Genomic DNA, 52,818 nt, shown 5'->3' on the forward strand with positions numbered 1-52,818 from the left:
CCCCCCCCCCCCCCCCCCCCCCCCCCCCCCCCACACCCACGATCTCGGCGCGAGCTACTTCTTTGCCGCAGCCTTCTTCGCAGGCGCCTTGCGGGCCGTAGTGGTCCGCTTGACCGGGCCTTTGGCGCGCTTCTCGGCGAGCAGTTCGATGGCCTGCTCCCGGGTCAGCTCCTCCAAGGACGTGGCGCGCGGAACGGTGATGTTGGTGACGCCGTCGGTGATGTATGGGCCAAAACGGCCTTCCTTCACCACGATGTTCTTCTCCGAGACAGGGTCCGGACCGAACTCGGCCAGGGGCGGTACGGCAGCACGCGCACCACGCTGCTTCGGCTGGGAGTAGATCTCCAGCGCCTGTTCCAGGGTGATGGTGAAGATCTCTTCCTCGGATCCGATGGACCGCGAGTCCGTGCCCTTCTTCAGGTAGGGCCCGAAACGGCCGTTCTGCACCGTGATGGGGTTGCCTTCGGCGTCCGCGCCGAGCACGCGGGGCAGGCTCATGAGCTGAATGGCTTCGTCGAGCGTGACCGAATCAACGGACATCGACTTGAAGAGCGAACCCGTGCGCGGCTTTGCCTTGACGGGCTTCTTCGGCGGCTTGGGTTTGCCGTTCTTGTAGTACTCCACGGGCTGGTTTGCCAGTTGCTCCTCGGTTATCTCCGGGATGATCTCAGTGACGTAGGCGCCGTATCGGCCGTTCTTGGCAACCACGGTGTGTCCGGTGTGCGGGTCCGCGCCCAGGACGCGTTCCTCGGGGGCAGCCGTTTCCATGAGCTCCACGGCCTTGGCCGCAGTGAGCTCGTCCGGAGCGAGGTCCTCGGGGACGTTGGCACGCGCCGACTCCACGACTTCGCCGGTCTTGGGGTCGACGGTGGGGATCGAACTTTCCAAGTACGGGCCGAACTTCCCGACGCGCAGCGTGATGCCCTCGGCAATCGGCACCGAGTTGATCTCGCGTGCATCGATTTCACCAAGGTTGTTGACGATGCTCAGCAGGCCGGGATCGGCGTCTTCACCATAGTAGAAGTGCTTGAGCCAAGCGGCCCCTACAGCCTGGCCGTTGGCGATCTTGTCCAGGTCGCCTTCCATGTCTGCCGTGAATTCGTAGTCCACGTAGTCGGTGAAGTGCTGCTCCAGCAGGCGGATCACGGAGAAGGCGATCCAGCTGGGAACCAGCGCAGACCCCTGCTTCCGGACGTAGCCGCGGTCCTGGATGGTGGAGATCGTGGACGCATAGGTGGACGGGCGGCCGATGCCGCGCTTTTCCAGCTCCGCCGTCAGGGATGCTTCCGTGTACCGCGGCGGTGGCGAGGTCTCGTGGCCAATAGCAATGATGTCCGAAGCCGTGAGGGAATCGTCCTTGGCCACGTTGGGAAGGCGCCGGGCTTCGTCGGAGTCGTCGTCGCCGCGGCTCTCGTCCTTGCCTTCTTCATAGGCTGCGAGGAAGCCGGGGAAGGTGATGACCGTGCCGGAGGCCGAGAATTCGGCGTCGCGCCCATCGGTAGCCACTGCGCCGAGGCGGATGGTGGCGGTAGAGCCCTTGGCGTCGCCCATCTGGGAGGCGATGGTGCGCTTCCAGATGAGTTCGTAGAGCCGGAAAGCATCGCCAGTCAGGTGGTTTGCAACCTGGGCCGGGGTGCGGAAAGAGTCACCCGCGGGGCGGATGGCTTCGTGGGCTTCCTGCGCGTTCGCAGCCTTGTTGGCGTAGACCCGGGGAGACTGCGGCACGTACTCGGGACCGTACAACTCGGCGGCCTGGCGGCGTGCCGCCGTGAGGGCTTCGTCGCTCAAGGCGGACGAGTCGGTACGCATATAAGTGATGTAGCCGTTTTCATACAGGCGCTGGGCGATCTGCATGGTGCTCTTGGAGGTGAAGCGCAGCTTGCGGCCGGCTTCCTGTTGAAGGGTCGACGTCGTGAACGGCGCCGCGGGACGGCGGGTGTACGGTTTGGTGTCGACGGAACGGACGCGGAAGTCCGCGTTCTCGAGTCCGGCGGCCAACGACGTCGCGAGTTCCTCGTTGAGGTGCACCGCGTTCGCGGAGGTGAGGACGCCGTCGTCGTTGAAGTCGCGGCCGCTGGCTACCTTCGCGCCGTCGACGGCAGCGAGCTTTGCCTTGAATGTCGCGGAGCCGGTACCGAACTGGCCGGTCAGGTCCCAGTACGATGCGGATTTGAATGCCATGCGTTCGCGTTCGCGGTCGACCACCATGCGGGTCACGACCGACTGCACGCGTCCGGCGGACAGGCCGCGGGCAACCTTGCGCCACAGCACCGGGGAGATTTCGTAACCGTACAGGCGGTCCAGGATGCGGCGCGTTTCCTGGGCGTCCACGAGGGCGCTGTCAACGTCGCGCAGGTTGTCCATGGCGCGGTGGATGGCTTCCTTGGTGATTTCACCGAAGGTCATGCGGTAGACGGGAACCTTGGGTTTCAGGACCTCCAGGAGGTGCCACGCGATGGCCTCGCCCTCGCGGTCCCCATCGGTTGCGAGATAGAGCGCGTCAGCGTCTTTCAGCTGGGCCTTGAGCTCGGCGACCTTTTTCTTCTTGTCCGGAGACACCACGTAATACGGTTTGAAGTCGTTCTCGATGTCGACGGCGAACTTGCCAACCGAGGTCTTCTTCAGTTCTGCAGGGAGGTCCGAGGGCTGCGGGAGGTCGCGGATGTGGCCGATCGAGGCCTCGACAATGAAGCCCTCGCCCAGGTACTTGGCGATGGTCTTGCTCTTGGCCGGAGACTCCACGATCACGAGTTTCTTGCCGGTTTTTGCCTTGCTGGGCACGGTTCTCCTACAGAAAAATGAATTGCTTGGGCTCGTGCCCATATTGGCCTAGTTCACCATATTTTGCAGAATCGTGCGTTTCCATGTGCACAAGTGCTGTGGAGGAACAGTGTTCTGGGTTAGCTTGAAGCCGGCGTCCGGTCGTCCGGAATCATCGACCACATCGTAGCGATTCGCACCGCTCCTTCGGGAATCCGCGTGGGATCCTCGAGCTCATATGACCTGATGAGTTCCTGGAATTTGGCCTTGAGATCCGTCCGCTGATCCGGAGTCAAGTACAGCAGATCGCTGGACAACACCATGGCGGCTGCCTCGTTCGCGGCCTCGCCCCGCTGGCGCCGCTCACCACGGGCCCGGGTGAAGGCAGTCGCCCGACGCCGGAAAGCGTCCAGTTCGAGTTCGACGACGGCGATCTCCGGGCTCGGAGCGTTGCCGCCGGATTTGATGGTGAAGTCCGAACCAGCGGCCTTCCAACGCCGTTCGCGCGCATCGCCCTCGTTGTCCGCAGCAGTCACAATCCCCCATTTCTGGAGGGCCCTGAGGTGGTAGCTCATGGCGCTCGGCGTGAGCCCTGTCTGCGCGGCGAGTTCCGTGGCTGTGCGGCTCAGCTGCGTGGAATACAGCTCTGAGATGACCTCAAGCCGGGCGGCATGCGCAAGCGCACGGATCGCTTTGGGGTCGGTGATCTCCACCGTTTTCTCGGGCCGTTTCCGGCGCTTCGGAGATGCCAGCCCGGTGGGTCCCCCATTGTCTTCATTCACCGGAACAGTTTATCCGCCGGTGCGTCCGCAAATGTCCTATGCCGCGGGAAGCAGGAAGCCGTCGCGGACCAGGTTACCGACGTCGGAGAGCAGCCCGGCGCGGAATGCGTCGTCGTCGAAGTCGTCCCCTCCACCCAACAAGGCGGCCAAGGCACCGATCAACTGGCGGACGGACAACTCGCCGTCACATGCCGACACGAAGCCGGCCAGCTCGGTGCTCAGCAGATTCGTCCGGCGCAACCCTGCGCCTTGGCGCAACAGGATGACACCGGGGTGCTCGGCGCCGGGCCGCTGGTGGCGCTCCTCTGTCACGTCCTCGGCCACCACCAAGTGGGCCTCGGAGAGCTCGTGGGCATCGAGCCAATCGGCGCGTTCGACGGCGGCGGCGAGGTGCGGGCCGATCGGTTGCTCGATGGGGTACGTGATTTCCTCGAAGCGGGCGGGCGCATCTCCCGGACGCGGGCTTTCGGGCCGCCGCAGCCAGATCATTCCGAAGCCAATGGCGTCCACGTTGCGGGACGCGAAATCCTCCAGGTAGGCCGCGTAGGCAGCACGGTAGAGCTTACGGTCGCGGCCTTCGGAGGCGTCCTGCAGCCAGGTCTCCGCGTACAGCTCCGGACTCACCTGTTCCCGTTGGATGAACCATGCCTCCGTGCCGGACCCTGCCAGCCACGACGCGGGCCGTTCGCTCCAGCGGCTGCCTGCAGGGATTTCCCAGTTGCCGAGCATCTGCGCCGTGCCGCCGGGCGCCAGGACGTCGGGCAAGGTTCGGACGAGGTTGGCCACGATGTCGTCGCCGGGCAGGCCGCCGTCGCGGTAGGTGAATTGATCCGAAGAATGCTCGCCAGCACTGCGCGGGGTAATGACGAAAGGCGGATTGGACACCACCAAATCGAAAGTCTCACCCGCGACCGGTTCCAGGAGCGAGCCCAGCCGCAGGCTCACCCGGGACTCGAGATCGGCCGGGTCCAGGCGGAGGGCCTCGGCATTGAGCATCAGGTTGAAGCGGGTGAACGCGAGGGCCCGTTCGGAGATGTCGGTGGCGGTGACATGCTCGCTGTGGTGCAGGAGGTGGAAAGTCTGGATTCCACAGCCCGTCCCGAGGTCAAGGGCGCGTTTCGAGTGCCGGCGGATGGTGGTCTGGACAAGGGTGGTGGATGCCTGCCCGATGCCCAGCACATGGTCATGCCGGAGCACGCCCGGCTGCTGGTGGGCGGCGAGATCGCTGGAAACCCACAGTTCCGCGCCGCCGCTCCCGCTGTTGTCTGCTCCGGAGTCGCATTCCCAGCCGTACGGCCGCAAATCCACCTTCGCCGCGACAGCACCGCCGTCGTTCTTCTCTACCAAGCCAAGTTCCACCAGGCCCGAGGTGCGGATGCGCGGCAGGGCGGCGTCGACGTCGTCTTCGGTTTGCGGGACAGCGAGAAGCCACAAGCGCACGACGACGGCGAGCGCGGCCTTCGCACCGTCCGTCGCCGGGTCTCCGGCGGAGTCAGCCGGTTCGGTGGCGATGAGTGCAGGGATGAGCTGATCCCGGGCGAGGGCCGCGTGGGCGGACTCCCCAAGAAGTCCTGCCACTCCGTCCACGGTGTAGCCAACGTTCCGCAGGTCGTCGGCGAGCGCCGTGAGCAGCTCGGGAAGGTCGCTGCGGGGAGCGTCGAGGGTGGTGGTTTTCGGGGCGGTCCCAAAGATGGCGGGCATTGCGGGATCAGTCACTGTGCAAGTCTATTCGGGCTGGTGGGTGGGCGGCCGCGTGATCGCCTGCGTCGGCGGGGAGGCATTCGAGCAGGTAGCGTTGAATCATGGCATTTCACCCCTCCACTTGGCGTCGCGCTGCTCTTTTGGTCGTTGGCGCTGCCACCCTGGCGATGACGGCGTGCTCCTCCGGGGGATCTGTCTCCAACGCCGACATCCCCGCGTGGAAGGCGACCACCATGCCGTCGGCTGCCGGGGTGGTCCTGGAGGACTCAGGAAAAATCCCGAACCGTGACCCCTTGGTCAAGAACTTCGCAAATGTCGCTGCCGGAAGCTACACCCTGACTGTGGCCTGCGACGGCGGCGGCAAGGCATTCTTCGACGTTTCCTCGGGTGGCACGCAGATCACCGAGGCCGGGGCTGCGTGCAATGGCAGCCGCGAAACGTCCCGCATCAAGATTCCCTCGGCCGGCCCACTGAGCATCAGCACAAGCAGCGTCGATGCACCCGTGATCTACGCATACCAACTGGTACCGGCTTCCTAACTGCCGCTTCGTTCCCGGCTGCGGCCGGGCGTAGAGTCGGACCATGGGGTGGGCACGCGCCCTGAAGGTTGCGACGACGCCGCCGGCGATTCCCGCCGTCGTGCTTTGTGGTGTGCTCGCGTGCGGCACTTTGGCCTCGTGCGAATACACCTACGAGGACGGCCGTGCCGCGGCGAGCAGTCCGCCGTCGGCGGTGATCACGGATCCGGTGTTGACCCGCGACCCGGCCCTTGGACAGACCGTCACGGGCGATGCGCTGAAGGCTTGGGCGCAAGACGTGCTTCCAGACGTGAACGGGCTGTCCTTTTACAGCAGCTTCGACCTGCTGTCCGCTGGAGAGTCCCGCGACGAAGAGACCACCCAGCTTCCTGGGGGAACGTATGCAGTGACTCTGGCGTGCCGAGGTACCCGCAGCACCGAATTCACTGTGCGGAACGGGAGCGAAGTCCTCATCGAGGTAATGCTGCGCTGCGGCACCACGAGGGTCAAGGTCCTGCAACTGGAGACAGACGCCGTCCTGGGCATCACGATCACCGCAAATGCGCAGGCAAACTTCGCGTACCGGGTGAGCCGGATCTGATGACCGGCGCTAGGCCGCGCAGCCTTCCGGGCAACGCAGCGTTTCCGGGCTCGAGGCACATTCGGCGCAATACAGCGTGAGGTTGCGGCAGCTCAAATTGGAGCAGTTTTCAAACTTGTTGGTGGGCGCCTGGCAGCGGACGCATTGGCCAATGGTCTTGGCATCCTCACTGAATTCCATGTGCATGCGCTTGTCGAAAACGTACAAGGAACCTTCCCACAGGCCCTGGTCCTTGTAGGTCTCGCCGTAGCGGACAATCCCGCCGTCGAGTTGGTAAACCTCCTTGAAGCCGCGGTTCACCATCAGGCTGGAAAGGACTTCGCACCGGATTCCGCCTGTGCAGTAGGTGACTACGGGCTGGTCCTTGAGATCGTCGTATTTGCCCGAGTCGAGTTCCTTGATGAAGTCGTGTGTGGTGGCGACGTCGGGAACGATCGCGTCCTTGAATTTGCCGATCTGGGCTTCGAAGGCGTTCCGTCCGTCGAAGAACTTCACGTCCTGCCCAGAAGCCTTCTTTTCCTCCAGCAGTGCGTGGAGCTCTTCGGGCTGAAGGTGGGTGCCACCGCCGACGACGCCGTTCTCGTCCACCTTCAGTTCACCGGGGGCGCCGAAGGACACGATCTCATCGCGAACCTTGACGCTGAGCCTCGGAAAGTCGTCGGCGCCGCCTTCGGACCATTTGAAGTCGATATCGTGGAAGCCCTTGTATTCCTTGGTGGTCTTCACGTACTGCTTGACGTTGTTCAGTTCCCCACCAACTGTGGCGTTGATGCCGTCCCGCGAAATAAGGATCCTCCCGGTCAGGCCGAGCTTCTCGCACAGGGCGCGCTGCCAGAGCCGCACGGCGTCCGGGTCAGCGATCGGGGTAAAGCCATAGAAGAGCACAATTCTGTTTAAAGCCACGTATTTAAGGGTACTTGCTGGCCCCAAACCCATGAGTCGGGCCGCCGTTCGGTCACTCTAAGTGTTAATGGAGCTGTTACTGACGGCCCCTGTTGATTCCCAGACCGCTGGCATAGTCTCTCTACATGAGTCACGAAGCCTTGGTTGAAGACATCGCTGAGCTGCTCGACGTCTGGGTGGCTGGCTGGGCCGGGTCCCGGAGTTACGAAACGCGAAAGGAAGGCCGGTTCCCGGCAGCCCTGCGTGCAGACAAAACCGGCGACTGGGAATACTTTGCCTACGACCCCTCGGATGACGAGTTCGCCGAACTGGCCGCCAAGACCGCCCAGGCGGACACTCGCATTTTGACGATCCTCACGAACGACGCAGGACGCTACACCCAATTGGCTCGCGAGAACGGATTGAACGTCACCTCCGATTCCCAGACCATGATGATCGTGGACATGGGGACGCAAGATGCCGAGGATCCGTGGCTCTCGGATGACGACCTCAAGCTCACCACTTCCGAAAGCAAAGGCGTCCACTACGCCGTGGTCCATGCCGGCGAAGAGGTGGCGGCCAGCGGACAGGTATACGTAGTCAAGCAGACAGCGGTGTTCGACAAAATCGTCACCGAGCCCAACTACCAGCGCCGGGGACTGGGCAGTTTCATCATGAAAGCCCTCGCCGCGCAGGCATTTCAATACGATGTTGAAAGCGGCCTGCTCCTCGCTTCCTTGGACGGACAGCATCTCTACTCCCACCTTGGCTGGAAGCACGTGTGCCAGGTGCTCATGATGTCCACCAAATCGGTCGACGAGACTGACCTGTCTGTGGCGTAGCCGAGGTTCGGCGCCGGTCGGTTTCCGGCGCAATGACAGAATGTTCACGTGAACGCAACTGAATCGATGATCTCCCTTCTGGGCAGGAGCCCGGACCCGGAGCAGTTGCGACATGTCCGCACCATTCCAGCTCGCCAGGCTGTCCACGAGGCGTGGCCGGGCTGGGCCCATCCCGATGTGGTTGCCGCATACGGGGCTTTGGGCATCCACGAACCGTACCGGCATCAGATCGAAGCAGCCGAGCTCGCCCACTCCGGCCAAAACGTCGTCATTGCCACCGGGACCGCCTCCGGGAAGTCGCTCGCCTACCAGCTGCCTGCCCTCGACGCCATCCATCGTTCAGAGTTGCGGGTGCTGTCTGAGCCGGGCAAGATCCACGACGACGGTGCCGTCACCCTGTATCTCTCCCCCACCAAGGCACTTGCAGCCGACCAGTTGGCAGCGATCCGCGCGCTCAAGCTCCCCACGGTCCGGGCGGAAACGTACGACGGCGACACCGAGCAGTCCCAGCGCCGCTGGATCCGTGATCATGCCAACTTCATCCTCGCAAACCCCGACATGTTGCACTTCGGGATCCTGCCCAACCACACGTGGTGGGCCCGCTTCTTCCGCAGGCTGCGGTATGTCATCGTGGACGAGGCCCATAGCTACCGCGGGGTGTTCGGGTCCCACGTCGCCAACCTCATGCGGAGGCTCCGGCGAATCTGTGCCTACTACGGTGCCGGCACCTCCTTTCCTGAACCGGTGTTCATTGCGGCGTCGGCGACTGCGTCGGACCCGGGCACATCCTTCGCCCGGCTCATCGGCACCCCCGTCCGCGAAATTTCCGAGGACTGTTCACCTCATGGCTCCACGACGGTGGCATTCTGGGAACCTGCCCTGACCGAGCTGAAGGGCGAAAACGGGGCAAAATCCCGCAGGACCGCCGTCGCCGAGACCGCGGACCTGCTGGCCAACCTCGTGTCCTCCCGTGTGCGGACCATCGCCTTCATCAAGTCCAGGCGCGGCGCGGAAACAATTTCGTCTATCACCAAGCGCCTCCTCGACGAAGTGGATCCCAGCCTGCCCCAGCGGGTTGCTGCGTACCGTTCCGGCTATCTCCCCGAGGAGAGACGGGCTTTGGAAAGGGCTTTGCGTTCCGGTGAGCTGCTTGGGGTGTCCAGCACGTCGGCATTGGAATTGGGTATCGACATTTCCGGGCTGGACGCCGTGCTGGTAGCCGGCTGGCCCGGGACGAGGGCTTCCCTGTTCCAACAGATCGGACGGGCCGGCCGGGCAGGCCAAAACGCTATTGCCGCTTTCGTGGCCAGCGATGATCCTTTGGACACATACCTCGTCAACCATCCGGAGGCGATCTTTGACGTGTCGGTCGAGGCCACCGTCTTCGATCCCGGAAACCCCTACGTGCTCGGCCCCCATCTGTGCGCGGCAGCGGCCGAGCTCCCGATCGGTGTGGCTGAACTTGAGCTGTTCGGGCCGGCGTCCGAATCCCTGCTGAATCAGTTGGTGCAACAGGGGTACCTGCGGAAACGGGCCGCGGGCTGGTTCTGGACCCATCCAGAGAGCGCCGCGGCCATGGTAAACCTTCGCGCAGATGGCGGCGGCCCCGTAAGCATCGTGGACTCCGAGACTGGCTCCCTGTTAGGCACCATGGACTCGCCACAAACGCACTACCAGGCGCATACGGGTGCGATCTATGTGCACCAAGGCGACAGTTACTTGGTCGAGGAACTGAACGAAGAGGACCATTGCGTGGTGGTTCGTCGAACCAACCCGGACTACTACACCACGGCACGGGACGTGACGCAGATCGAGGTCCTGCAGACTCTCCGGACCATGGAATGGGGGGACATCGCGGTTCACTTCGGCGAAGTGAAAGTAACAACACAGGTAGTCTCCTTCCAACGTAAGGCACTGATTTCCAACGAGGTTTTGGGGGAAGAACCGCTGGAACTCGGGGCCAGGGATCTTTTCACCAAGGCGGTATGGTTTGTGGTCCACAACCGTTCGCTGACTAGCGCAGGCCTTGTCGAGGCCCAGTTCCCGGGTGCCCTTCACGCCGCCGAGCATGCCGCCATCGGGCTTCTGCCGCTGGTCGCTTCAAGTGATCGTTGGGATATTGGTGGAGTCTCAACAGCGCTCCACGCCGACACCGGAGTTCCCACGATCTTTGTGTACGACGGCCATCCAGGCGGTGCCGGATTTGCCGAGCGCGGCTTCGAAAAAGCCAAAGTGTGGTTGACCGCCACAAGGGACGCCATCAAAGCCTGCGAGTGTGACACCGGCTGCCCTTCCTGCGTCCAGTCCCCCAAATGCGGCAACAAGAACAATCCGCTGGACAAGGACGCAGCGGTCACCCTGATCGACGTGCTGCTGCGCGACGCGTCCTAGGCGCACGATTTAGGGCGGCTGTTCTAGGGCGGCTGTTCTAGGGCGGCTGTTCTAGGGCGGCGGTTCTAGGGCGGCGGTTCTAGGGCGGCGGTTCTAGGGCGGCGGACCGGCCCGGGCTCTGCCGGTCGCGGTCCCGAAGACTGCGCCGCGGTCCAGCTCAGTGCGGACTTCCACGATCCCGCCTACGCCCACCGTGCACGCCGTCAACGAAGCTCCATGCTGCGCGGCCGTTTCGCTGGCGAGCAAACAAGGATCTCCGGTTGTCAGGCCGCGGGCCGCGTCGGCTCCTGCGAGCGCCGCGAGATCGGCGGCAGACGCTGCGCGGTGGGCCATCGCCATGGCTTGGGCCAGGGTCAGCGCCGCCGCCAAGCAGGCCATGACAACGAGGCCCAGAGCAACAGCCAGGATGGTTCCAGAACCGTTTTCAGCAACCCGAACCCCGTCGCCGACGCGGGCGCTACCTGCCCTCACGCCGCGCGCAGTCTCGCCGCAACTATCGCCGGCGCGGATGGTTCCAGAACCGTTTTCAGCAACCCGAGCGTCACCGCTGGCGCGGATGGTTCCCGAACCGTTTTCAGCAACCGGAGCCCCTTCGCCGGCGCGGGCGCTACCTGCCCTCACGCCGCGACGTCTTCCACAGCGGTTTGGAGCCCTGCCATCGCCACAGCACCCCTGAAATCCACAACCCCGTCCCGGGCAGCGAGGAACGGAACGGTGGCCGCCGACGACTGCGGGGCCTCTCCCCTCGCCGATGCCGTCGCCGAAAGCCTCCATGGGACAAAGGAGCCCAACGGGCCGACGACCCGGGCGGAGACTGTGACCTTGATCCATTCGCCGTCTTCGGCAATGACGGCCGAGGCAGCATCGCCTGCCAGCATCCGAACGATGCCGTCGACGGTTGAATGGCCGTCTCCCCGGGCGAGGGCCCTGGCACCCGCCCTGGCCGCCTCTTCCAAGCGAAGCTGTGTAATCCCCGCGGCCGATCCCGCGAGAAGCAGGGCCAAAAGAAGCAGGACAGAGGGTAGTGCCACGGCGAATTCAGCGGTGACGGCGCCACGGCCCCTCGCAAGGAAAGCATCTCGCCTACGGTGCTTGCGCGTGCCATCTAGCTTCTCCGGCGAAGGAGGCCGTCTGATCGAAGGAGTCCGCTGCCGCATAACGCCAGCCGCCCGGGCTAGCTTTACGGCGAGCCCCCAAACCAATGCCAACTGACGGATCGAATTCCCGGCACGGCGCTTTGAACCCCACCGCGGTGTCATGGCAGGGAGAGCGCGCTACGAATGAGGTTGAGGAGGAAGCCACGTACTTCCTCGCTGCGAAGGATGACCACCAAGAGTCCGGCGAAGCCCACGGCGGCAAGGGTTGCGATGGCATATTCGGCCGTCGCCATCCCAAGCTCGGAACCCATGAGCCGCACCTTCGACCGTTTCGGAACGGCAGAACCGTCGCTCGGCCGCGCACGGCATGCTTCGGCGGTGGAATGCGGGTGGGTTGGCAGCCGAACGGGCCTGCTTCCCTGCGAACCCGGGAACAATTCGAGGACCTCGGCCTCCGGCCGAGGAGGAGATGCCTGGGCGAGTGCCAGGGCAGCCCGGGGGGCATGGACGTCCTGCGGCGCCTGGGCGGTATCGACGGTTGCGTTCATTTCGGTTCCTTTCTGCGGGGCCGGCTTGGCCGCCGGCTCTACTTCGACTCTTCCGTTGGCATGTGGGCTTCGAAAGGCCCCAAATCTCCTAAGTGGAAAACTCGCTTCTGAACGTTCCTGTGGAGGGAAACTGGCTTGCGAGGGACTCGGGCGCCGCCCCTGGCGGGGCCGCCAGCAATCCCCCCGGGCGGGGCCGCCGCCAGCTATCCCCTGGGCGGAAGCATGGCCAACAGCACCGGGACCACACCAAGACAGATGAAGGCAGGCAACGAACACAGACCCAGCGGAATCACGAGTTTCACTCCGAGCGCGGCAGCGCGCTTTTCCGCCACCCTGAACTTTTCACGCCGCAGTCGAGCTGCCTGGGCATAGAGGATCGCCGAGGATGGTGCGCCGGTCAGGGCGGCGAAGGCGAGCGCATCCTTGAGCTTGCGCGCTTCAGCGCACTGCTGGCCCGCACTCCGCCATGCCGTCTCCCAGTCCGTTCCGATATCGAGGGCAGCAACCACCGTCTTCAGGGAGCGGCTAAGCTGCGGGGACGCGCATCCGGCGATCAACTCAAGGGACCGTCCGAGGCCCGCCCCGGAGTCGCGCATGGCGGCCACCAACTCAAGGATCATGGGCACATTGCGCAAGCCTCCCTGCCCATCGGGATTCCGGAGAGTGCCCGCCGCCTCGCCCCGGCTGGTGTTGTTCATCGGGCCGTTGCTTCCGAGTGGGCCGCGAAGTGTCCGGAGGATTGAGCGCCGCCGGGTTCGTCCTTGATAGGCCAGCCCGAGAATTGCCGCAAAGACCAGCACGAGGGACACTGCGATGGCTGCGAATGCCGAGCCCATCAGTCAACGCCCGCCGCGACGTGCACCAACCGGGATGACCAGATTCTGCCGGTGACAGTCAGGACACCCCCGGCCGCGAGCGCCGCCAATCCCAAGCCGTTGGCCAACAGGACCCCTAACGGATCCACCCCAAGCATCATGCCCAGCCCCAAGCCGAACACCGGCAGCCATGTCAGAAGGCGCACAGTGGCTTTCGGGCCGGCCAAGGCAGTCTGCCGGGCATCGCCGGCGTCGTCCTCGGCCTCAAGCTGGGCGGCGAATCTGGTCAGCACGTCGGCTAATGGACAACCAGTCGCCTCCGCGACGTCCAGGCAGGCGGCAAGTTCTCCCCAGATTCGATGTTCCACGGGATTCCCGCCCCTAAGATTCTTCGTTGCCGACGATCTGATGGCTTCGGCGACCGAGGCCCCGTTCATCGATGCCGCCCGCGCCGCTGCGAGAACCTGAAGAGACCCATCCGACACCTTGGGTAATGCCAGGGCCCTGGCTCGCACTTTGCGGTCCTCCGAGTCGACCGAACGAATGCGGTGATCCCTGGGTCCATGCACAATCCAGAGTTCCTCCCAGAGGCGCGACGTCGAACGGCCGCCCCGGAGGAGGGCGGCCAACTGCTGTACGAGTATCGTGAGCGGCAATGCGTCCGCGCGGGAGCGCCGCACCGGCACGCGCGCCCCAGCGCCAGCCCCATGCAAGGGAGCACGAGGCAGGGCACGCACTACCCGTTTGCCAAGTCGCCGGGACGGTTGGAAGAAAACCCATGCAGCGGCCGCCAGGACGAGAATGAGGAATCCGCTCACGCGACAGCTCCAAGGTGATCCGGGCGCGAGATCGGTCGTTGCGAGCCGGGCAGGGGCCCGGGCAGGAGCCCAGGGTCCAGTTCAAGGCGATCTGCGAGGTCCCCCCAAGCGGGACCAGGGACAGCAACACCCGCCCGCATTTCCACGGCAGGCACGATCGATGGGGCGGACGCGCCCACCGCCAACAATCCAATGCAGGAAACTCTTCTGCCGGCCGGTGTCCGCTCGACGTGGACCACTGCGTCCAATGCCGTTGAAAGCTGCAGTTGAACGGCTTCCCGGCTCAAGCCTGCGAGCGCACCCAACGCCACCAGCCTGGCCGGGACCGCGGAGGCGGTGTTCGCGTGGATTGTGCCACCGCCACCCGTGTGGCCGGTATTGAGTGCCGTCAACAGCTCACGGACTTCTGCGCCCCGGCACTCACCCACGATCAACCGGTCCGGCCGCATCCGCAGTGCTTGCCGAACGAGTTCGCCAAGATCGAGAGCGCCACCGCCTTCAAGGTTCCCGTGCCTGGACTCAAGGGAAACCACGTGCGGGTGCACCGGGTTCAGCTCCGAGGCGTCCTCAATCAGGACGAGCCGATCATGTGGGCTGCTCAAGCCGAGCATCGTGGACAGCAATGTGGTCTTTCCGGAACCGGTGGCACCACTGATCAGGAAGCTCAGCCTGCGATCAACCATTGCCTGCAGCACCTGCTGGACCGGTGCCCCGAACATGCCTCCCGCACGCAACTCGTCGATCGAGAAAACCTCCTCGCGCCGAATCCGAACGGACAACAAAGTTCCGGCAGTGGAAATCGGAGGCAACACTGCGTGCACCCGGTATCCGCCGTCCAGGCGGACATCGACGCACGGCGAGCTGTCGTCCAAACGGCGTCCACCGGCCGCCACGAGCCGGGAGGCCAAGGCACGGATTTGAGGTTCGCCGTCGAAGTGCACCTGCGCCCGCTCCAGCCCCTTGCCGCGGTCGAACCACACCGAGTCCGGGCCATTCACGAAGATGTCCGTCACTGAGGCATCGCGGGCGAGCTGTTGGAGAGGTCCAAGTCCGCTCAGTTCGGCGCTGATGGATTCGACGGCGGCGAGCGCCCCCGCGGTCCCGAGTAGCCTGCCCGTGGCATGGACGGCCGCTGCCACGCGTGACGGAGTCACTGGACCGGCGTCGGCCATGACGGTTTCCCGGACGCTTTCAAGGAGTGCGGCGTCGAGGAGACGCGTGTTGCGACGGCGCTCGCCGTTTGGAAACCCAGGGGCACTCATACTGCGCCGTCGTCGAGTAGTTGAAGTACGGATTCCGCAAAGCGACGCACGGCCTTGCGCTTGCCGAATTCCAGAAGGCGTCCGAGCTCAGCGGCCGCGGCGGTGCCGCGGAGCTCGGGGAGCAAGCCATGAAGGGGCAGTCCCAGTGACTCGGCTATGAGCGGTCCGTCCAGGGCAGCACCGGCATTTCCACGGACCACCAAGGCTGTGTCCACCGGCGGCAGCTCCTGGAGAAGCCTGGCCGCGGCGACGGCTGCGCGGAGTTGGGCCGGTGCCAGGAGAAGAATCCTGTCGCAGTCCCAGGCAAAGCTGCCAAGCGATTCCGTTCCGCGGCCGATGTCGACAATGATCAGCTCATATCCCCGCCTCGCCGCATCAAGGACGGCCGCGACGGCCCCGGGCTCCACGTCCAGAGGGCGGTCGCGGCTGCCCGGCCAGGAAAGGAAGGAGAATCCTCCGGCGATGGGCAATGAGTCGCTTAGCTGCCCGGTACCGATGCTGCCGCTGGCATCGGCGAGATCGGGCCAGCGCAGTCCTGGCGCATCTTCAGCTGCCAGGCAAAGCTCAAGGCCTCCTCCGCGCGAATCGCCATCAACCAGCAGCGTCCGGATTCCGTGGACGGCCGCTTCCTGCGCCAGCCAGACCGCAGCCGTGGACGCACCCGCACCGCCGCATCCTCCTGTCACGCCGAGCACCAACCCTCCGGGGTCTGGATCATCCGAGCTACCGAGGTGCTCCGCCAGCCAGGCTGCGGCTTCCGGCAACACGGCCACACGTTCGGCCCCCAGGGCCGCTCCCAAATGCCACAACGAGTCCCCTTCACCGTTGAGGCCCAGCAAGACGGAAGGTGCACGACGACGGGGCGGAAGGTCGCGGATATCGCTGCCAAGAAGCACCATCCTCGCCGTATCCCACATGGGGAAGGCTGCCGATAGATCCATCGTTGTCCGGAGACTGGCACCGACAGCGGCCGCGATCCTTTCGGTTTCTGCTTGTAGCCGGACGTTCCCCGTCACCAGAAGGACATCGCCGGAACTGGCGGGAAGCCACGGCTCCCCGGAGTCCCGATCTGGCTTCGTCCCGGACCGTGGACCGGATCTTCCGGGAAGGGGGTGGCCACGTTGAAGTACCGTCGAACCGCGCGCGCCGTCAGCGGCAGCCCGGCTTCCGCCGGGTCTGTGGTTCCGCTCAAGATGTTGCCCGCTCATGAAGCCACTCTTTCCGTTTCACCGCGGGCATTGAAGGCCCGTATCGGCGTATGTGGACAAAGCAGCCACAACGACCCCTGTGGGGGACGGGTCCGCGTTCGGACTGCATCGCCCCGGACCCGGCGCCCGCGGACTGCATCGCCCCGGACAGCATCGCCCCCAAACACTGCACCAGGCCACAAGCTTGCGGACGGCAACTGTCCGCAAAGTGCAAGGTTCCACGGAATCACAGGGCAGAATTGTCAGCATGTACCTGCTGCTCGCCGCCCATCCAGACGGCGCAGCCATTCAGGAAATCAACGCTGCCGGAGTAGCCGTGGCGGAGCCGCGCGCGGTACGAAAGGCGGATCTCGCCGTCGTCGTCAGCGGGTTGGAGAAGAGCCGTCCGCGCTGGGTCTGGAACCGGACGCAGGATTGGTATCCAGCGATGCTCCAGGCCGGGGTGGAACTGGAGCGTTGCCACGACCTCACACTCTGCCGCGCCATTCTGGTGCATTCTGAGTTCACGGCCCACACGGACTATGCCCGCAGCGCGGAAAAGCTCACGCAAGACGACGAAATGCCGGTTCCGCCGCGGGTCCTCCAGCCTCCCCCGCCGCCCGCCGAGCAGGACGCGCTGTTCGACGACTTGGTCCCGCGCAGCACCCAGCCAAGTCTGGACGAGATCCGGGCCGAATTCGCGGCCCAGCAACATGCGCTCGGCCAGGCTTCCAAGGAAGAAGGCCGGCAGCACCGACTGAAACTGCTGCTGGCTGCGGAATCCGCCGGTGCCATGATCGCCGCCGAAATGCAGTTCACGGGTGTGCCGTGGCAGGAGACGCTGCACGAAGAAATCCTGGAAGGCCACTTGGGTCCCCGCCCACCCGCCGGCCATCGGCCGGCCAGGCTCGAAGCTCTCTGCAACGAGCTTCGCGGGATTCTCCACTCTCCGAAGCTGAATCCGGATTCACCCCAGGACCTCATGCGTGCACTCCATCGGAACGGGATCGAAGTAAAAACCACCCGCCAGTGGGAACTCAAGGAATCGAAGCATCCTGCCATCGAGCCACTGCTGGAGTACAAGAAGCTCTCCCGTTTGTTCGCTGCCAACGGCTGGTCGTGGCTGGACGCGTGGGTGAGCGACGGGCGGTTCCGCCCCGAGTACGTGGTGGGGGGCGTGGTTTCCGGTCGTTGGGCGTCCAGGGGAGGCGGGGCGTTGCAGATCCCCCGCCAGATCCGGGGCGCGGTGCATGCCGACCCGGGGCACAAATTGATCGTCGCGGACGCCTCCCAGCTCGAACCCCGGGTTCTGGTGGCGCTCGCGCAGGATTCGAAGATGGCCGAGGCTGCCCGGGACAAGGACTTGTACGCCGGTATCGCCGCGCAGGGTTTCGGCGGCGACCGTTCGAAGGCCAAGATCGCCCTGCTGGGCGCAATTTACGGTGCCACCACGGGCGAATCCGGGCGCCTCATGCCACAGTTGACCCGGACCTATCCCCGGGCAGTCGGCTTCGTGGAACAGGCAGCCCGCGACGGCGAAGGCGGCCGCACCGTGACCTCAAGGTTGGGGCGCAGCAGCCCGCCGCCGTCGGAACGCTGGATCCGCAGCCAACAATCCACGACGGCGGAAGAACAGCGGCGTGCGGACAGCATCGCCCGCTCGCGGGGCCGTTTCACGCGGAACTTCGTGGTGCAGGGTTCCGCGGCGGACTGGGCGTCGTGCTGGCTTGCCGAACTTCGACGGCGGTTGCGCACCGCGCGTGCCGACGGCCTGCCTGCCGGGGAACTCGTGTTCTTCCTGCACGACGAAGTCATGGTCCACGCGCCTGCAGAGTCGGTGGAAGCGTGCATCAAGGCCATCGAAGAGGCCGCAGCCGCAGCGAAGGAACTGCTGTTCGGGCGGGTTCCGGTGGAATTTCCGGTGAGCGTCGCCGTCGTCGATTCTTACGACAAAGCGAAGTAATCGGCGCTATTGCCCCGCGCCCGACAGCAGAGGACGATTGCCCCGTGGGACACAAAGGCCACACACCGCTGGCTGCATACATCGCCTTCCAACTGACCGCTCTGGAAGGACAATTGCCGCTGGTTGCAGCGGCCGATCCGGAAGCCGTACACAACGCCAGGCTCGCCCTTCGCCGGCTCCGTTCAGTGCTTAGCTGTTATCGCGGCATGATTCCCAAACTCCCCCGGACCGCCCGCGAGGAAGTCAGTTGGCTCGCAACTTCGCTCGGCGAGTCCAGGGACGCTTATGTCCTGGCGCAAAGGATACGGCTGTCCCTGGACACCAAGGACTCGTGGAAAAACCCCGGGACCGTGCGCCAGGCCGTGGAGGAACTGGAAGCGTCCAGCGCCCGGCTGGCCGCTGCCCTGGGTGGGCACAAGCGCAGCAAACGCACGGTGCGGGCCGCAAGGGCAGCCCTGTTGGAAGTGCCCACCGCAAGGGATTACAAGCACCCGACGGCGGACCTCGCGGAGCGCCTCCAAGGCCGGTGGGAGCGGTTGCAGCACAGCCTCGCGGAGCAGGCAGGCAGCAACGACCCGGAGGTCCGTAACGCCGCACTCCACCAGGCGCGCAAAGACGTCAAGTGCCTCCGCTACTCAGTGGAGGCAGTTGCGGACGCCTTCAGCCATCACGCTTCGGGCGTGATCCAACCGGCGATCGCCCTGCAGCGGTTGTTGGGTGAGCAACATGACGCTGTCGTGGCCGGCGAATGGATCAGGGAACTGGCGAAAAACCCCGGCGTCGACGCGGAAGATGCCCAGAGGCTGGAATCGATGGAGGTCCGGCGGCGACTCAGCGCGGAGGAAGAGTTCCGGATGGCAATCGCCGAATATCCGGTGCCGGCACCACGGCGCGCACTGATCTTTTGAAGCCCGGAACCATAACCGCCGGCGGCCTCGAAAGCGAGTCATATGGCGGAAACGAACCCGGCATGACCCGGGCAAGTAATGTACCCCAAAGTAACTTCAGCACGCCCCTTCCTTCTCGATAGTCTCGTCTTGTGGCGTTCGACGTGAGGGGCGCCACAGTGCAAAGACGCACTCACTGCGCAAGTCACTGTGCGGGCAGTATCCAAGGGGGAACAGCAAAATGGCTGGACGATTCGAAATTCTCAAAGACGGCGAAGACGGCTACCGGTTTCGGTTGACGGCCGCCGATGGAACCTTGGTGGCGGAATCGCCACGGTTCAAACACCTGAAAGCCGTAGTGGACGGCATCAACGCCGTGCGCGAAAATGCCGCCACGGGCATCGTCGTGGATCGCTCAAAAACCGTCCGGCGCGCGGCATAGCCGGAGCCAGTGGCGGGCCAGCGGCCTGCCTGCGCAAGGCACATTGCTAGAGGCTAGATCTCGATCTCAAGCACGCGCTCCGTGTCCCACGGAACCGTCCAGCCCAAAGCGTCGAACAAACCGCTGAGCACCATCCCGGTGAAACCCCAGACCACGAGCCCGTTGACTTGGAAGACCGGGCTCGAGAAAGTCCGGCCGAGCCGCGTGAGCGTCCCGGTGTATCGATTGTCGGGATCCAGGAGATCACGCACCGGTACGCGGAACACCTGGGCGGATTCGGCGTAGTCCACCACCCTCACGGGCGACGGCGACGCCCACCACGCCAAGACCGGCGTGACCACAAAATTGCTGCGGATCAGGCCGAGTTCCGGCATGACACCCAGCACCTGGACGCCACCGCTGTCCAGGCCTGTCTCCTCCACCGCTTCCCGGAGGGCTGCCGCGACGGCGGACTCATCCCCGGGATCGATGCTGCCGCCGGGGAACGCCACCTGCCCGGGATGGTCGTCCAGGGTGTGGGCGCGCTCCAGCAGCAAGACGTCCAAGTCCGCGGGGGCCACTGGTTTCCCGGATTGGGCGGGGACGTCGTCCAAGACGCCGAAGAGCATGAGCACGGCCGCTTTCCGTGCCTTGTCCGGATCGACGGTTGCAGCGGCAATCCGTGGATCAGGGCCGGGATGGAGGCCCGAATCGATCCTGGTGATGAGGCTGACGAGATCCTCGAGCGCCGTCATGCCGGCCTCCTTTGCGATTCCATGCGAATCTCCGCCGCGCGGTGGGTCTCGGCAAGCAATTTTTCGAGAAGCGCTTCGTTGCCGGGCGCCAGTTCGTATTTGAGCAACTTGGCTGCTTTGACGGGATCCTTTTCGCCTTCACCGTAACTCGGGCACCAGTTGGCCACTGCACACGCTCCGCACGCCGGCCTGCGCGCGTGGCAAACCCTGCGGCCGTGGAAAACAACGCGGTGGGACAGCATGGTCCAGTCCTTGGGCTCGAACAGCTCGGCGACATCGAACTCGATCTTCACCGGGTCCTCGGACGTCGTCCAGCCAAACCTGCGCGCGAGCCTGCCAAAATGCGTGTCTACGGTGATTCCCGGGACGCCGAACGCGTTGCCAAGCACCACATTCGCCGTTTTGCGCCCGACGCCGGGCAGTGTCACCAGGTCTTCCAGCCGGCCGGGAACCTCGCCGTCGAACTCGTCCACCAAACGCGTGCTGAGCGCCAGGACGTTCTTCGCCTTGGCACGGAAGAAGCCGGTGGGCTGCAGGATCGCCTCCAGCTCGGCAAGCTCGGCCTCGGCCATGCTCCGGGCATCCGGATAGCGCGCGAACAGGATCTTGGTGACCTGGTTGACCAGCACATCGGTGGTCTGGGCGGACAGCACCGTGGCCACGACCAACTCGAACGGGTTCCGGAAATCAAGCTCAGCGTGGGCGTAGGGATAGAGCTCAGCAAGCGCCTTGTTGATCTTGCGCGCACGCCGCTTCAAAGCCAGCGGGGTTTCGACGACGGTGTCCACGGCGGGCCAGGCTAGCCGCGTTCGATGTGGCTGAGATCGCGCAGGACGCCCACACTGCCGTCAGTATCCTGCACGAGGAATTCCGCGCCGCGGTCTTCGAGGGCCAGGACCCACGCGCCCGGTTCGATGGTGAAGGCGGGCATGCCGGTGTGCTCGTCGACAACGACGCGGGGATGGGCCACGGCGAACCAGAATGCCTCGTACCCGGAGGCGTGGCCGGATTCGTCCGTTCGCGTGGCTGGATCGACGGTGGCGCCGATGGGCTCGTGAACCCGGGGCTGATCGACCGTGCCGATGTGCTGGGTGGCCGGTCCCGAGCCTGCGTGCGGACCGCCGACGATGGGCGTAGCCATGGTGGCAGTAGGCAGGTGCTTGGGCTCCTCGGGCGTCGGCGCGTGCACCTCCCGCCCGCGGTCGGCAACTGCAGCCTCGGCGGGTACGACGGCGGCCGGCCCGGCAGGCGCGACGGCTGCGGCTTCGGTGGCTGCGGGTTCAGGGACAGGTTCGTTGGTGGCCGCAGCGGCCGTTTCCGGGGCAGCGACAGGCGCGGCTGCGGCAGGTGCTGCGGGTGCCGGCGCGGCAGCGGCGGGGATCTCCTCTGCTGCCAAGCTGGCCGGTGCCGGGCTGGCAGGCTCCGGCTTGGGCTTGACCGGCTTCGGCACCGCAGGCTTGCGGGTTGGAACGGTCGATTCCCGGGCCACAACGTGAGCTGGCTGTTCTGCACGGTCCTGGAAATCGTCGCGGAGGAACGGCAAGTGGGGAGCCAGGACCGTCGCGGCCAGAAGACCTACTGAGCCGATAAGTCCGACGAGCACGAAGACGGTAAACGCGCCTGCTGCGGACAGGAAGAACAGGGTCAGGGCGAACGACGCCACGACGGAAGCGAACTGGTCGGTCGAAAGGGAACCGATCCTCACGATGTTCCCCGGCTGCAGGCGCCGGGCAACGAACAAGGCGGTAACGACGAGGGGAAGAATGATCCCGAGTGCCAGGAAGAAAAGGTTGTCGAGGTTCCACAAGTTATAGCGCCCGCCAAACATCGGCAGGAGGGACCCCACAAACATCACCAAGGTGGAGCCGAAAACGGTCAGGTCCCGGATAGTGAACGGACCCAGCACGGCCTGGTACTTCGGGGAGGTCACGCTGCCGGGCTCTGGCGCCCCGGATCCAGCTGCTGCTTCGGGGGCCGACCCGGGCGCGAGTGCACCGTATTTCGGACCTTGGCTCGTCTGGTTCATGTGCAAATCTCCTTAGTACGGCGGTGTTCCGGACGCCGCCGCCCAAGGCTGCACCCAGTAATTTCCGGGCCGGACCGGGCGGCAAGTTCTCGCGTCTCGAGACCTCTTCAGCCTATGCCACGCATCTGACAGTCCACTAGTTGGCATCGGCGCGGAGGCAGGCACGCCGCGCCGTAATATTCCCCGCCTTGGGAGCCAAGCGAAAGCCTTCAGCACCGTTCGGCGCGAATCACCGGCCGCTCACGGTCCGGATTGTGACCGCAGACACTTGTTGTCGGCTCAAAACGCTAAGGTGGGTTCCGGAAAAGCTCTTTGCGGAATCCCGTGAGGCGCCGCAGCCCAACGCCGTGCACGATTGGCGCGTGGGGCGGCCCCGACACGGGACAACCGCGCGGCAGAGATCGATGAATGATGAGGTTCACATGTCCCAGGACGCCAATGGATCGACGACCACCGCTGCACCCGGATCCGACGGGGCAGGCAACGGCGACGCCCTCGAAAACCTTCTCCACGAAAACCGGAAGTTCGCGCCCACCCCTGAGTTCGCGGCCAACGCGGTAGTCGGCGCCGAAGTCTATGCGGAAGCCAATGCGGACCGTCCCGCGTTCTGGGCGAAGCAAGCCCGGGAACTGCTGGACTGGGACACGGACTTCACCGAAGCCCTGGACTGGTCCAACCCGCCGTTCGCGAAGTGGTTCGTCGGCGGGCAAGTCAATGCCGCGTACAACGCCCTGGACCGGCACGTGGAGAACGGGCTCGGGGACCGGGTGGCCATCCATTTCGAGGGCGAACCGGGCGACACCCGCTCCTACACCTACGCGCAGCTGACCGACGAGGTGAAGAAGGCCGCCAACGCTTTCGAGTCGCTCGGTGTGGCCAAGGGTGACCGGGTGGCCGTGTACCTGCCCATGATTCCCGAGGCCGTGATCACGATGCTGGCCTGTGCCCGGATCGGGGCCGTGCACTCGGTGGTGTTCGGCGGGTTCTCCGCCGATGCCCTGCGCTCCCGGATCGATGACGCCGAGGCCAAGCTCGTGGTCACCGCCGACGGCACCTACCGGCGCGGGAAGCCCAGCCCGCTCAAGCCGGCCGTGGACCAGGCCCTGTCCAAAGAGGGACATTCGGTCCGGAACGTCGTGGTGGTCAAGCGCAACGGCCAGCCGGTGGACTGGCACGAGGGCCGGGACCAGTGGTGGGAGGACACGGTCGGCGTCGCCTCCGGTGAGCACACCGCCGTCGGGCATGACGCCGAACACCCGCTGTTCATCCTGTACACCTCCGGGACCACGGGCAAGCCCAAGGGCATCCTGCACACCACCGGCGGGTACCTCACCCAGACCGCGTACACGCACAAGGCGGTCTTCGACCTGCACCCGGACACGGACGTGTTCTGGTGCACCGCCGACGTCGGATGGGTCACCGGCCACTCGTACGTCGCCTACGCCCCGCTGGTCAACGGCGCCACCCAGGTCATGTACGAGGGCACCCCGGATTCCCCGCACCAGGGCCGCTGGTGGGAAATCGTGGAGAAGTACAAGGTCTCCATCCTGTACACCGCCCCGACGGCGATCCGGACGTTCATGAAGTGGGGCCGGGAGATCCCTGCCAAGTACGATCTGTCCTCGATCCGGGTCCTGGGCTCGGTGGGTGAGCCCATCAACCCCGAGGCCTGGATGTGGTACCGGGACGTCATCGGCTCCAACGCCGGGAAGAACGGGGAAAAGAAGGAACACCCTGCCCCGATCGTGGACACCTGGTGGCAGACCGAGACCGGCGCGCAGATGATCGCGCCGCTTCCGGGGGTGACGGCGACCAAGCCGGGTTCGGCGCAGGTCCCGCTGCCGGGCATCGCGATCGACGTCGTGGACGAGGCCGGCGAGTCCGTCCCGGACGGGCACGGCGGCTACCTCGTGGTCCGCGAACCCTGGCCCGCGATGCTGCGCGGCATCTGGGGCGACCCGGAACGGTTCAAGGACACCTACTGGTCCCGCTTCGAGGGCATGTACTTCGCCGGGGACGGGGCCAAGAAAGACGAAGACGGAGACGTGTGGCTCCTGGGCCGGGTGGATGACGTCATGAACGTCTCCGGGCACCGGCTCTCCACCACGGAAATCGAATCCGCGCTCGTGTCCCACCCCTGGGTGGCGGAGGCCGCCGTCGTCGGGGCTTCCGACGAAACCACCGGCCAGGCCGTGGTCGCGTTCGTGATCCTGCGCGGGGACGCCGTCAACGACGGCGACGCCACCGTCTTCGAGCTGCGCAACCACGTGGGCAAGGAAATCGGCCCCATCGCCAAGCCCAAGCACATCCTCGTGGTCCCCGAACTGCCCAAGACCCGCTCGGGCAAGATCATGCGCCGCCTCCTCAAGGACGTCGCAGAAGGCCGCGAAGTGGGCGATGCCACCACCCTGTCCGACCCAACCATCATGGCCCAGATCGCGGAATCGCTGAAGAAGTAGGCTCTGCTCCAAGCAAACAAAAGCGCCAAGGCACCACGCAAGGTCGGCGGTTCTCTCCCGGGAGGACCGCCGTTCTTGTCTTAAAACCCGCCGTCGCAAGAATGTTATATTTAGTTCTTTCATGTTCTCTTTTGAGCGGTTATAGTCGAGTTCTACGTGAGATAACTCACAAGCACCACGCTTTCAAGGGAGAGAACATGGCAGCGAATCTTGACCCGTTCCAGTCGGCCTACAACGCCGGCCCTGGACGCCGCACCATCCTGAAAACGCTCGGTATAGGCGCTGCTGGGCTCGCCGGCATTCCGCTGCTGGCTGCTTGCACTGGCGGTTCCGGACCGGCTCCCGGAGCTTCCTCGAACAGCCTGACCTTCGGTTCAGGTTCCTCGGACGACGTTCCCAAGGCCGCCTACAAAGCCGTCACCGATGCCTTCACCAAGAAGTCCGGCATCACGGTGGCCACCAACGTCGTCCCGCACAACGACTTCCAGAACAAGATCAACTCCTACCTCCAGGGCAGCCCGGACGATGCCTTCACGTGGTTCGCCGGCTACCGCATGCAGTACTACGCGGGCAAGGGCCTCCTGGCTCCCGTAGACGACGTATGGGCAACGATCGGCAGCAACTTCTCCGACGCCATGAAGAAGGCCTCCACCGGCCCGGACGGCAAGATGTACCTGGTCCCCAACTACAACTACCCGTGGGGCTTCTTCTACCGGAAGAGCTTCTGGGCCGAGAAGGGCTACGCAGTCCCCAAGACCTTCGATGAGCTGAAGACCTTGGCCACGAAGATGAAGACCGACGGCATCATCCCCATCGGCTTCGCGGACAAGGACGGCTGGCCGGCCATGGGCACCTTCGACTACATCAACATGCGCCTCAATGGCTACCAGTTCCACGTGGACCTGACCGCCCACAAGGAAAGCTGGGACCAGAAGAAGGTCAGCGACGTCTTCGACACCTGGAAGGCCCTCCTGCCGTTCCAGGACCCCAATGCCCTCGGCCAGACCTGGCAGGACGCGGCCAAGGCACTCGAAGCCAAGAAGACCGGCATGTACCTGTTGGGTTCGTTCGTGACCCAGCAATTCACGGACCCCGCCGTGCTGGCGGACATCGATTTCTTCCCGTTCCCGGAAATCGCGGTGGAAGGCACCGACGCCGTCGAGGCCCCCATCGACGGATTGCTCCTGTCCAAGAAGGGCGGCGACAACAAGGCGGCTCACGACTTCCTGGCGTTCATGGGATCCGCCGAAGGCCAGAACGCCTATTCAGCCGTGGATGGCTCCAACATCGCCACCGTCAAGGGCGCCGACACGTCAAAGTTCACCCCGCTGAACAAGAAGTGTGCAGACACCATCTCCAACGCCAAGTACATCAGCCAGTTCCTGGACCGTGACGCCCTCCCTGCCATGGCCAACAACGTAATGATCCCCGCGCTGCAGTCCTTCATCAAGGACGGCACCGTGGACGTCAAGAACCTTGAAGCGCAGGCCAAGACCCTTTACGCAGCCCAGTAGCTGAAGGAATCCCCATGAGTACTACCGCCGAGAAACCGGCAGCACCGGACAGCGAACCCGGTGCTGCCGGGCGAACCACGGCCGGCAAGAGCCAGCCCGGCACCGGCAGGCGGACCGGCAAAGCAGGCAGGGTCCGCCGCCTCACGCGCCGCGACAAATTCGTCCTCGCCATCATGGTGGGCGTGCCTACCCTGATCCAGCTCCTGCTTGTCTGGCTGCCCACGCTCTTCTCCATCGCGCTGAGCTTCACCCGCTGGAACGGCCTGGACCTGAAGGACATCAAGGCCGCAGGGCCGGACAATTACCACTACGTGGTCCAGGACTATCCCCCTTTCTGGCCCGCCATTCAACACAACGTCCTCTGGCTCGTCTTCCTGGCCCTGATCGCAACACCCCTCGGCCTGCTGCTGGCAGTGCTCCTGGACCAGAAGATACGCGGCAGCAAGATCTACCAGAGCATCTTCTTTACGCCGGTCATGTTGTCGCTGGCCCTCATCGGCATCATCTGGCAGCTTTTCTACAACCGGGACAGCGGACTGCTGAACTACCTCCTGGGCACGGCGGGCACACCACAAGCCGTGGACTGGTTCGGAAATTCGAACGTGAATATCTGGGCGGCCATGGTTGCGGCAACGTGGCGCCACGCGGGCTACGTCATGATCCTGTACTTGGCCGGGCTCAAGGGCGTGGACCCCTCGCTGCGGGAAGCGGCGTCGATTGACGGCGCCAGCGCCGCGCAGACGTTCTTCCGCATCGTCTTCCCGGCTATGCGCCCTGTGAACATCGTGATCGTGGTGATCACGATCATCGAGTCGCTCCGTGCCTTCGACATTGTGTACGTCATCAACCGAGGGACCAACGGCCTTGAATTGATTAGCGCCCTGGTGATCCAGAACCTGATCGGCGAAGGCCAGGTGATCGGCGTCGGTTCGTCCCTCGCGGTCATTCTCCTGGTCATCTCGCTGATCCCCATCGTCTTCTACCTCATCCGCACCTTCGGCAAGGAGAGCAAGGCATGAGCACCCTCGCCAACCCCATCCCGCGTACAACAGCCACGGGCGCCAGGAACTCCGGCAAACGCCACTACGGGACCCACATCTTCCTGACCGTCATGGCCATCATGTGGCTTATTCCGCTGGGTTGGTCCTTGTTCACGGCTTTGCGTCCCAAGGCGGACACGGACAAATACGGCTACTTCAGCCTTGGCGGCACTTTCAATTTCGACAACTTCATCACGGCCTGGACCCAGGGCGGATTCTCGAAATACCTCCTGAACTCGGTGATCATCACCGTCCCCTCGGTGCTCCTGACCTTGTTCTTCGCCTCGATGATGGCATTCGCCGTCTCCAGGGTGAGCTGGAAGTTCAACGTCACGCTCCTGATCATGTTCACGGCCGGCAACCTCCTGCCGCCGCAGGTCCTGGCGGCTCCGTTGTTCGAGATGTTCAAACATGTCACGCTGCCGTACTCCTTCAGCGATTCCGGCAACCTGCTCAACACCTACATCTCGGTGATCGCCGTGGACACTGCGTTCCAGATCGGTTTTTGCACCTTCGTGCTTTCCAACTACATGAAGGCCCTCTCGTCCGACCTGACGGAAGCCGCACTGGTGGACGGGGCCGGGATCTGGCGGCAGTACTGGAACATCATCCTGCCGCTGTGCCGACCCGCCCTCGCGGCGCTCGGAACCCTGGAAGTCATCTTCATCTACAACGATTTCTTCTGGCCGCTGCTCTTCATCCAAAGCGGAAACCGGCTGCCCATCACGACGGCCATCAATAACCTGCAGGGCGAGTTCCTCAGCAACTACAACCTCCTGGCGGCCGGTGCCACCATCACCGTGATACCCACCCTGATCATCTACCTCGTGCTGCAGCGCCAATTCGTGGCCGGCCTCACGCTCGGTTCCAGCAAAGGATAAAACGCATGGCAATGGACTACATCGTCGACAAGTTGGGCGGCCGGATCGCGTTCGGCGGCGACTACAACCCCGAACAATGGCCCGAAGAGGTCTGGAAACACGACGTCGTCCTCATGAAGGAAGCCGGGGTGAACCTGGTCAGTGTCGGAATCTTCAGTTGGGCGCTGCTGGAGCCCGAAGAAGGCCGGTACGAATTCGGCTGGCTGGACAGGATCCTGGACCTGCTCCACAGCAACGGGATCAGCGTGGATCTTGCGAACGCGAGTGCCTCTCCGCCGCCGTGGTTCAGCCGGAAGTACCCCGATTCGCTCCCCGTGGATACCGACGGCGTCCGGCAAAGTTACGGTTCCCGGCAAGCCTTCGCGGCATGCTCGCCCGACTATCGCCGGGCGGCAGCAGCCCTGACGACGGCGATCGTCCAGCGCTACGCGGGTCACCCCGCCGTCGTGATGTGGCATGTCCACAACGAGTACGGTTGCCACAACCAACCGGACTTCGGCCCGCACGCGGAGCGTGGCTTCCAGGAATGGCTCCAGGCCAGGTACGGGAGCCTGGACGCGCTCAATGAGGCCTGGGGCACGGCCTTCTGGTCCCAGCATTACTACGACTGGGCCGAGATCCTGCCGCCGCGGCGTTCGGGAACGTGGGTTAACCCCACGCAGCAACTGGATTTCGCGCGGTTCTCCTCCGATGCCCTGCTTGAGTGCTTCAACGCGGAGGCAGACATCATCAAGGCACATTCGAAGCACCCCGTCACCACCAATTTCATGGGCTTCAACATGGGCCTGAACGCCCCTGTGGACTATTGGCGCTGGTCCGGGCACATGGACGTGGTGTCCAACGACCACTATCTGATTGCCGCCGACGAACGGAACTTCCAGGACCTGGCCATGACGGCGGACCTCACCCGCGGCTGGGCACAGGGCAAACCATGGCTCCTCATGGAACACTCCACCTCGGCAGTCAACTGGCAACCCCGCAACGTGGCCAAAGTGCCGGGCGAAATGCTGCGCAATTCCCTGCAGCACGTGGCCCGCGGAACCGACGGCGTGTTGTTCTTCCAATGGCGAGCTTCCCGCGCCGGGGCCGAAAAGTACCACTCCGGACTGGTCCCCCACGCCGGCCGCGACAGCAAAGTGTGGCGCGAAGTGGTGGAGCTGGGCCGGGCGCTCGAGAGCATTTCGGAGGTGGCCGGCTCAACGGTCCAGGCCGAAGCCTGCATCATCCATGACACCGACGCCCGCTGGGGCACCGAACTCGACTCGCATCCCAGCGAAGACGCGCGGAACCTCCCGGAAACGCGGCGCTGGCACGATGCGCTCTACCGGGCCGGCATCACCACGGACATCCGGCAAAGCACCGACGATCTTTCCGGCTACAAACTGGTGATCGCGCCCATGCTGTACCTCGTCACCGATGAGGCCGCCGCGAAGCTCCACGAGTATGTCCAAGCCGGCGGAACCCTCGTGATCACGTATTTCTCCGGGATCGTTGACGAGAACGACCACATCCGGATGGATCCGGTCAACGGCGGCGGTTATCCAGGGGCATTCTCCGAACTGCTGGGCGTCAGCATGGAGGAATTCTTCCCCCTGCGCGCAGGCGATGCCGTGGGCTTGAGCCGCTTCGGCTCGGGGACGGTCTGGAGCGAGCTGGGGAAGGCAACCGCGGCGGAGGTTCTTGCCACGTTCGACGGCGGCACGGACACAAGCGGCGCACGCACCGGCGTCGACGGCTCGCCCGCGGTGACCCGCCGGGCGGGATCCGCCGGGCGCGGTGCCGCCTACTACGTCGCCACGACCTTGGGCCGCGAGGGGCTGGCCGAACTCGTCCAGCTCCTCTGCTCGGACGCCGGAGTGGCACCGGTCCTGGGCGTTCAGCCTCCGGAAGACGTGGAAATCGTCCGCAGGAGCAACGGCACCAAGGACTGGACTTTCGTCATCAACCACAGCGCGCGGGACGTGGAGGTGCCGCTCGACGGCGTCGAGCTCCTGGGCGGGACACCCACCGGAGGTACGCTAAACCTTACTGCCGGAGGCGTCGCCGTCGTCGCCACTCCCGCCTAGCCACCCGCCGTCCGTCCAGAAAGGCTCCGATGCTTCAGGCAGCCCGCCACACCGCCATAGTCGACGCCGTCCAGCGTGAACGCGTTGTCCGCGTCTCGGACCTCGCGCAACTGCTGGGCGTCTCAGCCATGACCGTTCGGCGCGACATCGAGTCGCTTGAGGAGTCCGGGCTCGTCGAGCGCATCCATGGCGGGGCCAAGATACCGGGCGATGCCCGGACCCACGAGCCCGGCTTTGAGCTGAAATCCACCCAACTGGTCGACGAAAAGCACGCGATCGCCGTCGAAGCCGCCACCCTGGTCCACGAAGGCATGGCCGTGGGCTTGAGCGCCGGAACCACCACCTACGAGCTCGCCAAGGTACTCCTGGAAGGCCCGCGGATCACGGTGGTGACGAACTCCATCAGGATTGCGGATCTCTTCCACAACGCCTCGGGTTCGCGGGAGGCTTTCCCGGTCATCGTGACGGGCGGCGAGCGCACGCCGTCGGACGCTCTGGTGGGTCCCATCGCGACGGCCGCGCTGAAGCAACTGCATTTGGACATGTTGTTCCTGGGCGTCCACGGCATGGATGCGGACGCCGGATTCACCACGCCGAACCTGCAGGAAGCCGAAACCAACCGGGCGTTCATCAGCGCGTCACGCAACGTGGTGGTCTTGGCGGACCACAGCAAGTGGGGAACTGTCGGCATTGCATCGATTGCCCAGCTGGAGGAAGCCGACGTACTCGTGACGGACTCGCACCTCGGCGAGGATGCCCGGCGCATCCTCGCCGACGGCGTCGGAAAGCTCAGGATCGCCGCTCACTAACGCGTGGGCGGGGAAGGCGTTACGGGCACCCGCACGATTGGCGGATGCGGAGCTGGGTGGGGAAGACCCTGTGCTGCGGGGGTTCGTTGCGGTTCTCGCCCACCAGCGCGGATACTGCGGCCTCTGCCATCTCCCACACCGGCTGTTCCACCGTGGTCAGGGCCGGCCAGGTGTATTCAGCCTCAACCGAGCCGTCGAAGGACGCCACGGCGATATCCTCCGGAACGGAGAGACCTGCCTCGCGGATTGCCCGCAGGACCCCGATTGCCTGCATATCGGAGCTGGCGAAGATCGCCGTCGGACGGTTGGCAGAGGCCAGGAGGCGCCGTCCGGCAGCATAGCCCCCGGGGCGGTCGAAACCGTCGCGTGCAAGGGGTCCAGGAGGCAGACCGGCGGCTTGCAGAGCACGCAGCCACCCCTCTTCCCGTCCGTCCGTCACGTTGTCCGCCGTGATGCCCATGGCGAGTCCGATGTTGGTGTGTCCGTGGCCGATCAAATGTTCCACGGCCAAGCGGGCTCCGGCCTCAAGGTCCACTCCGACGCTGTTGAAACCAGGGGCGATCGAGGCATGGTTCAGCAGGACCGAGCGGATTTCAGTGCCGAAAAGCTCCAGTAGATCGGGTTCGAACATGACGCTGGCCAGGACCACGCCATCAACCTGCCGGTCAGCGAGGTTGCGGATGTGGCGGCGTTCGGAGTCCAGCTTGTTGTCGGAATTCGTCAGCAGCAAGGCATAGCCGCGCTCGGCGGCAGCCACTTCCACAGCGTGTCCCAGCAGGGCCCAGAAGGGGTTGCTGGAGTCCGGAATCACGAGGCCGATGGTCTGGTTGGATCCCATTTTGAGCGCACGCGCCGCGGCATTCGGCCGGTATCCCAGGATCCGGATGGCCTCTTGGACCTTCGCTTCCGTTGCCGGCGCCACCTTCTTGGGGCCGCCGTTCACCACATAGCTCACGACGGCGGTGCTCACCCCGGCGTACCGGGCCACGTCTTTGCGCGTCACCGGTCCGCGCGGGGTGTGCACTGCCGAAGTAGTCATTGGATCATGCTAGCTACAAAGCCTCCGGAGCATCGCCGAAATCGCGGATGGGGAGCCGTTCCCCGCCGCGGAGCGCGGACTCGTGCGCCACGACGCCGGGGAGCGTGAAGCGCGCCGCCACCCACGCGTTGACCGGAGGAAGGCTTCCCTTGTTCACGGCCGTGACGAAGTCGTCCACCAGGAACTGGTGGCTGCCTTCGTGCCCGGTGGGGGCTCCCTCGAATTCAACGGGGAGCCGTCCGGCGTCGTGCACCGGAGCGAGGCCGGAGATGAACGCACCGCGAAGTTCGGGGGCGACGTCCGCCAACGAGGGGTCATCGGCCGACATGCTCGGCTTGGTCTCCACCTGGTCCGAGACGTCCAGGACCCCCTCCTTGTCCTGCCACAGCGTGGTGGTGGCCAGCTGCTCGAAGCTTGCCTCCGTGCCGAAGAAGCGGAAGCGCGATTCGCGGATATGCGAGGGGTAGCCGACGCGGCGCATCTCGTTGGTGCGCATCGCGCCGCCGTCGTTCATTTCGAACAGCGCAGTGGCGTTGGAGAAGTCGTTGTCGAACATGCTGACTTCCTTGTCGAAGACGCCGTCGCCGCGATCGTCCTTGACGCCGATGCAGCTGACGCTCACAGCGTGGCCCGGTATGGCGCCCAGCACGCCTCCGATGGCGTGCGTCGGGTACAGCATGGGCGGGTAGCTGGCGGTTGCTTTCCAGTTTTCGCCGCCGCTGTACTGGTAGGCCTCGTAGAAGCCCAGGTCCATGTCGTGGACGTAGTCGCCTTCGGTGTAGAAGATGCGGCCGAACTTGCCGGCGGCGTGCTGCTTGCGCGCATAGACGGTTGCGGGGTTGTAGAAGCTGGTCTCTCCCATGGCATAGACAAGCTTGGTTTCACGCACGGCGTCGATGATCCCGGCGATCTGTTCCTCCGAGATTGCCATCGGAACAGCCGAATAGACGTGCTTTCCGGCGCGCAGCGCCTTGATCACCAAGGGCCCGTGCGTCCAGCGTTGCGTGAAGATAGCGACGGCGTCGACGTCGGAGGCCAGCAGCTCGTCGAAACTGCCCATAGTGCCGTCGAGCCCCAGCTGTTCAACAGCTTTGGACGCCCGTTCAGGGAGCTCGTCCACTGCGTAGACCGCGGAAACCCCGGGGTGGAGCTTGAAGAGGTGGGCGAATTGGCCCCCGAACTGGCCGAGGCCTACTACTCCCATTGAAAACGTCATTGTTAGCCCTTCGATTCGTGTGGCTGGCTTCAGAATGCCATCGCCGCGCCCGGAGAGGCTCGACGAGTGACTCAGGCCAGTGAATCACTGGGATCTACTCGAGTCAATAAAAAGCAATAAATCCAAAATAATCGAACAAAAGTTCACAATAACACTTGACCCCTTCATATCTACTCGTGTAGATTTCCATCAGTTGTAACCCACATCACAGTCAGGAAAGGGTCGAAGATGACCACCCTTGCCAAACAAGCGGAGCCCGCCGCGCTTCCCCAACCGGGCAAACCAAAAAGGTTCGGCATCCGCCGGATCGGTGACTTGAAGATCGCGTTGCTCTTCATCTTCCCGGCGATGATCGGCTTTGTTCTTTTCTTCCTCGTCCCCACCATCCGGGGCATCTACCTCAGCTTCACCGAGTACAGCATCCTGGGTGATCCCACCTGGATCGGCCTGAAGAACTACACGTCGATCTTCAGCGACGACCTGTTCTGGAACGCGATGGCCGTCACCGTCCAATACGTTGCACTGAACATCGGTTTCCAGACCGTCATCGCCATCGGACTCGCGCTCCTCATGCACCGCGTGGCCAAGTCCACCTTCATCCGCGGCGTCCTGTTGCTGCCGTTCCTCGTGGCGAACGTGATCGTCGCGCTGCTCTGGTTCTGGATGCTGGACTACCAGCTGGGCATCGTGAACGAGATCATCAACTGGATGGGCCTGCCCCGCATCGCCTTCTTCGGCAGCGATCAATGGGCCATTCCGACTATCGCCTTCGTCAACGTGTGGCGGCACATGGGCTACACGGCCCTGCTGATCTTCGCCGGCCTGCAGGCCATCCCCAACCACGTCTACGAGGTAGCCAACCTTGACGGCGCCTCCCCCACCCGGACCTTCTGGAGCATCACCATGCCGCTCCTTCGCCCGGTGCTGGTCCTGGTCCTTGTGGTCACCGTCATCGGTTCATTCCAGGTCTTCGACACCGTTGCCGTGACTACCGGAGGCGGACCCGTCAATGCCTCCCGGGTCATCCAGATGTACATCTACCAAAAGGCGTTCGGCGAGTCCGATTTCGGCTACGCCTCAGCGCTGTCCGTCATTCTCTTCATCATTCTCGCCCTCGTGGCCTTCATCCAGATGAAGTTCCTCAAAGGCAACGAGACGGACCTGGACTAAGGAAGCCCCGCCATGAGTACCTCCACCAATTCCCGCCGTTCGCGCGAGTCCGCCACCGCCGTCGCCGGCTCTCCGCAATCGCGCCGCCCCCGCACGAAACCCTTCAACTGGCGCCGCGCAGGTGCCTGGGTCCTCGTAGCGATCGCCGTCGTGGTCACCCTCGCCCCGTTCCTCTGGATGCTCCGGACTGCACTGTCCAGCAACCATTCGCTCGCCTCGAACGCCGGCAACCTCCTTCCCGCGGACTTCAGCTGGGGCGCGTTCCAGCGGGTCTTCGGGCTACAGAGCCCCGAGCAGGCAATCGCCGAAGGCGGTTCCGGCGCTGACATCAACTTCTGGCTCTACCTGCGCAACTCGATCGTCTTCGCCACCATGACCACCGCAGGCCAGGTGTTCTTCAGCGCAATGGCCGCCTACGCCTTTTCCCGCCTGCGCTGGCCCGGCCGGAACAAGGTGTTCGCGATCTTCCTGGCCACCATGATGGTCCCGCCGATCTTCACCGCCCTGCCCAACTTCCTGATGATCAAGAACCTGGGCCTGCTCAACACCTTCGCCGGGCTGGCACTGCCCTTCATGTTCATGACCCCGTTCGCCATCTTCTTCCTGCGCCAGTTCTTCCTGAGCATGTCCCGCGAAGTGGAAGAGGCAGCCATGCTCGACGGCGCCAAGCACCTCCGGATCTTCTTCCAGATCGTGATCCCCAACGCCGCAGCACCCCTGGCGACCCTGGCCCTGCTGACCTTCATCGGTCAGTGGAACGAGTACTTCTGGCCGCTCCTGGTGGGCCAGGACGAAAGTGTCCGCGTCCTCACTGTGGGACTGGGCGTCTTCAAGTCCCAGTCCCCGCAAGGGGCGCCGGACTGGAGTGGGCTCATGGCCGCCACCCTCGTGGCAGCGCTGCCCGTCCTGATCCTCTTCATCGCCTTCGGCAAGAAGGTGGTCAACTCCATCGGCTTCTCCGGCATCAAGTAAGTCATCCCCAGCACCGCCCCGTTCCATCGCAACCCCCTGAAAGGTCCACCATGAAGAAATCCATTGGCACCGTCGCAGCCGCCGTCGCCGTCGCTGCCGCAGCCGCGCTGTCACTCTCCGCCTGTGGCGGTTCCACCCCTGTCTCCAGCGAAGCAAAGGGCGAGATCAACTACTGGCTGTGGGATGCCAACCAGCTCCCGGCATACCAGCAGTGCGCGAGCGACTTCACCAAGGCAAACCCGAACATCACGGTCAAAATCACCCAGCGCGGCTGGGACGACTACTGGACCACCCTGACCAACGGCTTCGTGTCCGGCACCGCCCCGGACGTCTTCACCGACCACCTGTCCAAGTACCCGGAGTTTGCTTCCAAGAAGCAGTTGCTGGCCCTCGACGATGCCGTAGCCAAGGACGGCGTCAAGCTGGACAGCTACAACAAGGGCCTGGCCGATCTCTGGGTAGGCCAGGACGGCAAGCGCTACGGCCTCCCGAAGGACTGGGACACCATCAGCCTCTTCTACAACAAGGCGATGACTGACTCCGCCGGGATCACCGCCGAGCAGATGGCCAAGCTCGATTGGAACCCCAAGGACGGCGGCAGCTACGAAAAGACCATTGCCCACCTGACCGTGGACAAGAACGGCAAGCGCGGAGACGAAGCCGGCTTCGACAAGAACAATGTGGCCGTCTACGGCTTGGGCTTGGAGTCCTCCGGTTCCGGCCAGGGCCAGACCCAATGGAGCTTCCTCGCAGCCACCACCGGCTGGACCGCTACCGACAAGAACCCGTGGGGCACCAAGTTCAACTACGACGACCCCAAGTTCCAGGAAACCATCGCCTGGTGGGCAGGGCTGGCGGACAAGGGCTACATGCCCAAACTCGAAACAACGGTAGGCGCCAGCGTGTCGGACAACTTCGGCGCGGGCAAGGCCGCAATCAATACCAGCGGTTCATGGATGATCGGCCAGTACACCGCCTACAAGGGCATCCAGACCGGAATCGCCCCAACGCCGGTTGGTCCGAGCGGTAAGCGCGCGTCAATGTTCAACGGCCTCGCCGACTCCATCTGGGCAGGCACCAAGAACCCGGCAGCGGCCACCAAGTGGGTCGAGTACCTCGGCTCGTCGGCTTGCCAGGACGTCGTCGCCAACAAGGCTGTCGTGTTCCCGGCGATCAGCACGTCCTCTGACCTGGCCGCCAAGGCGTTCGCGGCCAAGGGTGTTGACGTCTCCGCTTTCACCCAGCAGGTCAAAGACGGGACCACGTTCCTCTTCCCCATCGCGGACAAGGCTGCCAAAGTTGACGGCATCATGAAGCCCGCAATGGACGCAGTACTGAGCGGCAAGAAGCCGGCCAGCTCCCTCTCCGACGCCAACAACCAGGTCAACAACCTCTTCAAGTAACACCAGTCCCGCCAAGCTAGTCCGGGCGCCGCCGCTTTCACTCCTTTGACGGCGGCGCCCGGACTCTCCACTCCCTCATAACGCGACACACGACTCTCTGAAAGTGAACCAGCCCATGGACCCGCTCCACCTCCGTTCCGCCGGCACAAGCCTGGTGGTCAGTTTCGATAACGGAGAGGCCGAGGTCATCCACTGGGGTGCCGATCTCGGCAGCACCCTCCCGGACCTTGCCATCCTGGGCGAACCCATTCCGCACTCCGCCGTCGACGCCAACGTACCGGCCGCGCTCCTCCCGCAGGGCTCCTCCGCGTGGCTGGGCCGCCCGGGCCTGCGCGGCCAGCGAATCGCCGACGGCGTTCCGGGACTGGACTTTTCGGCCCGGCTTCGCGTGGTGGAAGTGCAGGCTGACGGCAGCTCCGCCGTCGCCTCCGCAGCGATTGTCCAGAAGGATCCCGACGCCGGAATCACCGTGACGTCCACACTCACCCTTCACCCCGGCGGCCTTCTGGAGCTGCGCCACACCGCGGTCAATGACGGCACGTCCCCCTTCCAGCTCGACGAACTGGCCACCGTCCTCCCGGTGGGGCCGGACGCCGTCGAACTCCTTGACCTCACCGGGCGCTGGTGCCGCGAACGGCACCCACAGCGCCGGCCCGTGCAGCAAGGTACGTGGGTGCGCACGGGTCGCCACGGCCGCACGGGGCACGATTCCTCGCTGCTTTTCGCGGCGGGCACCGCCGGATTCGGCAACCGCCACGGAAAGGTCTGGGCCACCCACTTGGCGTGGAGCGGCAACCACGAACAATTCGCCGACACCGTGGCCGATGGCCGCACGATGATCGGCGGCTCCGAGCTCCTGGGCCCGGCCGAAGTAGTCCTCCAGCCCGGCGAGGGCTACACCACACCCGCCCTGTTTGCCGCCTACTCGGACCGTGGCCTCGACGGCATCAGCGAAGCGTTCTACAGCTGGTTCCGCTCGCGCCCGCATCACGTCCTTCCCGCGGCTTCCACGGGACTCCCCGCCGGCAAGCCCCGACCAGTGGTCCTCAACACCTGGGAGGCCGTGTACTTCGACCACAAGCTGGACACCCTGATCGAGCTCGCCGAGTCCGCCGCGGAGCTGGGCGTTGAGCGCTTCGTGCTCGACGACGGGTGGTTCCGCGGGCGCCGCGACGACCACGCGGGCCTGGGCGATTGGTACGTCGACGAAACCCTTTGGCCCGATGGCCTGACACCGCTCATCGAAGCCGTGAACTCCCATGGCATGGAATTCGGGCTCTGGGTGGAACCGGAAATGGTCAACCTGGATTCCGACGTCGCCCGGGCGCACCCCGACTGGATCGTGGGCCCCGCGGCACTCTCCCACAAGGACGGCGGCCGCCTCCCTCTGGAATGGCGGCACCAGCACATCATCGACCTCGTCAACCCGGCGGCCTGGCAGTACGTCTTCGAGCGGATCGACGCCCTGCTCGGGGAAAACAACATCAAGTACCTCAAATGGGACCAGAACCGGGACCTCGCCGAGCACGGCCATGCGGGCCGTGCGTCCGTACACGCGCAAACCCTCGCCGCGTACCGGCTCTTCGACGAGCTCCGCAAGGCCCACCCCGGCGTCGAAATCGAAAGCTGCTCCTCAGGCGGGGCCCGGGTGGATCTCGGCATCCTTGAGCGGACCGACCGGATCTGGGGATCGGACTGCAACGACGCCCTCGAGAGGCAGACCATCCAGCGCTGGACCGGCGTAGTGGTTCCGCCGGAACTGGTGGGCGGGCATATCGGCCCCACCACCTCGCACACCACGGCCCGCACGCACGATCTCTCCTTCCGCGCCATCACTGCGCTATTCGGGCATTTCGGCATGGAATGGGATGTCCGCCACGTCCAAGGCGCCGAACGCGAGGAGCTCAAGCGCTTCATCGGCCTGTACAAGGAGCACCGGGGGCTCATCCACAGCGGGCGGATGGTCCGCGCGGACGTTCCCGACGACTCACTGATGTTGCACGGTGTGGTGTCCGACGACGGCGCGTCCGCGCTGTTCGCCGTCGTCAGCACCCGGACGTCGTTCGCCGAACAACCCGGGCGTATCGCTGTTCCGGGCCTCGACCCCGAGCGCTCTTACAGGGTGCAAGCAATTTTCCCCGCGCCTGGCGATGCGGACTATGCCCGCACGTTCACCCAGGTGCAACCTCCGGCATGGCTGCCATCCGGGGCTGAGGCAAGCGGGCGCTTCCTTGCGCAGGTGGGGCTTCCCTTGCCGGTCCTGAACCCTGAGCACGCGTTGCTGCTCAGCATTACTGCGGTGTAGCTGCCGTTTGGTGTTTCTTACGCTGTTCGGTGTTTCTTACGCTGTCCGGTGCCGCGGCGCAGCCGGGCAGCGTAAGAAACGCCGGACAGGCTCGGCGCACCGATAGATTGGGAGTCATGACTGAAGCTCCCACCGCCACCGAAGCCGGTCGCGGCACCATCCTCGTCCTCAACGGCCCCAATCTGAACCTGCTGGGCACGCGCGAGCCGGAAAAGTACGGCACGTCCACCTTGGCCGACGTCGAACAGCTCGCCATGGCCGCCGCCGAGGCCAACGGCTTCACGGTGGACTGTGTCCAGTCCAACCACGAGGGCGACCTCCTGGACGCCATCCATGGCGCCCGCGGGACCGCCGTCGGGATCGTCATCAATGCGGGTGCTTACACGCACACGTCCGTGGCACTGCGGGACGCGCTCGCGGCAGTGCAGCTTCCCGCCGTAGAAGTCCACATCACCAATGTCCACCAGCGCGAAGAGTTCCGGCACCACTCCTACTTGTCCCCGGTGTGCTCCGCGGTGATCGTCGGCGCAGGAGTCCAGGGCTACAAGCTGGCCATCGACTACCTCGCCACCGCGGTCTAGACCCTCGGACTAAGCATGTCCCTTGGTGGGCGGGGCTACTTCTTGGTGCACTGGCCCGACGAGACGGCGTCGCTGAGCGATGGTGCTTGCTGTGCCACCGGAGAGAGCTCGTCCATGGTGAGGGCGTAGCCCACCGCCACATCCGAAGTGGTCTTGGCGAAGACAACGCCGGCAACCTGTCCCTGGGTGGTCAGCAGCGGACCGCCCGAGTTGCCCGGTTGCACGTCTCCCGCCAGCTTGTAGACCTGCTCCGGGGACGGGTTGTTGCCGTAAATGTCCGGGACCAGCAGGGTCGAGATGCCCTCCACCGCGGCCGGCTTGGACTGGAACGGACCACCATGCGGGTAGCCGGCGAAAGCCGCGGGCGAACCGGCCGGAAGATCCGGGCTCAACTGCAGCGGCGCCGTCGGGAGGCCGTCGACGGCGATGACGGCCAGGTCGCGCTGGCTGTCGAAGTAGACCACGCGACCAGGCAACGCACCGCCGTCGGGGATTTCCACTACAGGTTGCGACACTCCGGCCACCACGTGGGCGTTGGTCACCACGCGGCCAGGGGAGACAACAAAGCCGGAGCCTGTCTGGTTCTGGCCGCACTGGTAGGCCGTCCCGGCAATCTTCAGCACGGAGTGGGCCGCATTGTTGAGTGCGGGAGTGTCGGTGCTGGTGTTCGGAACGGGCACCGGAGTAACGGGGCCGATGCCTTCGATGAGCTGCGGAATGCCGTTGCCCATGACCTTGGAACGCAGTTGCGCCACGCTGGCCTTGACCGGTGTGGGCGTCATGGTGTCGATGAAGCGGATCACCTTGGAATCGGCCAGCTGCTGCGAAACGAAGGGCACGCCCAAGGAACCGATGCTGAAAGCCAACATGGACATCACGAGTGCGGCAACAACCAAACTGACGAAACCACCCAGCACGCGGTCAAGTGCGTGCAAAGGCTGGATGCGCAAGGCTTTGCGGACCCTTTGTCCGATCCAGGTACCCAGACCGTGCCCCAAGACAATGAGGACCACGGCCGAGCCGATAATGGCAGTCAGCCTCCAGCCGCTGTCCTTCACCCACTCGCCGACGAGCGGGACCGCGATAAAGGCCGCGGCTGCTCCTACGGCGAAGCCCGCGATTCCTCCGAGCGTCACGAAGAAGCCGTTGCGCAGTCCGTAGATCAGGTAGGAAAGAAGCGTCAAAATCAACGCCAGGTCCAATATGGTCAAGCCGAACACCAAAGCTCCTCACAGCCGGGTAAGCCCCAATTGTAGTTGCACAGACTGACAGCTTCCCTTCGGAAGCAGGCCGTCGTCCAGATCGCGAAGCCCCTCCCGAACAGGGCATTCCCGGCCGTTTGAGGCGCGGTTTTGGGCCTCTTCCGCGTGATTTAGGGCGTTTCGGCTGCCAAGTACGTCACAGACGCGACAAAATTCTGAAACAATGGCTGAAGCGCCCCAGCCGAACTTTTACTCAGGAGATTTCATGGATATCGAGGTATTGCGCCGCGCACCCCTCTTCGCCACCCTTGACGACGACGCTTTCCGTCTGCTGACGGACGAACTCACAGAGGTGGACCTTTCACGCGGAGCGTCTGTTTTCCGTGAGGGCGATCAGGGTGACCAGCTCTACTTCATCGTGTCCGGCAAGGTTAAGCTCGGCCGCACCTCTCCGGACGGCCGCGAATCCCTGTTGGCCATCCTCGGCCCGGGCGAGCTCTTCGGCGAAATGGCCCTGTTCGATCCCAGCCCGCGCACCGCGACGGCCACGGCCGTTTCCGAAACGCGTCTGGCGGGCCTGAAGAACGAAAGCCTCAACGCCCTGTTGCGCACCCGCCCCGAGGTGTCCGCACAATTGCTCCAGGCACTTGCCCGCCGCTTGCGCCGCACCAACGATTCCCTGTCCGACCTCGTGTTCTCGGACGTCCCGGGTCGTGTCGCCAAGGCCCTGCTGGACCTCGCGGACCGCTTCGGCCGGCCCGCGACCGACGGCGTCCTGGTGGCCCACGAACTCACGCAGGAGGAACTGGCCCAGCTGGTCGGAGCTTCCCGCGAGACGGTCAACAAGGCCCTCGCCGAGTTCGTACAGCGCGGCTGGCTCCGCCTGGAAGCCCGCGCAGTGGTCATTCTGGACATGCAGCGCCTCCGCCAGCGCTCCCGTTAATTCCTACGACACAGAAAATGCCTGGTGACCCCGGAATTCCGGAGTCGCCAGGCATTTTTCGTGTCGCCAGCGGATTTGGGTGTCGTCAGCGTTCCCGCTGCGGCTCCCCTGAAACCGTCCGGGCCGCTTCGACTTCGAGCATGAGCGCGCCATCCTCTTGAACGAGCCGCGGCTGGTACATGTGCGGCTTCCGCTTGTAGCTGAGGTACGCAATGCAACCCTGGGCAGCGGCCATCTTCTCAAGGATGATCTCCGAGCCCGGCACCAGCAATTGGCCCAGTGGCAAGCCAACGGTGTTTTCCTGGCCGATTTCATCCCCAAGCGCAGTGGTCTCGCGCTCGGCCATGAGTTTGGAAACGCACACCCAACGCCCCCAGACACCCTTGCTGGCCAGCAGCGATGGCTGCTGGTTCACGGGAAGAGTGGCGGCGAAGTAGCGGGTGTTGAAGCGCCTGTGCGCGAAGTCCGGGCTGAGCCAGTTGACCAGCGGCTTGAGCAAGTCCGTCCGCAGCGACAGGCCGCGCTTGGCCAGGACGTCCGTGAACGACTTGTCCTGGGCCGCCACGGCCTCGCGGGCCTTCATCCACTCGGGAGTGGACGTCGCCTCCACTGTGGAGGACAAGTCGGGGCCGGCCAGCAGCACGCCGGTCTCCTCGAACAGTTCCCGGATGGCGCCCACCACGTGGCGGCGGGCAAGTCCGACGTCGGCGGTCCCCAGCGTCTCTGCCCAATGCTGAGGCGAGGGGCCGAGCCAGCCGAGGGCGTCGTCGTCGGAGGGTTCCAGCGAGCCGCCGGGAAACGCGACAACGCCCAAAGGCGAGGAACCGGGACGGTAACCCATCCACGTTTCCAGGCCGGTCGGCGAATCGCGGAGCAGGACAACAGATGATGCAAAACGCGCGGCGCGGGGGGCCCGTTCGCCGAGCTCAAGCCAATTCCGTGCAGCCCCTTCAAGTTCAGGGGGTAACGCAAACAAGCGTCGGGCTAGTTGTGGCAATGGAGTGAACCGGTTCCTTAGCTGAATTCAGCGATCAACTCGACCTCGACGGGAGAGTCGAGCGGAAGGACTGCAACGCCGACGGCGGAACGCGCGTGCTGCCCTTTGTCGCCGAAGACACGCCCGAGGAGCTCGGATGCACCATTGATGACACCGGGCTGGCCGGTGAAGGAGGTATCGGAGGCCACGAAGCCGACGACCTTCACGATGCGCGTGATGCGGTCGAGGTCCCCGATGACACTCTTGACGGCGGCCAAGGCGTTGACGGCGCAGACAGCTGCATACCTCTGCGCGTCTTCCGGAGACACCGTGGGCTCGTCCGAAAGGCCCTCTTCACCGCTGGAGACTTTGCCCGTAGCTTCGAGTTTGCCGTTAATGAAGGGCAGCTGTCCGGAGGTGTAGACGTGGTTGCCGGAGACGATGGCCGGAACATAGGCGGCCACCGGAGCTGCGACGGCCGGAAGGGTCAGTCCCAGTTCTGCAAGGCGCTGCTCGACGGCGGATGCCGGAGCCGTGGAATCCGCGCCAACTGTGGCTTCTGCGGGGGTTGTCATTGTTACTGCTTCTCCCTCTTCAAGTATGCAACAAGTCCGTTTCCGTCGGGTCCGGGAACAACCTGGACGAGCTCCCAGCCGTCCTCTCCCCACTGGTCCAGAATCTGTTTTGTAGCGTGAATGATGAGCGGAATCGTCGCGTACTCCCATTTGGTCATGAAAGAAAGACTAGCCCTTGCCGGTAAAGTGGTGAACATGGTGACTCGTAGGAACCCTCTATTCGACACTGCCACCACTCTTGGAAAGATCCTCGGATTCCTCGGTGTGAGCGCTATTTGTGGTGTCCTGGTGGCGGGCTTGCTCGTTCCCGCGGCCGCCGTTTCGGGCAGTGCGGCGAGTGGGTCCATTCAGTTCTTCGACACGCTGCCGGCGGAGCTTCAGGTGAACCCGCCCAGCCAGGCGACCACCATCCTGGCCGCGGACGGCAGCCAGATCGCCTCGATCTACTCCGAGAACCGCACGCGGGTCTCGCTCGACCAGATGAGCCCTTTCATCAAGGATGCGATCGTCTCGGTTGAGGACAGCCGCTTCTATGAGCACGGCGGCATTGACGCCACCGGCATCATGCGCGCCATCGTGAGCACGGCGCGCGGGCAAAAACAGGGCGCTTCCACCATCACCCAGCAGTACGTGAACAACGTCATTAATGAGTCGCTCGTGTCCCAGAACAAGGGTGCCGACGTCAAGCTCAATGGCGTGAACAAAGGCGTGGGCGACAAACTTCGCGAAATGAAGCTGTCCATCGCTTTGGAGAAGAAGTTCTCCAAGCAGCAGATCCTCGAGGGTTACCTCAACATCGTCTTCTTCAACAAGGACGCCTACGGCATCGAGGCCGCCTCAAGGCTCTTCTTCAGCACCAGCGCCAAGGACCTCACCTTGCCGCAAGCCGCCTTGCTGGCCGGCGTCGTCAACAGCCCGTCCTACTACGACCCGGTGACGAACCCGGACCACGCGAAGCAGCGTCGCGACCTGGTGCTCGGCCTCATGCTGGACCAGGGAAAGATCAAGAAGGCCGACTACGACGCCGCCATCGCGACGCCGGTTACCACCAAGGTGACGCAACCTCGCCAAGGCTGCCCCTACTCCGCCACTGCCGCGTACTTCTGCGACTACGTGCTGCACCTGCTCTACAACAACCCGGCCTACGGCGCGACCATCGACGATCGCGTCAACCGCGTCTCGCGGGGTGGCCTGACCATCCAGACCACACTGGACCCGAAGGCGCAGGCCGTGGCCCAGGCCCAGGTAGATGCTTCCGCCGGCGCTAACCCGGACAAATGGGGCGCTTCCTTGGTGTCGGTCCAGCCGGGCACCGGCAAGATCATCTCGATGGCCCAAAATACCGTCTGGCTGCCAGCCGACGGGAAGTTCCAGGCCGAGCAGAACTTCAACGTAGACAAACTGGATGCCAACGGCAATGACCTCAACGGACTGGGCGGATTCCAGCCCGGTTCAACCATGAAGCCCTTCACTTTTGCCGAATGGTTGAACGAGGGCAAGTCGATGAATACGGTGCTGGATGGCACCGTCCGGCGGTATCCCCAGAATTTCCCGTGGAAGAACACGTGCCCGACTCCGACGGTCGGCTGGTATGACAGCACCAATGGCACCCATGACCTCCAGAACGCCGAGGGTGGATATTACAAGCCCATGACAGTGGTGGATGGTTTGGCCAACTCCATCAACACCATGACATTTGCCACGGCTGCAAGGGTTGACCTGTGTGGCATCCAGAAGATCGTCGATGCTGTTGGCATCCACGGCGGCCTGCCGGACGCCAGCAATCCCAACCCGAAGGTTCCCATGACAACGTTGGGCAACCTGATTGGTTCCACCCAGACCGCGCCACTGACCATGGCCAGCGCCTTCGCCACCTTTGCCAACAATGGCACGTACTGCGAGCCGATCGCCATCACCTCGGTAACCGACCAGACGGGCGCCAAGCTGCCGGCCCAGTCCACGAGCTGCAGGAGCGCGGTCACCCCCGAGGTCGCTCATGGTGTTGCCTACGCCATGCAAGAGGTTCTGAATAAGGGCTCCGGCTCGCTGATCCAGCCTCGAATCTCCACCAAGACCAACTTCCCCATCGCGGGCAAGACCGGAACCAACGACTCCAATGGTTCCACCTGGGTTGCCGGCTACACTTCCGGCCTCGCAACGGCCACGTGGTTCGGCGATCCGTTGGGCAGCCAGAACCGAGCGGGTCAGAACGTCACCATCAATGGCAAGTTCTACCAGGGCATTGACGGTTACATGATCGCTGGTCCGCAGTTCGCCAACTACATGCTCCAGGTCGCTCCCACTTATGGAACCAACCCGTTCCCGGCTCCGCCGTCGAACCTGCTCGACCCGCCCGGGTTCAAGCCTTCGACGCCTAGCACCACCACTCCGGGCAACACTTCTCCGAGCACCCAGCCGAGCAGCAACGGGAACGGCAATGGAAATGGCAACGGAAAGAACAATGGCTAGCGGCTCCAAGCCCGTCATTGAATCGCTGGCAAGCCGCGTCCGAAGCATCGGACGCGGCTTTGCCGTCGCTGCGGGTGCGGGCGCAACCGCTGGCGTGGCAGGCTTCGCCTATGGCCTCTGGGAAAAGAACCAGTTCGTACTCCGCGAGGAGACCGTTCCCATCCTCCCTGAGGGCTCGGCTCCCGTCCGGGTGCTGCACATAAGCGACATCCATTTCGTGCCAAGCCAACGCAAGAAGGCCGAATGGCTGCGTTCGCTCGCCGCGCTTGAGCCGGACCTTGTGGTGAACACGGGTGACAATCTCAGCCACCCCCACGCCGTTGTTCCGCTGCTGGACGCATTGCGGCCACTGTTGAAGTTCCCGGGCGTCTTCGTCCCGGGCTCCAACGACTACTACGCCCCGCGGTTCAAGAACCCGGCCACATATTTCCTCGGCCCGTCCCGCGTCAAGGACAATCCGGTCGAGCTCGATTGGCCGCGCCTGCGCTCAGGGTTCGGGATGTCCGGATGGATCGACCTCACCAACAGGCACCAGTCCTTGCCCATCAACGGAATCCGCTTCGATTTCTCCGGAGTGGACGACCCCCATCTCAATCGGGAGCGCTACACCGGCTGGCCACGCGGCACCGTGGGACAGGACTCCCGCCCGCACCTGCGCGTAGCCGTTATCCATGCCCCCTACCAACGGGTCCTGGATCACTTCACGAACGACGCGGCGGACCTCATCCTCGCCGGGCACACCCACGGCGGCCAGATCTGCATCCCCGGCTACGGCGCCCTGGTTGCCAATTGCGATCTCCCCACGTGGCGCGCCAAAGGCCTGCATGACTGGGAGAACAACGGACGCGCGACGCCGGTCAACGTCTCGGGCGGCATCGGCACCTCGCGCTTCGCCCCGGTCCGGATCGCGTGCAAGCCGGAAGCAGTGCTGCTGACGCTGACGCCCCGTCAATAACCAGCGCCACCAGTTCCGAATACCTCGTATCACGCAACGCAATGGTGCTGTGAATCCTGTTACGCGATGGCATAGGGTAGTTGCTATAGGAAACTACCTCCGTGCGTCGTACGAAAACCCAGGAACGCCGGGACAAAGCTGTTGAGAAGCGGGCATGGCCAAACAGACTTCATTCTTTACCTCCGTCAAACGTCTCTATCCGCACGTTAAACCGATCCTCCCCCGGCTTTTCATGGGGTTGGTCAGCGCGTTGCTGGCCAGCATCATGGCGCTTGCCATCCCCCAGGTGCTGCGGGTCCTGATCAACGGATCCCTCCACCCTGGTGGTCCTACCGACGCTGTCTGGATTTCCGCCGTCGTGGTTCTGGCACTCGGCATCGCCGAAGCCGGGCTTGTGGCGCTGCGGCGCCAGTTCGTCATCAATCCCGCCACCACGGTGGAATCGAGGATGCGGGTTTCCCTCTACGGGCACCTGCAGGACCTCACCGTTTCCTTCCATGACCGTTGGGGGTCAGGGCAACTCCTGTCCCGTGCGATGACGGACTTGAACTTCCTGCGGCGTTGGATGGCGTTCGGCGCGATCATGCTGGTGGTGACCACTTTGACCGTGGTGATCGGCGTCGCGGTGATGTTCGCGATGAGCTGGCAGCTGGCTTTGATCTTCCTGGCCGCCGCGGTGCCCATCATGGTCTATTCCTTCCGCTTCCGCCGCCGCTTCAGCCTGGTGACCCGGCTCAGCCAGGACCAGGCCGGCGACCTCGCCACCACGGTCGAAGAGTCCGTTCACGGCATCCGAGTGCTCAAGGCGTTCGGCCGCAGCCGCGAAGCACTGGAGAACTTCAATGAACAGGCCGAGGAGCTGAGGCAGACCGAGATCGCCAAGGCCAAGCACCAAGCCACCTTCACGCTGGTGGTGACACTGCTGCCCGAGCTGGCGCTCGGCGTCGGGCTGGTGGCGGGCGTCCTGCTCGTCTCCATGGGCCAACTCAGCATCGGTTCCTTGGTTGCCTTCTTCGGCACCGCAGCGGTGGTCGCGGCACCGGTGGAATTCTCGGGGACCCTCCTGGCCATGGCATTGACCGCCAAGACCGCCCTCGATCGCCACTTCGAGGTCATGGACACGCCCAACACCATCACCAGTCCGGCGAACCCCAGGACACCCAAGGAACTGCGCGGGGCCTTGAGCTTCAAGGCCGCCGGTTTCGGTTTCGACGACGGCGCCCGGCTCCTGCACGACGTGACCCTGGACATCAGGCCCGGCGAAACCATGGCGCTCGTGGGCATTACCGGTAGCGGAAAGAGCGCCTTGCTCCAGCTGGTTCCCCGGCTCTATGACGTGAGCGAAGGATCCGTGACCATCGACGGCGTGGATGTCCGAGACTTCAGCGTCGAGCAGCTGAGGACCGTGGTGGCGGTCGCCTTCGAGGACACCACCCTGTTCTCCAGCTCGGTCCGGGACAACGTGCTGCTCGGCGCGCCCGACGCTTCCGAGGAAGCCCTTGAGGAAGCGCTCGACGTCGCGCAGGCGCACTTCGCGTATTCGCTGCCCGACGGCGTCGGGACCCTTATCGGCGAGGAAGGCCTGAGCCTTTCCGGTGGCCAGCGGCAGCGGATCGCGCTCGCCCGGGCCATCGCGGCGAAGCCCAAGGTCCTCGTGCTGGATGATCCCCTGTCGGCCCTGGACGTGAACACGGAGGAACTCGTCGAAGCCAGGCTCCGCGAAGTCCTCCGGGACACCACCACGCTCATCGTCGCGCACAGGCCCTCCACCGTTGCCCTCGCCGACCGCGTGGCGCTGCTCGAAAACGGAAGCATCACCGCCGTCGGGACCCATACGGAACTGTTGGCCAACAACGCCCACTACCGCTACGTGATCGCGAGCCTCGACTCCGGGCCGAAGGACCTCGACCTCGAACTCGACGAACTAGAACACGAGCTGGATTCGGAACAGCACATGGACCAAGCCGGGGAGGGCCGCCGATGAGCACGTTCGGAACCGCCAATGAAGACAACGCCCACCTGAGCCGCAGCGACAGCAAAGCAGTACGACGGCGGTCGGTCGCCTTGCTGGGATCGCTCATCCGCCCGGTGCGGTTGCGGTTCTGGCTGACGCTGGCCATGGTGGTGCTCTCGCAGGCCACCCGGGTGGCCGGGCCGGCGATCATCGCTTTCGGCATCGACCACGCACTGCCCTCGCTGCTCGCCGGAAACAACATGCCCGTGGTCCTGGCCGGCGTCCTGTACCTGACAGCGGCCGTCGCAACGGCGATTTTGACCGCCCTCTACGTCACTTCCACGGCGAAGCTGAGCCAGTCAATGCTCCTCGACCTGCGGCTGAGGGTCTTCCGGCACACCCAACGGCTCAGCCTGGAGTTCCACGAGAAGTACACCTCGGGCCGGATCATCGCGCGCCAGACTTCGGACCTGGAGGCGCTGCGTGAACTCCTTGATTCGGGCGTGAGCTCGCTTGCTTCGGGGATCCTGTTCATGCTTTTCACGGCATTTACGGTGTTTGCCCTCGACTGGCGCAGCGGGCTGCTCATGCTCGCCACGGGAGTGCCTGCGTACTTCCTGGCCCGCTGGTACCAGAAGCACTCGCAGATCGCCTTCCGCGAATCGCGGGTGGTATCGGCCAGGCTGATTGTCCACTTCGTGGAGACCATGACTGGAATCCGGGCCATCAAGGCTTTCCGCAAGGAGCCGGAGAACGCCCAGCGCTATGCCGAACTCTCCGAGGACTACCGTAAAGTCACCGTCCGCTCCATCAACCTCAACGGTGTCTTCCAACCGGGACTGGTCCTCATCGGCAACGTGTGCGTCGCGGTGGTCCTGCTGTTCGGCGGCTTCCGGGTACTCTCGGGAGAGCTGGCGGTAGGCGTGCTGCTGGCACTGATCCTTTCAACGAAGCGCTTCTTCCAGCCCGTGGACCAGATGGCCATGTTCTACAACTCCTTCCAGAGCGCCCAGGCCGCGCTCGAGAAGGTGTCCGGCCTGCTCGAAGAAGTTCCTACTGTCCGGCCACCCAAGAACCCCGTGCCATTGCCCCATGCGCGCGGCGAAATCGACTTCCGTGGAGTGGAGTTCGGCTACGGCAACGGCAAGGTAGTGGTCCCCAAGCTGGACCTTCACATTCCCGCCGGACAGACCATAGCCCTCGTTGGACAGACCGGCGCCGGCAAATCGACCTTTGCCAAGCTGATCGCCCGCTTCTACGACGTCACCGAAGGATCCTTGACCCTCGACGGCGTCGACCTCCGGGAGCTTTCGACGGCGGACCTGCGCCGCGCCGTCGTGATGGTCACCCAGGAAGCCTTCCTCTTTAGCGGCTCCGTGGCGGACAACATCGCCCTGGGGCGGCCCGAGGCTACGCGCGAGGAGATCGAAACCGCGGCGAAGGCCGTTGGCGCGCACGACTTCATCTCCGCGTTGCCTGACGGTTACGACACCGACGTCAACAAGCGTGGCGGCCGGGTCTCCGCCGGGCAACGGCAGCTGATCGGCTTTGCCCGGGCCTTCATTGCGGCCCCGGCAGTACTGATCCTGGACGAGGCGACATCTTCGCTTGATATCCCCTCGGAACGACTGGTGCAGGCCGGCCTGAGCAGCCTGTTGTCCGGTGCGGACTCCGAACGGACCGCGATCATCATCGCCCACCGGCTCTCTACTGTTGAGACAGCGGACCGGGTGCTGGTGGTGCACGAGGGACGCATCGTCGAAGACGGCACGCCGGCCGCGCTCATCGGCGGAGGAGGGCGTTTCGCCCGCTTGCACGGCGCCTGGAAGGACTCGCTGGTCTGAGCCAGTGGTTCCGCAGGCGGGCGTCCTTCGATTTCGCATCCGGGGAGGGATCGGCTATTCTTGAACAGTTGCTTTCGCAGCGGATCGGGATGTAGCGCAGCTTGGTAGCGCGCTTCGTTCGGGACGAAGAGGTCGCAGGTTCAAATCCTGTCATCCCGACCAATTGGTAGAAGACCTTCCACTCGGAAGGTCTTCTACTTTATTTAACGAGCTTTTCGGCAGCCAGGGAAAACCCGGAAACATTCCCCTGACCGGTTTTCTCGCTCGCCCCTGAGGTTTAGAGACAAGTGTTGTTAACAACCCGACACAAAGACTCGGGGCATATCACGGTCCACACGGATCTTCGAGCAAAAGAAATCCCCGGTGTGTCGATTTCAGACTACCGGGGACTTCTTCACTTCATTTGAATTATCCAGCGGCCACCGGGATCCCGGGTGCCGCCGTCGAGCCTCAGCTACACAGGATCGGGCCAGTTACCGATTGCCTGCGACACCCTCATCGGATCGGGCCAGTTACCAATAGCCTGCGAGACCACACCCATCGGATCGGGCCAGTTGCCGATAGCCTGCGACACCCTCATCGGATCAGGCCAGTTACCAATGCTGAGCACCGTGCTGACGGTGTCTGCCACAGGGGCTGCGGAAACGACGGCTGGCGCCGCGGCGGAGAATGCAAGAGCGCCGGCCAAGGCCACTGCTGCAGCAATCTTCTTCAACATAATTTTTCCTCAATGCGAGTCGGATTCGTTACGGAAATTTCGCGGTCCCTGTTGACATTCATTGTAAAATGTTTTCCACAGCGACTGTCAAGCTTTAGGCGTAAAGACAGCGCAAAGACAAGCCTCTAGGAGGAACCTGTGGGGAACGGATTCGGAGAAAAGCTCCGTGCCGAACGGCTCGAACGTGGGCTGACCCAGGCTGAATTGGGCAGGGATCTTTACTCACCCAGCTACATTTCACTTCTTGAAACCGGCCGGCGGGAGCCCACGGCCGAAGTCATTGAAGAACTCGCCCGCCGTCTGGAGCTGGCACCGAAAGCCTTGGAAGCCTGGAGCCAACCCGTATCCGTCAGTGACGCCGAATACGTGCTCGCAGGGCTGTACGCCAGGCAAGCGTGGGACCTCAGGGACTACCCGCTTGCCGCAAGCCACGCATCAACCGCCGCCCAGATCGCGCTCGAGGCAAAGAACACCAGCGCCTGGTGGAACATGACCTACATGCAGGCCGAATGCCTCATGAAGCAGGGCCAGTTGAAGGAGTGCCAGCAGATCATCCAGCATCTCCTGGAGCATCCCATGGCTACCGAATCTGCGGGCCTGGGCGTCCGCGCCCGCCAGATGCTTGCCGCCGTCTGCCACGGACAAGGGCAGCTGTCCACCGCCGTCGAGCACGCCAAGGAAGCCGTGAGGCTTTCCGAGCAGCTGCCCAAAGGCTCAACCCTGATCATCGGGGCGCACCGCGCCCTGATCGGTGCATTGGCCGAGAGTGGCAGGTTGGACGAGGCCTGGACGTATTGCCAGGCCATGAACAACCAGATGGACGATCATTCGATGTCGCAGCTCGCAGGCGAAGTGGCCTGGGTGGTGGGAAACGTAGCTTTCATGCGCCACGACTACGTTGAAGGCATCAAGCATCACGAGCGCGCCGCCAAGCTGCTCTCCCCCGCCAACGACATTGAGCTGTGGGCCCGTTTCAACAAGGCGTCGGCGGCTGTCCGGCTCTCCTCGGGAATCGTGGAGCCGGAGACGCTCTCGGCCATCGAACGCGCTGAACTCGCCCTGTCGATTGTGGGCGGAAACAAGACGGACCAGTTGGAAGTTGCCTTTATCCGCGCCCGCTGGCTCTACCTGACGGGCGACATCCCGGCAGCCATCACCAAGTTGCGCGAAATCCACGCGGACCGCGATGTCCTCGCCCGGCACACCGCAGGCGAAGTCGCGTTCCTCCTCGGCAAGGCCCTCAAGGCAGCCGGTGAAAACACGGACGCGCTGGTCCATCTCGAAGAGGCCCAACGCGATTTCACCGCCGCGGGTGCAGCCGACCGCGTCCAGCAGGCCATGGACTCCGTACTCGAGATCCGGCTGGCGGAACGCCGGGCGGCGTCGGGCCATGCCGGCGGCGCGCAGTCTTCCCGCGCAAGCTAGCGAACCCAACTAACTAACAGGTGTTGTCGTTTAGACGCGTCTAAAC

General features: G+C 64.2%; 46 protein-coding genes and 1 tRNA gene. 25 read left to right on the plus strand and 22 right to left on the minus strand.

Going from position 1 to position 52,818, the window contains the following annotated elements; all coding sequences use genetic code 11:
- Positions 1–54 precede the first annotated feature (54 nt).
- From topA to AC3WJU_RS13520, 3 genes are all read right to left on the minus strand, one after another.
- Positions 55–2,781, minus strand: coding sequence for a type I DNA topoisomerase (gene topA, locus AC3WJU_RS13510; protein WP_306959227.1), 2,727 nt, complete (start codon positions 2,779–2,781; stop codon positions 55–57).
- Between the two features lie 119 nt (positions 2,782–2,900).
- Positions 2,901–3,542 (minus strand): ArsR/SmtB family transcription factor, encoded by a 642-nt coding sequence (locus AC3WJU_RS13515; protein WP_306959229.1) that lies wholly within the window; start codon positions 3,540–3,542, stop codon positions 2,901–2,903.
- 36 nt (positions 3,543–3,578) lie between these two features.
- Positions 3,579–5,243 (minus strand): DUF7059 domain-containing protein, encoded by a 1,665-nt coding sequence (locus AC3WJU_RS13520; RefSeq protein ID WP_306959343.1) that lies wholly within the window; start codon positions 5,241–5,243, stop codon positions 3,579–3,581.
- 101 nt (positions 5,244–5,344) lie between these two features.
- Between AC3WJU_RS13520 and AC3WJU_RS13525 the strand changes: the two genes are divergently transcribed.
- Positions 5,345–5,782, plus strand: coding sequence for a DUF6023 family protein (locus AC3WJU_RS13525; protein WP_441433120.1), 438 nt, complete (start codon positions 5,345–5,347; stop codon positions 5,780–5,782).
- A gap of 43 nt (positions 5,783–5,825) precedes the next feature.
- A complete protein-coding gene (locus AC3WJU_RS13530; RefSeq protein ID WP_284990355.1) occupies positions 5,826–6,362 on the plus strand; it encodes a DUF6023 family protein in 537 nt (178 codons plus the stop codon).
- Between the two features lie 9 nt (positions 6,363–6,371).
- Here AC3WJU_RS13530 and trhO read toward each other — a convergent pair whose 3' ends face one another.
- The gene (gene trhO, locus AC3WJU_RS13535; RefSeq protein WP_059389502.1) at positions 6,372–7,265 is read right to left on the minus strand and encodes an oxygen-dependent tRNA uridine(34) hydroxylase TrhO; all 894 of its coding nucleotides are present in this window, start codon (positions 7,263–7,265) and stop codon (positions 6,372–6,374) included.
- Positions 7,266–7,390: 125 nt separating this feature from the next.
- On the opposite strand from trhO, the gene AC3WJU_RS13540 reads away from it, so the two are divergent.
- Positions 7,391–8,086: a GNAT family N-acetyltransferase gene (locus AC3WJU_RS13540; RefSeq protein ID WP_059389501.1), complete on the plus strand. Its 696-nt coding sequence runs from the start codon at positions 7,391–7,393 to the stop codon at positions 8,084–8,086.
- 66 nt (positions 8,087–8,152) lie between these two features.
- A complete protein-coding gene (locus tag AC3WJU_RS13545; protein WP_492260102.1) occupies positions 8,153–10,477 on the plus strand; it encodes a DEAD/DEAH box helicase in 2,325 nt (774 codons plus the stop codon).
- 93 nt (positions 10,478–10,570) lie between these two features.
- Here AC3WJU_RS13545 and AC3WJU_RS13550 read toward each other — a convergent pair whose 3' ends face one another.
- The 8 genes from AC3WJU_RS13550 to AC3WJU_RS13585 all read right to left on the minus strand — a co-directional run bounded on the left by AC3WJU_RS13550 (position 10,571) and on the right by AC3WJU_RS13585 (position 16,209).
- On the minus strand, positions 10,571–11,098 hold the full coding sequence (locus tag AC3WJU_RS13550; protein WP_307054539.1) for an Rv3654c family TadE-like protein: 528 nt from the start codon (positions 11,096–11,098) through the stop codon (positions 10,571–10,573).
- Positions 11,095–11,613, minus strand: a complete 519-nt coding sequence (locus tag AC3WJU_RS13555; RefSeq protein ID WP_492260103.1) for a TadE family type IV pilus minor pilin — start codon at positions 11,611–11,613, stop codon at positions 11,095–11,097. Before AC3WJU_RS13555 ends, AC3WJU_RS13550 begins: the two co-directional genes overlap by 4 nt.
- A 119-nt stretch (positions 11,614–11,732) precedes the next feature.
- On the minus strand, positions 11,733–12,122 hold the full coding sequence (locus AC3WJU_RS13560; RefSeq protein ID WP_492260093.1) for a DUF4244 domain-containing protein: 390 nt from the start codon (positions 12,120–12,122) through the stop codon (positions 11,733–11,735).
- A 203-nt stretch (positions 12,123–12,325) separates the two neighbouring features.
- On the minus strand, positions 12,326–12,958 hold the full coding sequence (locus tag AC3WJU_RS13565) for a type II secretion system F family protein (RefSeq protein WP_492260094.1): 633 nt from the start codon (positions 12,956–12,958) through the stop codon (positions 12,326–12,328).
- Positions 12,958–13,755 (minus strand): hypothetical protein, encoded by a 798-nt coding sequence (locus AC3WJU_RS13570; RefSeq protein ID WP_492260095.1) that lies wholly within the window; start codon positions 13,753–13,755, stop codon positions 12,958–12,960. Before AC3WJU_RS13570 ends, AC3WJU_RS13565 begins: the two co-directional genes overlap by 1 nt.
- Complete coding sequence (locus AC3WJU_RS13575) at positions 13,752–15,017, minus strand: TadA family conjugal transfer-associated ATPase (protein ID WP_492260096.1); 1,266 nt, start codon at positions 15,015–15,017, stop codon at positions 13,752–13,754. Before AC3WJU_RS13575 ends, AC3WJU_RS13570 begins: the two co-directional genes overlap by 4 nt.
- Positions 15,014–16,033, minus strand: coding sequence for a septum site-determining protein Ssd (gene ssd, locus AC3WJU_RS13580; protein WP_306959344.1), 1,020 nt, complete (start codon positions 16,031–16,033; stop codon positions 15,014–15,016). The genes AC3WJU_RS13575 and ssd overlap by 4 nt, the downstream gene beginning before the upstream one ends.
- On the minus strand, positions 16,030–16,209 hold the full coding sequence (locus tag AC3WJU_RS13585) for a hypothetical protein (RefSeq protein WP_284990373.1): 180 nt from the start codon (positions 16,207–16,209) through the stop codon (positions 16,030–16,032). Before AC3WJU_RS13585 ends, ssd begins: the two co-directional genes overlap by 4 nt.
- Positions 16,210–16,472: 263 nt before the next feature.
- On the opposite strand from AC3WJU_RS13585, the gene AC3WJU_RS13590 reads away from it, so the two are divergent.
- The 3 genes from AC3WJU_RS13590 to AC3WJU_RS13600 all read left to right on the plus strand — a co-directional run bounded on the left by AC3WJU_RS13590 (position 16,473) and on the right by AC3WJU_RS13600 (position 19,496).
- Positions 16,473–18,167: a bifunctional 3'-5' exonuclease/DNA polymerase gene (locus tag AC3WJU_RS13590; protein WP_284990349.1), complete on the plus strand. Its 1,695-nt coding sequence runs from the start codon at positions 16,473–16,475 to the stop codon at positions 18,165–18,167.
- A 44-nt stretch (positions 18,168–18,211) separates the two neighbouring features.
- Positions 18,212–19,075 (plus strand): CHAD domain-containing protein, encoded by an 864-nt coding sequence (locus tag AC3WJU_RS13595; protein WP_492260097.1) that lies wholly within the window; start codon positions 18,212–18,214, stop codon positions 19,073–19,075.
- A gap of 220 nt (positions 19,076–19,295) precedes the next feature.
- Positions 19,296–19,496: a YegP family protein gene (locus tag AC3WJU_RS13600; RefSeq protein WP_084784587.1), complete on the plus strand. Its 201-nt coding sequence runs from the start codon at positions 19,296–19,298 to the stop codon at positions 19,494–19,496.
- Positions 19,497–19,549: 53 nt separating this feature from the next.
- On the opposite strand, the gene AC3WJU_RS13605 is transcribed toward AC3WJU_RS13600, so the two are convergent.
- From AC3WJU_RS13605 to AC3WJU_RS13615, 3 genes are read right to left on the minus strand one after another with little or no spacing between them, the layout of a single operon-like run.
- Entirely contained in the window at positions 19,550–20,230 is a 681-nt protein-coding gene (locus AC3WJU_RS13605) for an NUDIX hydrolase (RefSeq protein ID WP_059389496.1), read from the minus strand.
- The gene (nth, locus tag AC3WJU_RS13610) at positions 20,227–21,018 is read right to left on the minus strand and encodes an endonuclease III (protein WP_306959252.1); all 792 of its coding nucleotides are present in this window, start codon (positions 21,016–21,018) and stop codon (positions 20,227–20,229) included. Before nth ends, AC3WJU_RS13605 begins: the two co-directional genes overlap by 4 nt.
- An 11-nt stretch (positions 21,019–21,029) precedes the next feature.
- Positions 21,030–22,256, minus strand: coding sequence for a hypothetical protein (locus AC3WJU_RS13615; protein ID WP_492260098.1), 1,227 nt, complete (start codon positions 22,254–22,256; stop codon positions 21,030–21,032).
- Between the two features lie 422 nt (positions 22,257–22,678).
- Here AC3WJU_RS13615 and acs point away from each other — a divergent pair, with 422 nt between their 5' ends.
- From acs to AC3WJU_RS13645, 6 genes are all read left to right on the plus strand, one after another.
- Entirely contained in the window at positions 22,679–24,715 is a 2,037-nt protein-coding gene (gene acs, locus AC3WJU_RS13620) for an acetate--CoA ligase (RefSeq protein ID WP_492260099.1), read from the plus strand.
- Between the two features lie 197 nt (positions 24,716–24,912).
- The gene (locus AC3WJU_RS13625; protein ID WP_059389494.1) at positions 24,913–26,229 is read left to right on the plus strand and encodes an ABC transporter substrate-binding protein; all 1,317 of its coding nucleotides are present in this window, start codon (positions 24,913–24,915) and stop codon (positions 26,227–26,229) included.
- A gap of 14 nt (positions 26,230–26,243) precedes the next feature.
- Positions 26,244–27,248, plus strand: coding sequence for a carbohydrate ABC transporter permease (locus tag AC3WJU_RS13630; RefSeq protein ID WP_492260100.1), 1,005 nt, complete (start codon positions 26,244–26,246; stop codon positions 27,246–27,248).
- Positions 27,245–28,150 (plus strand): carbohydrate ABC transporter permease, encoded by a 906-nt coding sequence (locus AC3WJU_RS13635; protein ID WP_059389492.1) that lies wholly within the window; start codon positions 27,245–27,247, stop codon positions 28,148–28,150. Before AC3WJU_RS13630 ends, AC3WJU_RS13635 begins: the two co-directional genes overlap by 4 nt.
- Positions 28,151–28,155: 5 nt before the next feature.
- Positions 28,156–30,216 (plus strand): beta-galactosidase, encoded by a 2,061-nt coding sequence (locus tag AC3WJU_RS13640; RefSeq protein WP_492260101.1) that lies wholly within the window; start codon positions 28,156–28,158, stop codon positions 30,214–30,216.
- A 29-nt stretch (positions 30,217–30,245) separates the two neighbouring features.
- Positions 30,246–31,025, plus strand: a complete 780-nt coding sequence (locus AC3WJU_RS13645) for a DeoR/GlpR family DNA-binding transcription regulator (protein ID WP_284990340.1) — start codon at positions 30,246–30,248, stop codon at positions 31,023–31,025.
- 19 nt (positions 31,026–31,044) lie between these two features.
- On the opposite strand, the gene AC3WJU_RS13650 is transcribed toward AC3WJU_RS13645, so the two are convergent.
- Together AC3WJU_RS13650 and AC3WJU_RS13655 are read right to left on the minus strand one after the other, a co-directional pair.
- Positions 31,045–32,064, minus strand: a complete 1,020-nt coding sequence (locus AC3WJU_RS13650; protein WP_059389490.1) for a LacI family DNA-binding transcriptional regulator — start codon at positions 32,062–32,064, stop codon at positions 31,045–31,047.
- 13 nt (positions 32,065–32,077) lie between these two features.
- Positions 32,078–33,280: a Gfo/Idh/MocA family protein gene (locus tag AC3WJU_RS13655; protein WP_306959269.1), complete on the minus strand. Its 1,203-nt coding sequence runs from the start codon at positions 33,278–33,280 to the stop codon at positions 32,078–32,080.
- Positions 33,281–33,508: 228 nt separating this feature from the next.
- Between AC3WJU_RS13655 and AC3WJU_RS13660 the strand changes: the two genes are divergently transcribed.
- From AC3WJU_RS13660 to aroQ, 5 genes are all read left to right on the plus strand, one after another.
- Positions 33,509–34,450, plus strand: coding sequence for a carbohydrate ABC transporter permease (locus tag AC3WJU_RS13660; protein ID WP_059389488.1), 942 nt, complete (start codon positions 33,509–33,511; stop codon positions 34,448–34,450).
- A gap of 12 nt (positions 34,451–34,462) precedes the next feature.
- On the plus strand, positions 34,463–35,422 hold the full coding sequence (locus tag AC3WJU_RS13665) for a carbohydrate ABC transporter permease (RefSeq protein ID WP_307054514.1): 960 nt from the start codon (positions 34,463–34,465) through the stop codon (positions 35,420–35,422).
- Positions 35,423–35,472: 50 nt separating this feature from the next.
- Positions 35,473–36,825: an ABC transporter substrate-binding protein gene (locus AC3WJU_RS13670; protein WP_059389486.1), complete on the plus strand. Its 1,353-nt coding sequence runs from the start codon at positions 35,473–35,475 to the stop codon at positions 36,823–36,825.
- A gap of 115 nt (positions 36,826–36,940) precedes the next feature.
- Positions 36,941–39,130: an alpha-galactosidase gene (locus AC3WJU_RS13675; protein ID WP_492260104.1), complete on the plus strand. Its 2,190-nt coding sequence runs from the start codon at positions 36,941–36,943 to the stop codon at positions 39,128–39,130.
- Between the two features lie 116 nt (positions 39,131–39,246).
- The gene (gene aroQ / locus AC3WJU_RS13680; protein ID WP_059389485.1) at positions 39,247–39,711 is read left to right on the plus strand and encodes a type II 3-dehydroquinate dehydratase; all 465 of its coding nucleotides are present in this window, start codon (positions 39,247–39,249) and stop codon (positions 39,709–39,711) included.
- Between the two features lie 35 nt (positions 39,712–39,746).
- On the opposite strand, the gene AC3WJU_RS13685 is transcribed toward aroQ, so the two are convergent.
- On the minus strand, positions 39,747–40,931 hold the full coding sequence (locus tag AC3WJU_RS13685; RefSeq protein WP_284990337.1) for a MarP family serine protease: 1,185 nt from the start codon (positions 40,929–40,931) through the stop codon (positions 39,747–39,749).
- 247 nt (positions 40,932–41,178) lie between these two features.
- On the opposite strand from AC3WJU_RS13685, the gene AC3WJU_RS13690 reads away from it, so the two are divergent.
- Complete coding sequence (locus tag AC3WJU_RS13690) at positions 41,179–41,856, plus strand: Crp/Fnr family transcriptional regulator (RefSeq protein WP_011775987.1); 678 nt, start codon at positions 41,179–41,181, stop codon at positions 41,854–41,856.
- Positions 41,857–41,941: 85 nt separating this feature from the next.
- Here the strand turns inward: AC3WJU_RS13690 and AC3WJU_RS13695 are convergent, their stop codons facing one another.
- From AC3WJU_RS13695 to sp36, 3 genes are read right to left on the minus strand one after another with little or no spacing between them, the layout of a single operon-like run.
- On the minus strand, positions 41,942–42,853 hold the full coding sequence (locus tag AC3WJU_RS13695; RefSeq protein ID WP_284990336.1) for an NUDIX hydrolase: 912 nt from the start codon (positions 42,851–42,853) through the stop codon (positions 41,942–41,944).
- A gap of 17 nt (positions 42,854–42,870) precedes the next feature.
- Positions 42,871–43,407, minus strand: coding sequence for a RidA family protein (locus AC3WJU_RS13700; RefSeq protein WP_059389482.1), 537 nt, complete (start codon positions 43,405–43,407; stop codon positions 42,871–42,873).
- A 2-nt stretch (positions 43,408–43,409) separates the two neighbouring features.
- Complete coding sequence (gene sp36, locus AC3WJU_RS13705; protein WP_009359196.1) at positions 43,410–43,565, minus strand: Sp36 family protein; 156 nt, start codon at positions 43,563–43,565, stop codon at positions 43,410–43,412.
- On the opposite strand from sp36, the gene AC3WJU_RS13710 reads away from it, so the two are divergent.
- From AC3WJU_RS13710 to AC3WJU_RS13730, 5 genes are all read left to right on the plus strand, one after another.
- Positions 43,564–45,876, plus strand: coding sequence for a transglycosylase domain-containing protein (locus AC3WJU_RS13710; RefSeq protein WP_253257446.1), 2,313 nt, complete (start codon positions 43,564–43,566; stop codon positions 45,874–45,876). The genes sp36 and AC3WJU_RS13710 overlap by 2 nt on opposite strands.
- On the plus strand, positions 45,869–46,831 hold the full coding sequence (locus tag AC3WJU_RS13715) for a metallophosphoesterase (protein ID WP_059389479.1): 963 nt from the start codon (positions 45,869–45,871) through the stop codon (positions 46,829–46,831). The genes AC3WJU_RS13710 and AC3WJU_RS13715 overlap by 8 nt, the downstream gene beginning before the upstream one ends.
- Positions 46,832–46,985: 154 nt before the next feature.
- The gene (locus AC3WJU_RS13720) at positions 46,986–48,815 is read left to right on the plus strand and encodes an ABC transporter ATP-binding protein (RefSeq protein WP_307055851.1); all 1,830 of its coding nucleotides are present in this window, start codon (positions 46,986–46,988) and stop codon (positions 48,813–48,815) included.
- Positions 48,812–50,629, plus strand: coding sequence for an ABC transporter ATP-binding protein (locus tag AC3WJU_RS13725; RefSeq protein ID WP_306959284.1), 1,818 nt, complete (start codon positions 48,812–48,814; stop codon positions 50,627–50,629). The genes AC3WJU_RS13720 and AC3WJU_RS13725 overlap by 4 nt, the downstream gene beginning before the upstream one ends.
- A gap of 85 nt (positions 50,630–50,714) precedes the next feature.
- A tRNA-Pro gene (locus AC3WJU_RS13730) sits at positions 50,715–50,791 on the plus strand.
- Between the two features lie 292 nt (positions 50,792–51,083).
- Here the strand turns inward: AC3WJU_RS13730 and AC3WJU_RS13735 are convergent.
- Entirely contained in the window at positions 51,084–51,347 is a 264-nt protein-coding gene (locus tag AC3WJU_RS13735; RefSeq protein WP_059389476.1) for a hypothetical protein, read from the minus strand.
- 138 nt (positions 51,348–51,485) lie between these two features.
- On the opposite strand from AC3WJU_RS13735, the gene AC3WJU_RS13740 reads away from it, so the two are divergent.
- Entirely contained in the window at positions 51,486–52,772 is a 1,287-nt protein-coding gene (locus tag AC3WJU_RS13740) for a helix-turn-helix domain-containing protein (protein ID WP_284990331.1), read from the plus strand.
- The last annotated feature ends 46 nt before the right edge of the window (positions 52,773–52,818 follow it).

This window comes from Arthrobacter sp. FW306-1B-F12A (assembly GCF_058781865.1).

Excerpts from the sequence above, each read along its gene's own strand:
- AC3WJU_RS13565 (WP_492260094.1), bottom strand. The coding sequence starts at position 12,958 with ATGGGCTCGGCATTCGCAGCCATCGCAGTGTCCCTCGTGCTGGTCTTT.
- AC3WJU_RS13600 (WP_084784587.1), top strand. The coding sequence starts at position 19,296 with ATGGCTGGACGATTCGAAATTCTCAAAGACGGCGAAGACGGCTACCGG.
- AC3WJU_RS13655 (WP_306959269.1), bottom strand. The coding sequence starts at position 33,280 with ATGACGTTTTCAATGGGAGTAGTAGGCCTCGGCCAGTTCGGGGGCCAA.
- AC3WJU_RS13560 (WP_492260093.1), bottom strand. The coding sequence starts at position 12,122 with ATGAACGCAACCGTCGATACCGCCCAGGCGCCGCAGGACGTCCATGCC.
- sp36 (WP_009359196.1), bottom strand. The coding sequence starts at position 43,565 with ATGACCAAATGGGAGTACGCGACGATTCCGCTCATCATTCACGCTACA.
- AC3WJU_RS13635 (WP_059389492.1), top strand. The coding sequence starts at position 27,245 with ATGAGCACCCTCGCCAACCCCATCCCGCGTACAACAGCCACGGGCGCC.
- AC3WJU_RS13690 (WP_011775987.1), top strand. The coding sequence starts at position 41,179 with ATGGATATCGAGGTATTGCGCCGCGCACCCCTCTTCGCCACCCTTGAC.
- AC3WJU_RS13720 (WP_307055851.1), top strand. The coding sequence starts at position 46,986 with ATGGCCAAACAGACTTCATTCTTTACCTCCGTCAAACGTCTCTATCCG.
- AC3WJU_RS13545 (WP_492260102.1), top strand. The coding sequence starts at position 8,153 with ATGATCTCCCTTCTGGGCAGGAGCCCGGACCCGGAGCAGTTGCGACAT.
- AC3WJU_RS13615 (WP_492260098.1), bottom strand. The coding sequence starts at position 22,256 with ATGAACCAGACGAGCCAAGGTCCGAAATACGGTGCACTCGCGCCCGGG.
- AC3WJU_RS13590 (WP_284990349.1), top strand. The coding sequence starts at position 16,473 with ATGTACCTGCTGCTCGCCGCCCATCCAGACGGCGCAGCCATTCAGGAA.
- AC3WJU_RS13630 (WP_492260100.1), top strand. The coding sequence starts at position 26,244 with ATGAGTACTACCGCCGAGAAACCGGCAGCACCGGACAGCGAACCCGGT.
- AC3WJU_RS13710 (WP_253257446.1), top strand. The coding sequence starts at position 43,564 with ATGAAAGAAAGACTAGCCCTTGCCGGTAAAGTGGTGAACATGGTGACT.
- AC3WJU_RS13540 (WP_059389501.1), top strand. The coding sequence starts at position 7,391 with ATGAGTCACGAAGCCTTGGTTGAAGACATCGCTGAGCTGCTCGACGTC.
- AC3WJU_RS13525 (WP_441433120.1), top strand. The coding sequence starts at position 5,345 with ATGGCATTTCACCCCTCCACTTGGCGTCGCGCTGCTCTTTTGGTCGTT.
- AC3WJU_RS13725 (WP_306959284.1), top strand. The coding sequence starts at position 48,812 with ATGAGCACGTTCGGAACCGCCAATGAAGACAACGCCCACCTGAGCCGC.
- AC3WJU_RS13520 (WP_306959343.1), bottom strand. The coding sequence starts at position 5,243 with ATGCCCGCCATCTTTGGGACCGCCCCGAAAACCACCACCCTCGACGCT.
- AC3WJU_RS13735 (WP_059389476.1), bottom strand. The coding sequence starts at position 51,347 with ATGTTGAAGAAGATTGCTGCAGCAGTGGCCTTGGCCGGCGCTCTTGCA.
- AC3WJU_RS13605 (WP_059389496.1), bottom strand. The coding sequence starts at position 20,230 with ATGACGGCGCTCGAGGATCTCGTCAGCCTCATCACCAGGATCGATTCG.
- acs (WP_492260099.1), top strand. The coding sequence starts at position 22,679 with ATGTCCCAGGACGCCAATGGATCGACGACCACCGCTGCACCCGGATCC.
- AC3WJU_RS13665 (WP_307054514.1), top strand. The coding sequence starts at position 34,463 with ATGAGTACCTCCACCAATTCCCGCCGTTCGCGCGAGTCCGCCACCGCC.
- aroQ (WP_059389485.1), top strand. The coding sequence starts at position 39,247 with ATGACTGAAGCTCCCACCGCCACCGAAGCCGGTCGCGGCACCATCCTC.
- AC3WJU_RS13640 (WP_492260101.1), top strand. The coding sequence starts at position 28,156 with ATGGCAATGGACTACATCGTCGACAAGTTGGGCGGCCGGATCGCGTTC.
- AC3WJU_RS13660 (WP_059389488.1), top strand. The coding sequence starts at position 33,509 with ATGACCACCCTTGCCAAACAAGCGGAGCCCGCCGCGCTTCCCCAACCG.
- AC3WJU_RS13700 (WP_059389482.1), bottom strand. The coding sequence starts at position 43,407 with ATGACAACCCCCGCAGAAGCCACAGTTGGCGCGGATTCCACGGCTCCG.
- AC3WJU_RS13715 (WP_059389479.1), top strand. The coding sequence starts at position 45,869 with ATGGCTAGCGGCTCCAAGCCCGTCATTGAATCGCTGGCAAGCCGCGTC.
- AC3WJU_RS13625 (WP_059389494.1), top strand. The coding sequence starts at position 24,913 with ATGGCAGCGAATCTTGACCCGTTCCAGTCGGCCTACAACGCCGGCCCT.
- AC3WJU_RS13675 (WP_492260104.1), top strand. The coding sequence starts at position 36,941 with ATGGACCCGCTCCACCTCCGTTCCGCCGGCACAAGCCTGGTGGTCAGT.
- AC3WJU_RS13575 (WP_492260096.1), bottom strand. The coding sequence starts at position 15,017 with ATGAGTGCCCCTGGGTTTCCAAACGGCGAGCGCCGTCGCAACACGCGT.
- AC3WJU_RS13530 (WP_284990355.1), top strand. The coding sequence starts at position 5,826 with ATGGGGTGGGCACGCGCCCTGAAGGTTGCGACGACGCCGCCGGCGATT.
- AC3WJU_RS13650 (WP_059389490.1), bottom strand. The coding sequence starts at position 32,064 with ATGACTACTTCGGCAGTGCACACCCCGCGCGGACCGGTGACGCGCAAA.
- AC3WJU_RS13670 (WP_059389486.1), top strand. The coding sequence starts at position 35,473 with ATGAAGAAATCCATTGGCACCGTCGCAGCCGCCGTCGCCGTCGCTGCC.
- AC3WJU_RS13645 (WP_284990340.1), top strand. The coding sequence starts at position 30,246 with ATGCTTCAGGCAGCCCGCCACACCGCCATAGTCGACGCCGTCCAGCGT.